Source organism: Fervidibacillus halotolerans (assembly GCF_026547205.1).
GTDB classification, from domain to species: domain Bacteria; phylum Bacillota; class Bacilli; order Bacillales; family Caldibacillaceae; genus Fervidibacillus; species Fervidibacillus halotolerans.
Genome location: NZ_CP106877.1, coordinates 450,001 through 507,671 on the forward strand (window position 1 = coordinate 450,001; position 57,671 = coordinate 507,671).

Consider the following 57,671-nt stretch of genomic DNA (forward strand, 5'->3'; position numbering starts at 1 on the left):
GTCTTCGACATGGTGATATCTGTAAAGGAGTACGGATTAATCCACGAAGATAAAAGTAGTGGATACTTTTACGAATGCTTGTCCAAATCACCATTGAAACTGAAAGTGGATCAGGGACAAACTTTAAGTTTTCGAAATATTTGATTCTCCAAAGTGATATTGTGTTTAATAATATTAAGGTTCCAATCTCGAATGATTATCATTAAAGAGATAAACAATAAGTAATTCGTTATATGTTCTATATTCTTTTTTGAAAAATATTTTCATGGGGGGATATGGGAGATATGAAAGGAATCATGTGTGAAAATGCAAAAGAACTTGCACAAAGATTACATAAGGATTTAGATACTAAAGATAGGCGCTATACTTTAAGGCCGTACAATCGATTTAACGTAAAAAAATCGATGTGGTGGATTGTTCCTTCTACTGTTTATCCTGCTTATGAATTTGGTAAATATCTGATTGACGAAAATAAAGATGGTACATTTTCCGTTGGTGTTCATATTGAAAAAGGGTTAGAGAAATCTCTTGAATATAAAAGGCATTTGATGATGAATGAAACTTGGGTATGGCATGAGTTTATCGAATCAGTAAAGAATGGGGAAATAGAAAAAATACTGCTCAATATTTACGAAAAAATGAAAGATGCAGTACAAATTGAAATAATCGTTCATATTCCAAAAGCCAACGAACAGTTAAATTATAAGCTGAAAGTCGGTCAGTTTATAAATCAAGATAAAAATCAGGCGGAGGACATTAAAGGGATTCCAGATTGGATCAACGATTTTCCGCAAATTGAATGGTTTTGGGTAGATTTTTACATTAAATTTACCTTTAAAAAGCTAAATGAACCGTCAAAAAATGAAATCACTGAGTATGAAATCGTGAAATACTTACTAGAACCGTTAGAAAAATGGATAAAATAATATTCATAAATGGTATACGGTGTGGTCATAGGATCAAAAAAACCGTAACGGAAACTAGAATAGGTAAAAATTACCGAATAATTAGTAAAACAAATATTCATTCTTTTTTTGTTTGCGAAAGAAGTTTAAACGTATGATTGATATTGTTTACGATTAGGTTGAAAGGAAAGAGAATAACCTAATGATGATTTGACATCTGGTGTAGAAATGTCATCGATTCCTTGCTACAATCAAAAAATCTACATAACTTTGATTCCATTCATAAATTTTGGTTTTTTACCGAAATTTAAAATTAACGGAATAAAGGATTTGAAAAACTTCTCCTGTTTCATTCATACAGGAGAAGTTTGTATGTATTCGTCCTTTCATGTTTGTGGTCAAAAAAATTGAAATGGAATAACTTGAAATACATACGGGACAAAAAGGAAGTCAGGGTACATTAACAAAAGTAATAGAGCCAAAGTAAAAGTACGGGATCGGTACTTTATGATTTAATAAGGGGAATCTTTATGAGGTTTAAAAATTATACCAAAGCACTAAGGTATGGGAAGAAAAGAATATAGAGAGAAAGAATCCAATAAGTTGCCGATATGAATGTGTAAGAGGCCGTTAATTTCTCATCGACTAATAAAACCTATAAAAATAGTAATAAAGCTGTTGACAATGATAATGATTATCATTACAATGTAATTGATAATGATTCTCATTATTATTTTTTTACAATAAATAATGTGAACATCGATAAAGTAAACGAATGGAACCGATCAATGAAAAAACAGTAGAGAGTGGAGCAGCGAATGAAAATACGTTACATGTTGCTAATTTTAGTGATTCTTTCCATTGTATCCGTTTTTATCGGAGTGAAGGAAATTACACCCCTTGATTTATTTAACTTAACAGATGAAACTGTACAAATTTTATTAATCAGTCGATTACCGAGATTGATCAGTATATTGATTGCCGGTGCTAGCATGAGTATTGCCGGTTTAATTATGCAACAGTTGAGTCGAAATAAATTCGTTTCTCCGACGACGGCAGGAACGATGGATTTTGCCCGCTTAGGGATTCTCGTTTCGATGATCGTATTTGCATCGAGCAGCCCTTTAGTGAAAATGGTCGTGGCTTTCATATTTGCTTTAGCAGGAACATTTTTATTTATGAAAATACTTGAGAATATTAAATTTAAAGATGCTGTTTTCATTCCTTTAGTCGGGCTGATGTTAGGAAATATTGTTAGTTCCGTTGCCACATTTTTTGCATATCGGAGCGATTTGATTCAAAATATTTCTTCCTGGTTAATCGGGGATTTTTCGTTAATCATCAAGGGGAGATATGAATTAATCTTTGTTAGTTTGCCGTTATTAATCATCGCCTATATGTATGCAAATCGCTTTACGATCGCTGGATTAGGAGAAGACTTTTCGAAAAATCTCGGATTAAATTATCGACAAGTCGTTAATATCGGCTTAAGTATCGTTGCACTGATTACTTCTTCAGTCATTTTAACGGTAGGAATGATTCCTTTCCTCGGGTTAATTATTCCGAATATCGTTTCAATTTACCAAGGAGACAACTTGAAAAAAAGTTTGTCCCATACCGCCATTCTTGGAGCCATCTTTGTTTTGTTTAGTGATATTCTCGGTCGTATCATTATTTTTCCATATGAAATTCCGATTAACTTAACCGTAGGGGTCATCGGAAGTGGAATCTTTATTTACTTGCTATTGAGGAGACAACGTACATGAATTACAAACAGAAAACATGGATTTTAGCGGGAATATCGATTCTTCTAGTTATGGCATTTTTATTTACAGATATCGATTTTGGCGGGAACTGGGAATATATTTTATCGCGAAGAATTAATAAAATATTAGCGATCGTTTTGACCGGTGCATCCATTGCTTTTTCTACCGTTGTTTTCCAGACAATTACGCAAAATCGGATTTTAACACCAAATATTATGGTTCTGGATTCGTTGTATGTATTGATCAATACGTTGATCATTTTCCTATTCGGTTCGATGACACTATTGACGATGGATCAAAATGTTCAGTTTCTAATGATCGTAGTTATCATGGTTTTATTCTCATTGCTCTTATATAAGTTTTTGTTTAAAGGAAATAATAATAGTATTTATTTTCTTCTGTTAGTTGGCTTTATTTTTGGTACGTTTTTCGATAGTTTTTCTTCCTTTATGCAAGTGTTAATCGATCCGAATGAGTTTTTAATCGTTCAAGATCGCATGTTCGCCTCATTCAATAATATTAATACGGACGTTTTGTCGATTGCGACAGTATTGATCATCGCCGTTTCTGTCTATTTTGCACGACTTATGAAATATTTGGATGTTCTCTCTTTAGGAAAGGATACGGCTGTAAACTTAGGGGTTAATTTTGATTACGTTGTTAAGCGGTTGTTGATTGTTGTGAGCATCTTGATTTCCATTTCTACAGCTTTAGTTGGACCGATTACGTTTCTCGGTTTGTTAGTTGCCAATTTATCATACGTATTTATGAAGACGTATAGACATCAATATTTGATTTTAGGAGCTGTATTCATTAGCATCATCGCCTTAGTTGGTGGTCAATTGATCGTTGAACGGATTTTCCACTTTTCAACAACATTAAGTGTCATTATCAATTTTGTCGGGGGAATTTATTTCATATACCTTTTGTTAAAGGAGAATAAAAAATGGTAGATGTTAAACATGTTACAAAACGGTTCGGGATGAAACGAGTCATTGATGATGTTTCGGTGAAAATTGAAAAGGGGAAAATTACATCTTTCATCGGTCCAAATGGTGCGGGGAAAAGTACCCTTCTTTCGATGATCAGTCGTTTGATTATGAAAGATGAAGGGGAAATTTTGATCGATGGCAAAGATGTGACAAAAAGAAAAAGTAGGGAATTAGCGAAAAAAATTTCCATATTAAAACAATCGAACTATGTAAACTTAAAGTTAACCGTTCGAGAACTCGTATCCTTCGGTCGATTTCCTTATTCCCAAGGAAAATTAACGAAGGAGGACTGGATCTTTGTCGATGAAGCAATCGAATATATGGGGTTAGAAGAGATCCAAAATGAATATTTAGATGAATTAAGTGGTGGCCAACGTCAACGGGCTTTCATCGCCATGGTAATTGCCCAAGATACGGAGTACATATTACTCGATGAACCGTTGAATAATTTGGATATGAAACATTCTGTACAGATTATGAAAACGTTAAGGAGATTAGTTGATGAGTTAGGGAAGACGATTATTTTAGTCATTCACGATATTAATTTTGCCTCGGTTTATTCTGATTACATCGTGGCGATCAAAAATGGAAAAATTATTAAGCAAGGTACGAGGGATGAGATGATTCGGAGAGAAGTTTTACAAGAAGTATACGATATGGATATGCAAGTTGAAAATTTCCGGAATTGCAAAATATGTCTATACTTCTCTTAATTTGATTCCGTCGGTTCATTTTTGGGTGGGTTGCGCGCAAAAAAATGGCTTCCATCCGCGGGGAAGCCGGTCAAATATATTTCTATACAATTATATTTTACAATAAATCATTCCTAAAAATAAATGGGATTTTCACTTAAAAAATAAAAAGAGGTGTTGTTGGTTATGAAAAAAATATCCATTTTTTCCATAATAATTGCTGTCTCCCTTATTTTATTTGCCTGTGGGGGAAAAGATGATGCGAAAAGTGATTCAACAAGTGGAAGTAATGGAGAAAAAGCAGAAGAAACGATTACGATTACCCATGAACTTGGTGAAGCGGAAGTGAAGAAAAATCCAGAAAAGGTTGTTGTATTCGATTTCAGTGCACTTGATACGTTGGATAAACTCGGTATAGAGGTAATAGGAGTTCCTAAAGGAGGGACGATTCCTTCGTATTTATCCAAATATGAAGATGATAAATATGAAAATGTCGGTACATTATTTGAGCCAGATTTTGAGAAAATTGCAGAAATTGATCCGGATTTAATTTTGATTTCTGGACGCCAGTCAGAAGTGTATGAAGATTTACAGGAACTTGCACCGACCGTTTACGTTGCGGTTGATACCCAAAATTATATCGAATCGTTTAAATCAAACATGGAAATTATCGGACAAATTTTCGGAAAAGAAACAGAAGTTGAGGACGAATTGGCAGCGATTGATGAAAAAATCGCAAGTGTCAAAGAACAAGTTACCTCTTTAAATAAAAATGCTTTAATATTGTTGACAAATGAAGGAAAAATTAGTGCTTATGGGACCGGATCCCGGTTTGGTCTCATTCATGATGTTTTAGGGTTTGAACCTGTTGATACAAATATTGAAGCATCGACCCATGGACAAAGTATTTCCTTTGAATATGTTCTGGAACATGATCCGGATTACATATTCGTCGTTGATCGGACGGCTGTTGTCGGTGGAGAAACTTCAGCTAAAGAAGTGATTGAAAATGAACTAATTAAACAAACGAAGGCATATAAAGATGGGAACATCGTTTATTTAGATCCGAATTATTGGTATTTATCTGGTGGCGGTCTCGTCTCTGTATCGGAAATGATTTCAGAGATTGAAGCAGGTATTCAATAAATCTCTGGAAGGGAAATGCTACTCCGTTCATGGAGTTGCGTTTCCTTCTTTATATCATTTTTTAGTATATTAAAACAATTTTTGGCCGGATTTTTTTTATTTTTCTATTGACCATCATTCGTGACTAGGAGGGAATAAAATGTTTGTTCAAATGAGAAAAATGACCGTTAAGGAAGGTTATGCTGAGCAAGTAGCTTCAGAATTTAATCCTCCGAAAGTTCTTCTTGAGCAGGAAGGTTTAGTAGATTTGAAAGTGCTCGTTAAAAAGGTGAGACGAGGTGAAGAAGTAGTAGTTGTTTTAATCACTTGGGAATCTGAACAAGCTTGGAAAAATTGGGAAAAAAGTGATGAACATATCGCACAACACCGAGCGAAAAGAAATCAACCGAAACCGGAATATATATTAAATATTGAAGTGGCAAGGTACGAAGTGAAGCATGTTATAACGCCTTAAAACAAATTAAAAATGAATATTCGATGATTATGGTTCGTTAACCGTTTATTGAAACTGGGGAAACGAGCCATTTTCTTTTTATGTAACCGCATTTGATTGATAAGTCGATATGGTATAATGAAAAGTAATGGAAAATAGAGGGAGGCAATAACGTGACTGACGGAATGTATTTAGGCTTTGCAGGTACATATACGAAAAAGGAAAGTAAGGGCATTTATTCCTTTTTGTTGGATACAAAGGAGGAAAAAATAAAAGCGGTTAAGGTTGCTGCGGAAATCTCAAATCCGACGTATGTTGCAATAAGTAAAGATAATCAAAATTTATATTCGGTTGCAAAGGATGAAGATCTCGGTGGAGTTGCAGCGTTTAAAATTAATCAAGAAGCGGGTAATCTTGAAGAGTTAAATCGGAAGCTTTCGGAAGGTCCATCGCCTTGCCATGTAAGCGTCAATGGGGATCGTTCAGTCGTACTAAGTGCGAATTATCATCGAGGTACGGTCGATGCCTATAGTACACTAACGGACGGTAGCTTACAAAAACTGATTGATACCGTTCAACATAAAGGGCACGGACTTGATCCGCAACGTCAAGAAAAACCCCATGTGCATTTTGCCGGGTTTACTCCCGATGAAAAATATATTGTAGCTGTTGATTTGGGTACGGATAAACTCGTAACCTATAGGTTGGAAAATGGCAATTTAACGGAAAATTCCACGTTGACTCTTCGACCGGGAAGCGGTCCAAGGCATATTACTTTTCATCCAAATGGTCGTTTTGCTTATATTATGACGGAACTTAGTTCGGAGGTCATTCAACTACAATACCATTCCAATACTGGATCCTTTGAAGAATTGCAATATATTTCTACAATTCCCGATGATTTTACGGAAAATAATCAAGGGAGTGCCATCCATATTACGAAAGATGGAAAATTCGTTTATGCGGCAAACCGTGGTCATAATAGTATTGCCCTATTCCGTGTTGATGAAACGTCAGGTAACTTAACGTTTGTTGAACATACATCGACGGAAGGGGATTGGCCGAGGGATTTTGTATTAGATCCAACGGAACGATTTCTTGTCGCTTCCAATCAAAATACAGGAAATCTCGTTTTATTTAAAAGGGATCAACAATCGGGAAAATTAACATATATTCAAGGGAATACAACTGTTCCAGAAGTCGTCTGTGTGAAATTTATCCATGAATAATCATTTGGGGGACATCAATTGTTCCCTGTAAATCATGTACAATAAGAGGGACTGTCCGAAATGAAATCAATCGAATTTCATTTCGGACAGTCTTTATTTTTTTCTTTTAATTTTTGAAAAATTGCATCTGCGATTTCGTTAATGTTTAATCCATCCGTATCGATTTTTAAATGGTGGCTTGAGTAAATGGATTTGCGAGAAAAAAATAACTCCTTAATATCCTGTTCTGATTTTCCTTGAAGAAGCGGCCGGTTTTTTAAAAGTGGTAAACGTTTTTTCCAGCTATCCCATGTGATATCTAAAAAAATAACAAAGCCTTTCTCCATACATTTTTTTTGAACGTCCATTTGTAAAAACGAACCGCCACCTGTGGAAATCACCGTGGAAGATTGGCGAAGAAATTGGCTAATGAACTTCCTTTCCGTTTCTCGAAAAGTTTTCTCTCCATAAGTGTGAAAAATGGTCTCCACGTTCATGTCAAATTTTTGTTCAATGGTTTGATCCATATCAATCCATTTTCTTTTCAGTTTAGTAGCTAATATTTTCCCGACAGAACTTTTCCCTACTCCCATAAATCCAATAAGGACAATCGGTTTCTTTTGTATGTTCATTTTCCTCTCCTTCATTGCACAAGCTTTTCTCATCATTACTTAATTGACAAAAATAAATCATCCATTTCCAATCCCATTTTACTCTTTTTTTCCAACGAAGAGAAATGGTAAATCGTATCTACCCGTTATCGAAATATGTTCATCATTATCCTCATCTAAATTTCCATATAAAAGAAAATTAAACTTCAAATTAATTTTAAAATGAAAAATTTCCTTCACAATTTCTTTTTTTCTTTGTATAATGAAGTAAATACTTCATATATATAAGTTTTGAAAGGAAAATTTCATTAAGAGGTGTTTCAATTGGCGGTTGATCAAATTTCATTTGATTTTTATGAATTTCTTCACCGAACGGAAAAATCCCGTGAATGGTTAAAAAAAGCGGTGGAAGTCATGCCTGGTGGAGTGACGGCGAATATTAAATCCTTCGCTCCTTATCCAATCATTATGAAACACGGTCACGGTGCATATTTGGAAGATGTTGACGGGAATGAATACATCGATTATTTACTCGCCTACGGTGCCCTTATGATTGGTCATAATCATCCAAAAATGAAAGAAAGGATCGTCAAACAACTCGAGGAGGATGGGACGAATTTATTTGGAACGCCCCATGAACGGGAATACCGGTTGGCAAAACGAATTCAATCGTATTATCCGAGTATGGAAATGGTTCGTTATACGAATTCAGGTACGGAAGGAACCCTGTTAGCGATTCGATTGGCAAATGCTTATACGGGAAAACAGAAAATTGCAAAATTCGAAGGGCATTATCATGGCGGATATGATAAAGTATTATTTAGTATCAATCCAGACCCAAAAAAAGCAGGTCCGATTCATACTCCGACACCAATTCCAGAATCCAAGGGAATTGATCCTTATTATGAAAAAAATATTTTAATCTTACCTTTTAACGATTTAAAGGGAACAGAGGCGATTTTAAATGAACATAAGGATGAAATTGCTGCTGTAATCATCGAGCCGATTCAAGGGGGCTTTATCCCTGCGACACCGGCTTTTATCCAAGGTTTAAGGAAGATTACAGAACAGTTGGGTATTATTCTTATTTTCGATGAAGTGAAAACTGGTTTTCGTATCGGAATTGGTGGTGCCCAATCGATGTACGGTGTAAAACCTGATTTAACCGTTTTAGGGAAAGTAATCGGTGGCGGTTTTCCAATCGGTATTGTCGGCGGGAAAAAGGAAATTATGATGGAAAGTGGACCGAAACATTCATCCGACGTTTTTGATGTGAGCCAGGGCAAGAAGACGACGGCTACGGAAGTTTTATTCCATAGTGGGACGTATAATGGGCATCCGACGATTTTAGCGGTGGCCGATACCGTATTGGATATTTTGGAAGAAGAAGGGAAAGAGGTGCTGAAAAGGACGGAACGATTGAAGAAAGGGTTGGAAGACTTATTCCGCAAAAGGGGAATCCCTATGCAAGCTCTCGGCAAAGGGACCATTTTTAGCGTCGTTTTAACGGAAAAGGACGTAAAAAATTATCGAGATTTACAAAACTCAAATTTATCATTACGAAAGAAAATCGACTATTTATTATTAAATGAAGGGATTTATACGAAACCGATGAATCGATATAGTTTATCCGTGGCCCATGGGGATCGGGAAATTGAAAGGACGTTGGATGCGTATCAGAACGTTTTATACAAAAAGCTGTAATATGTCAGGTGATGGAGATGCGATCAAGTGTTTATGAAAAAATGATCGAAAAACGGGAGGAAATGAGCAAGTCACAAAGAAAGATTGCTAATTATATTATCGATCATCCGGATGTAGCTCCCTTTTTGACGGCTTCGAAACTGGCGCATAACGTCGGGGTCGGGGAGGCAACGGTGATCCGCTTTGCCGTATTTCTCGGTTATCAAGGGTATCCGGATTTCCAATGGCATCTTCAAGAAGCATTGAAGAGGAAATGGACCTCCGCTGAACGATTTGAAAAAACGACGGAAGGAGGCGATTCTTCTCCTTCTGAGGTGTGGCAGGAAGTGTTATCCGATGATATTCAAAACATAAAGTCGACGATGGACAATATTGATCACGATGACTTTCAGCAAGCTGTTCAAGCCATTATTGAGGCGAAGCGGATATACATCGTCGCTTACCGAAGTGCCCAGTCGATCGGGCAATTTCTCGAATTTTATTTAGATCTCGTTTTGCAAAATACGGAATTGATTCGGCAAGCGGATGGAGTTTCCGAACATTTGTTAGATATTAATGAACGGGATTTAGTCATCGGAATGGGTTTTTCCCGCTATACGAAACGAACGGTCGATATTTTAAAATATGTTCGAACTCGAGGGGCAAAAACGTTAGTTATTACCGATCACGTCATGAGTCCCCTTGCCCCCCTTGGCGATATTCAATTATTCACTTCCGTTGACATCAATTCCTTTATCGATTCTTTCACCGCTCCTTTGAGTATGATCAATGCACTAATTACAGCGGTGACGAGAAGTGAACAAGGGAAGGTTAAAAAACGGTTGGAACAATTGGAAGACTTGTGGGATAATTTTCAAGTTTTTTATGAATAGTGGTTCCCTTTAATTAATAAATAGTCCAGTACATTTTTAAATGAAAATGGAACTTCACATGAACTAAGCTTTATTCTTATTTTTTAAAGATGTATTTCGAATTTGATCCACGAAAAAAAGGCGGTGTGTTTTGTGTAAAACAATTTGCTAGACCAAAAGAAAAAAGGTAGGATATTCTCTGATTTGGACAAAAACATTCTAGAGAAAGGAGAACCCTACCTATGTCTAAAAGTATATCGAATATTTACTGGGCAAATCAACTGGAAAGCCACTATGCCTGAAGCCTCTAGGGAACTTAGTCAGTATGATCGATTTTTCGAGTCCACCGGAGGTGAAAGATAAGTGGAAACGCAAATTAAAGAGTATGCCAAAAAAACTAAAACTAAGTTGGATCCCAGCGAATTATCAAACGATTCAAGCAGAAACACATGAGGAATATTTACTGAAGCTGTTTGCGCACGAAGTGCAACACCGAGAGGAAAGAAGAATCAATTTATTACTGAAACAAGCAACATTACCCAAAATTCCGAATAAGCCTTTTGATTAGAAGGATATTCAGTTAGCTCCAGGCATTAAAAGGAAATATGTCCTTCAAGGCGATTTTATCGAAAACCAAGAAAACCTTATTTTTTATGGTGGAGTCGGAACGGGAAAGACGTTCCTTTCCACTCTCATTTTGATAAATACCATTAAGAAAAAGGGAAAGAAGGTGAAGTTTTATACTGTAGCTGCGCTAGTGAATGCGTTATTAGAAGCAAATGACAAGGGATCACTGGGCAAATTTCTCAAACAAATCGAAAAATTAAACCTCTTGACATAGACGAATTGGGCTACATCCCCCCCTGCATAAACAAGGAGCAGAATTGTTATTTCAAATCATATCCATGTGTTATGAAGCGAAAAGTATCATCGTAACGACAAATTTACAATTTGGGCAATGGAATAATGTATTTGGTGATGCAATATTAACGGAAGCAGTGATTGATCGATTAATCCATCACTCCCATTTAATCATTTTTAAAGGCGATAGTCATCGCTATAAAGATTCAATCTCACTCAACCAATAAAGGAATTTGGCTAGTGCCATTTTTAATTGCCATTTCATGCATTTTTCTTGCCAAAAACATACTTTTGTACCGTGATAATCATCAACGGTAGTATCTTTTCTTATTACAACCAGATTTTAGCCGATGGATTTTTCTACTCTAACTAAAGATGATTTAATTTTTTCATTAAGATTAAAATTTCTAATAGTAGAGGACATGAAGGCATATAACGCTACAAAAGTATATATAAAAGCACCGATTAAAAATATATTTACCATGCCAATTTTATCTGCCAAATAGCTTCCTGCAACTAATGCTATTATATATATGGATTGTAAGATGATATTTCTTACGGCAAAAACTCTTCCCAAAACTCTCCTATCTGCATATTCTTGAATAAGAGATTCCTGTATAACATTTCGAACCTGGGATGGTATTCCAATTAAAAATGAATAAATAACCGCTAATAAAGCAAAAGAATTTAATCCATAAACTAATGTAATAATCGCAACTGCAAGGGAGGCATAGATTAATACTTTTCCGCCCAATTGTTTAATTTTCAGAGAGTACTTTGCAGTCAATAAACCACCAATGATGATCCCCCAAAAATACGCAGCTCCCTAGAATCCCCACCATTCTTCATTTAAATGAAGCACTTCAACTGTAAAAGCTAATAGAAAAGTAGGGACCCAAATAATATTAGCCAGGTTTTCTATCATATCCATTATCGTTATGGATTTAATCGTTTTATTCTCCCCAAAAGGTTAATACCTTTTATTAGTTAGTTATAGATTGAATCTTTTTCTTCTAAGCTTTTTTCACTGTATGAAGTTTTAATAAAGTAAATTAAAAATCCGGAAATCAAATAGGCAAAAGAAATTGTATACACTGACATCTCTACACCTAACATTGATGCAATTGGTACGGCGACAACCTAAGAAGATGTTAAAACAATTTGCATCGTACTTAAAAGAATACTGTTTGCTTTTAGAAGCAAAGATTTTTCTATAATACTAGGAACTATAGCTTGTCTTGCTGGCTTGAAGAAACTGCTTATAACATTGAGAAGAAAGGTCACTATATAAATTGTAAATATACTTAGTCCGAAAACACTTGTAGTTATTGATAACATAAGCATGATCAAAAAACTCAAGAAACTGGAAAAAATCATTACGTTTTTATGTGAAATTTTGTCTAAAAAACTACCTGCAATAAATCCGCCTATGATCGAACCCAACGTACTTACAACTAATACAAGAGTAGCTCCACTTACCGTAATGGTAGTACTATAAACATAGGAAATTAATGCTACATTAAATAAAACGCTAGCAAATAAATTAAAGATTTGACTTGCCATGATTAAATTAAAATTAATATTAAATATTTTCATCGCTATTTCCTCAGGATAATTTTTTATATGTACAATTCAAACTACGTATATTTTTCTTTATTTTATTAATACAATTTCTATACGAAATTTTCAAATAAATATTGACATAAATAGTCAAACGATAAATAATTCTAAAAAATATTCTTTTAAAAAAATAGATACTAATCTTAAGAGGTATTAAAAGAGAAGCCTTAGGAGTCGAATGAACCTATTTTATTTTAAATTAAGTTATAATGTATGAAAAAAGTCAAAGGCAAGAATTAGCCATTGACTTTTTATTTTGGAGTTGATATTAAATTGTTGCCGATTTTAGTAATAAATTGATTTTCCGTTCTTCACGCTGGATGATCCCTAATTCGAAGGGTTTTATTCAACATTCTTCATGAGTTCTGACGTTAACCTGATAATCATGTTCACGAATTCAACTCAGTTTCAATCTTTTGGCATATTGTTGAATGAGATGATTTATATTCATCACCCTTTCTGAGAACGTGGAGGTATCAGATTGGCAACTCACATTAGTCAATAATTGTTCATTAGTTGATCATTTCATCAAAAAAATGTAAAATCTTCCGATATACCTTTATTTCGTTTTCTTTTTTGCTAAATCCATGTCCTTCATCTTCTAAAACGATATAGTCCACCCTTCGTCCTTTTTTTCGCAGGGCTTCAACAATTTGATCCGATTCCGCTTTTACGACTCGAGGATCGTTAGCTCCTTGGATAACGAGCATCGGTTTTGTCATCCCATCCAAATATGTAATGGGCGAATGTTCCTTTAATAATTCTTTATCCTTTTCCGGATGACCGACCCACTGATCCATAAATGGTTTCCAAAATTCCGGTACCGTTTCGATGAAGGAAAATAAGTTGCTAACGCCGAATATATCGACGACTGCTTTAAAGTATTCCGCATGCCTACCGTGTAATAAAAGGGCCATGTATCCTCCGTAACTTCCACCCATTAACAAAATTTTATCCCGTTTCGCGTATCCCTTTTCAATGAGAAATTCTAAGCCTGCCACATTGTCTAGGCGCGGTCCATGTCCCCAATTCCGTTCGACCATTTTCATAAAGGATAGTCCGTAATTTGACGATCCTCGGAAATTGGGGGCAAATATTGAATAGCCGCGATTAACGAGGAATTGAAATAAGCTTCTGAACCATTTTCTTTCCAACGATTGGGGACCACCGTGGGGCCAAAGAATGACATGGTCGTTGGAATTTTCCGGTTTTGCTTGAAAGAATAAAGCTTCGATTTCCAATCCGTCATAGGATGGATAAGTGAATACTTCCGGTTCTACCAGTTGTTCATCAGCCACTCCCGGAATACGAAAATGGGTTAACTCCTTCCAGCTGTTCCCTTGATCCGTCGAGTGAAAAATATTGTTAGGCCGAATTGCCGAACGACCGAGGACATAAAGATTTCCACTTTCTGCGACGATGATTTTTTCCACAACACTCGTTGGTAGTAAAATTTCAGTTGTTTTTTTCGTATTTAAATCAAAGGCATATAAACGATCTTCCACACCGTAGGAACCGATTAAGTAAAGTAATCGATTTTTTTTATCGTATTTTATCGTTCGTAAATCTTCTTTTTCGATTTCCAAAATTTTTTCAAATTGTTTCGTTTCCACATTAAACTTTGCCAAATAACATAAGTCCGCATCGTAATTCGTTAAAAAATAAATCTCCGTTTCCGAAGTATAAACGATATCAGAAACGATTTGTTGTAGATCTTCTTGCGGTGTTATTAAATAATGTTTTCCTCCCGTTTGTACGTAACCTAAAGAAGACGTATTTCCAAATTGCTTGACGAATGTAAAACTTTGTTCATCAGGACTTACGGCAGCGATAAAGGTCGGTACTTCTTTCCCTTCCAATAACCGGGTTTCATCACCTGTCTCAATATTGTATAAATAGGAATTTAAATAGGTCGGATTTCCTTTCGTTCCGGTATAGTATAGTCGTTTACCATCTTCAGAAAGATGAATAAAAAAGTGTCGCTCATTTTCCTTTACACGGAGGGGGACCAGTTCTCCACCGTATGGCGGTATCGCATATAATTGGGTGTTTTCATCCCCATCCCGGTCGAATCCAGCCACGATAAATCGACCCTTTTTTTCATAATATAATGCTTGACACGGTTGATTGTGAAAAGTTAAAGGATAAGGAAATTCATTTGGCAAATCCATTGCCCATAGGTTATAGTTTCCATTTAAATTTGTGCTTAGTACCAGTTGCTTTTCGTCATTACGTACAACAAAATCTTGAACATTCAACGTGCGGAAAAATTGTTCCACATCCGGTTTGGAAAACTGAATCATTATAAACCTCCTTTATTGTTAATTATTTTTATTCTAACATAAGGTTATATCATATTAAAATTCGAATTTTTCAAAGTTTATAAGTGATAAAAAATATGGAAATAAATTTATCGTTCATAGATGAATATCTTCCGCATCCAAAATCATTTCATACATTTGAACGGTAGATTCCATCGGTTCCAAACCGTATTCTTCACTTAAAATTTTTGATAGTTTTTTGTAATAATTGATTGCTAACGGTCGGTTGTTTTTTTGATAATGACAATACATTAGTAATCGGTATGCCTCTTCCCATGTTTTATCAATTGTTAAAATCCGTTCACACCAGTCGATTGCCTGATCCGTTTCATTGGTTTGTACATATAGCTGGGCTAGTTTTTCCGCTCCTCGAAGGAAAAGGTTTTGGAAATGTTCTTTGAATGTACTAAAGCTGGCATTCGATTGGATATCTGCTAAAAATGATCCCTTATACAATTCCAATCCTTTTAAAAGAAGGGGAATTGCTTTTTCTGGAGACTTTTCCCGTAATCCACTATAAATCCATTGTTCAAATTGCTCAAAGTCGATTTCGATAACGGCCTTTGGATTCATTCGATATTGATTTTGAGCACGGTGTATATAAAAGGAATTTGATCGCGCCTTTCTTTTCGGCTCTAACGTTTTATTTAATGCGTTAAGAATCACTTTAAATTCGTTATCGATGTTATTTACGCTCGCATGGGGCCACAATTGTTCATAAATTTCCTCTTTACTCCACCAGCGATTTTTATGAACGAGTAAAAAGATAAATAGTTCCTTCGCTTTCATCCGTTGCCATTCTTTGTCCGAAATTTGTCGGTTTCCTAAAAATAATTGAAAAGTCCCGAACGTGTTGACCTTAAGGGTATATCCAGGATGGGAATCGAGCTTTTCATATCCGAATTGTTGCAACAAGTGGTGGATATAACTTGTTTGTATACCGAGTTCCTTTCCCTTCAAAAATAGTGGTATGTAATTTTGTAAATCCCTTGGACCGTAAATCGTCTTTTGGAAAAATATAAAGTCATAATTGCCTAGTTGAATTTCTCGAAATAGGGATTCCATTGATTGTCGAAAGGATTCCCAGTTTTCCTCTTGAAAATAATAAAAAGAAAACCAGAGTTGGGTAAGCATAAAACCGTATGGATCGTGATTGTTGAAAATATTGTTCCGCTTGGTGTAGGTACGTTTTCCCTTCGGACATGTGTTGATTCATGAACGCAGATATACCAAGCGACAAATAAATAAACGAAGAAAGCCAAAAATCATTTACCTTTTCCGTTTCATATAAGGCGAGTTTCCCCATTTCCTGTGAGCGTTCAAATTCATTATTTTTACCGTATAGCAAACAAAGCCCCATGTACGGCTCCGCTTTTCCCCTCGGAACATGGATTTTTTCCATCAATTCTAATGAGGTGAAGTAGCATTGTTCTGCAGATTGGAAATATGTGCGATCCAATAGTTGGTTGGCATGTCCTAGTCTCATCCACCCGACAGCTTCTACAAAGGTGTTCTTTAACTTCTTCCCTTGTTCAATCCCTCTTTCGGATAAGGTTTTAGCAGCGTCTATATTACCGAGACAAGCTTCGATATAGGATAATAGAACTTCCGTTTCCCGATGGGTTTGAGGAAGGTGAAGTTGCTTTTCGATTAATCGTTCGTATAAAATTTTTTGAGCTTTTTTCAATCTTCCTGTCCGTAAATAGATTCTCGCATCCAAGTTGTTTTTTTGTAGATCATCCAAGGGGAAAGTGCCGTTTCGTATGAATTTTTCCGCCCTTTTTACCTGACCGCTATTGACGAGATTTTCAATGATATGGCCATATAATTTTTGGACCGCCGGATGCTGTTTTCCTAAATGTTTTTCTTTAATTTGGATCGCTTCGGATAAATACCTCTCTGCTATACCTGGTTGAATCGTATCGATGTAAATAGTTGCAATTCCTTCAATCGAGTTTCCGGCAAGTTCCCAATCCTTTTCGATATCAATTAATTCGAGTGCATGTTGATAGCTTTTTTTTGCTTTTTCATAAAAGGAGAGATATCGTTGAACTTCTCCTTCATGGAACCAAAGGGCAGGATAGCGATTCTTTATGTCTTTTGGAATTCGTTTTAGTCGTTCGGCTAAATATTCCAGTTTCCCATTGTTTAATAAGTCCGGTGCCCGCTTTTCTAACAAACTTGCGATGGCATGTACATCATCGATTTTTTCATAATGGAAAATCCCCTGTTCCCACAACTGTTTTTCTTTATAATATTGGGCACTTTTCATATGAATTTCCTTAAATAAGGCCACGTTTTCCCGTTTTAATTTTCTTTCCATAGCCGCTTTAAAAAGGGAATGAAATCGGTATTGATCCGTTTCATTTAATTGGTAAATAAAAGCGTTCTGTTCAGTCAGCTGTTCTAAAATTGCCTGGGATCCTTGGATAGCAAAGATTTTATCGCAAAGTTCAGGAGTGATTTCTTCTAATAGTGCGGCCTTTTTAATAAAGTCTTGGATGATAATGGATTGTTTTGACAACACTTCTTCGGCGAGATAGTCGAACAAATCGTTCATTGAAGCATGATGGCCGTGTAAAATAGAAGATATATCCGCTCCTTTTTTCAATTGTTCAGCGATCATACTAAGGGCGATCATCCATCCTTCAGTTAAAGTGTAAATGGCAGAAATCTCTTCTTCTTTCAGAGGAAGATTGTAAAATTCCCAGAAGAGTATTTCCGTCTCTTCTTGGCTAACTTGAAACTGTTTTTCATGAATTTCTAGCATTTTTCCCGTTACTTTCCACTTTGTCATAAAGCCCCATTTTGGTTTTATACGGCTAGAAATAACGATATGGACATTCTTTGGCAAGTGTTCAATCACTGTTCCCATCCACTGATTGATTGGAAAAGAATGATCGACTAAATGATAATCGTCAAAAATGATAATCATCGGGTCTTGTATTTTTCCTAATTCTTTAATAAATAAAGCGCTTAATATTTGCAGTTCCGGATCGCGGAGATATCCATCGATCGATTGGATATATGCTAGCAGTTCATTTCCAAATGATTGGTAACGCTTTCTTATCGCAAAAACAGCATAGGTGATAAACGGAACAATATCGTCGTCATGATCAGTAATCGTATACCAGCAAACATTTAAATGAAAATCATGGGTAAAAAGACTTAACGAACTACTTTTTCCGTAGCCGGCACCGGAATGGAGGACGGTCAATGGGTACTCGGTGATCGCATGCAGTTGTTTCATTAATGCCGGTCTTCGAATCCAATTCTTTTTTATCATTGGCGGTGTTAATTTCGTATCGATGATCGGCACAGGTACCCGCAATCTTATCCCCCCCTTAAATATTTAAAATCTTATAAAATATTATAGTCTTTTCAAAAGAAAATGAACAGGGAGAGAAATCGATTCTTCCTTTTGGTTCATGTTTTTGATGATGTAACTCTTTTGTAACCGGTACCAATTACTATACATTTACGGAGGAATTCCGAAAATCAATGAAGGGGGATAAAATATGAGGTTTGGAAAAAAATTTTCACGGTCTTTTTCCTTATTCTTTCAGTTGCCATGATTTTGGTTGCATGTAATTCGAATGAGGAATCGTCGGGTTCGAATGATGAAACGATTAAAATCGGGGTTTTAGCATCATTAACGGGTGTGTTGGAATCTTACGGAAAACAGACCCAACAAGGGTTTGAAATCGGAATTGATTACGCAACGGACGGAACAAGAGAAGTAGCAGGTAAAAAAATAGAAATCATTTATAAAGATACGGAAACAAAACCAGAAGTGGCCGTTCAAAAGGCGACGGAACTTTTGGAAGAAGAAGAGGTAGAATTCCTTGTCGGTTCTTCCAGTTCCGGTGATACGTTGGCGGTGCTTCCATTAGCAGAAGAGTATGAAAAAATTATGGTCGTTGAGCCCGCGGTAGCGGATAGTATAACAGGATCGGAGTTCAATCGATATATTTTTCGTACCGGACGGAACTCTTCTCAAGATGCGATTGCTGGGGCTACGGCCATTGCAGCACCAGGTGTGAAAATTGCCACTTTAGCACCGGATTATTCCTTCGGTCGGGACGGGGTAGCAGCTTTTAAAAAAGTTGCTGAAGAATTAGGGGCAGAAATTGTCCTGGAAGAATATGCAGATCCAGAAGCGACGGATTTCACATCGAATATTCAAAAGATTATCGATGCAAAACCTGATTATTTGTTTATTATTTGGTCCGGCGCCAATTCACCTTGGACACAAATCGCCGATATGAAAGTTCAAGAACAAGGTATTAAAATTTCCACGGGGGCACCGGATATTGCAGCCTTATCGATTATGGAACCGTTAGTTGGGATGGAAGGTTTCTCAGTCTATTATTATGAACTTCCAGATAACGAAGTAAACGATTATTTAGTCGAGGAGCATAAAAAACGATATGACGGAGCCGTACCTGATTTATTTACCGCTGGTGGGATGAGTGCGGCCATAGCCATCGTCGAAGCATTGAAAAAGACGAATGGTGATACAGATGTAGAAAAGCTCATTGAAACGATGGAAGGGATGAGTTTTGAAACGCCGAAAGGAACGATGACCTTTAGAGAAGAAGATCATCAGGCGCTTCAAACGTTATATGCGATTCGTCTAGAAAAAAGAGAAGGTGTACCCTATCCGGTTCCAGTTCTAATTCGTGAAATGTCACCGGAAGAAACTGCGCCACCTATTATGAATCAGTAATTGGGGGGGACTGTCCCCAAGGGAGGTGATGGAAGGTGGAGCCGATTTTAGAAACAAAAAACTTAACCGTTCAGTTCGGTAGCCATATAGCGGTGAATAATGTGAATTTTATGGTTTATGAAAAGCAATTTAAATCGATTATCGGACCGAATGGGGCAGGAAAGACGACGCTATTTAATTTATTAGGAGGGCAGTTAAAGGCCACTAGCGGAAAAATCTACTTTCGTAAGGAAGATATTACTTCCCTCTCGAGTGTGAAAAGAACGCGAAAAGGAATCGGCCGGTCCTTTCAAATGACGAATGTCTTTCCGAATTTAACGGTTTTTGAAAATGTACGTTTAGCAGTTCAATCCCGGATGAATATCCGTTATCCATTTTTTAAACATTTTTCCCATTATACGGAAGTCAATGAAAAGACGTATGAAATTTTAGAACTCGTTTTACTGAAAGAAAAGCAGTCGGTTTTAGCCAAGCAACTGTCCCATGGAGAGCAAAGGAAATTAGAAATCGCTATGCTACTTGCTTTAGATACAGAAGTACTATTGTTAGATGAACCGACGGCAGGTATGTCCATGGAAGAAGTTCCTGCCATTCTTTCCGTCATCCAAAATGTAAAAAAGGAAGGAAATCGGACGATCGTGCTAATTGAACATAAAATGGATTTAATTATGAATTTATCGGACGCGGTAACAGTTTTGTTTAATGGACAGTTTCTTGCCGATGGAACACCGGAAGAAATTATGGAAAATGAGACGGTACAAAACGCTTATTTAGGAGGATTGTACAATGGAAGTCCTTCTTAAAACGGAAAATTTGGAGACCTTTATCGGACAATATCATATTTTACAAGGTGTAACCTTCGAAGCGATCAGAGGGGAAGTAACGGTATTACTCGGAAGAAACGGAGCGGGGAAAACAACCACTTTACGGACGATTCTAGGCCTCAGTCCACCGTCAAGGGGAAAAGTTTTTTTCAAACAAAAGGAAATCCAGGAGTTGCCCACGTATAAAACAGCGAACTTAGGAATCGGTTATGTTCCTGAAGATCAGGGAATCTTTCCTTATTTAACGGTGGAGGAACATTTTAAAATTGCAACGAAAGGAAAGGGGGACAAAGTTAACGAAAGAATTGAGACCACATTGGCTCTCTTTCCAGATTTAAAACAATTTTGGCGGAAACAGGCAGGGGTTTTAAGTGGAGGACAAAAACAAATGTTAGCCATCGCCCGAGCCTATATTAACTACAATGAACTTCTGATGATTGACGAACCGAGTAAAGGGCTAGCACCGATCGTCGTGGAAAAGGTGATGGAAACGTTGGAACGGATGAAAGGGGAAACGACCATTATTTTAGTTGAGCAAAATTACTTAATGGCTGAATATCTCGGCGATCGTTTCTATATTATCGATGACGGAAAAACGGTGTTGTCAGGGGAAATGAAGGAACTTAAGGAACATGAGGAATGGAGGAAAAAATATTTAGGAATTTCATAAAAACGATCGATGAAACCCAGCTAATAAATATGTGAATTCTTTATATTCAGTTGATGGGGGAAATAAACGTGTGACAAACAAGGAGGGGAATCGATGGAACAAATCGTCAATTTGCTTATCAACGGTTTGGCTACGGGAATGTTAATTTTTCTCCTCGCTGCCGGGCTAACTTTAATTTTTGGATTAATGGATGTATTAAATTTTGCCCACGGTGGGTTTTTCGCATGGGGCGCCTATAGTGGAATTTGGTTTTACGGTGTAACAGGTCAATATGTACTCGCCATTTTATTTGCGATGTTCGTCGGGTTGGTCCTCGGTGCTTTGACTGAAAAATTGATTATAAAACCAGTTTATGGAAATCATATTCAGCAAATTTTAATAACATTAGGTTTTATGCTTGTTCTTTCCGAATTGTTAAAAGTAATTTGGGGTCCTAATCAATTGCCGGCCCATGCCCCGGAATGGTTATCTGGGAGTTGGTTAATTGGTGACATCATTATTATAAAATATCGAGTATTTATCATCGTTGTTGGTCTCATCGCCTTTTTTACCATCCATTTTATTTTAAAAAAGACCCGGATCGGTTTAATTGTTCGCGCAGGGGTGATGAACAAGGAAATGGTGGAAGCGATGGGCATTCATATTCAAAAAATATTTATGCTCGTTTTTATGGTAGGGGCGTCACTGGCTGCATTAAGCGGATTATTGTTAGCTCCTTATTCAGGGGTCATATATGCTGAAATGGGTATGGATTTTGCGATCCTCGCATTTATCGTTGTTGTCATTGGAGGTATGGGGAGTTTTACCGGTTCTTTACTTGCCGCGATTTTAGTCGGCTTGAGCGGTTCATTTATGGCCTATTATGTTTCAGAATTGTCGATTGCTGTCAATATGTTATTGATGATTCTCGTTTTAATTTTCAGACCACAAGGGCTCTTTTACGGAAAGGGGTGATTAGATGGGAATGTTGAACAATCGGATGAATTTATTTGTCATCATCGTCGGTCTACTGTTGTTCCTCTTGCCCTTTATTTATGAGTCGAGAACTTTATTAATTTTGTTAACACAAATTTTTATATTTGCCATTTTCGCCATGAGCTATGATCTTCTTTTAGGATATACGGGGATTGTTTCCTTCGGTCATGCAATGTTTTTTGGAATCGGTGCTTACAGTACAGGGATTATTTTACATCGGATGGAATCAACCATATTTACTGTACTGCTCTCCCTTCTTGTGGGCATTTTATTATCTTTAGTGATCAGCATCCTTGTCGGCTTTTTAACTTTACGATTGAAAAGTCATTTCTTTGCGATGTTAACTTTGGCCTTCGCCAGTTTGTTTCTCGTTGTAGCGGAAAAATGGCGTACGTTAACCTATGGAAATGACGGCTTTACTTTTCCTTTACCAGAATTCCTTCGTGATCGAACGTATTTTTATCTCGTTAGCTTAACATTTATGATCGCGATTTATTTTCTATTGAAAAGATTTACCGAATCGCCCTTTGGGAAAGTGCTCGTTGCCATTCGGGAAAATGAAAGACGGGTAGAATCCCTCGGTTTTCATCCGTTGTACTATAAAGTCATTGCAAGCGTCGTTGCTGGTACAACAGCATCCATCAGCGGCTCATTATATGTCCTTTCTCTCCGTTTTGTCAATACGAGTGTGTTTACAATGGAGATGACTTTAGATGCGTTACTCATGACGATCATCGGTGGAGTTGGAACATTGATTGGACCAATCATTGGTAGTGGTTTAATCGAATTTGCTCACCACCTATTAACCGATTTAGCATCCATTTCTCCAATTTTTGAACGTTGGATTATCTTCTTTGGAATTCTTTATATTTTAACAGTCATCTTTTTCCCATTAGGTATTGTAGGGACGATTCGCAATCGGATTAGTGGAAAAGGAAAAAAGGAAAAATATGCGAAAAAAACAGTAGCTGGGTAAAGGTTTAATGTAATCTCACCAAGACAAAAGTAGACTGTCTACACGGAGATTTCGGAGGTGGTATTTAATGGATATCGGAATCGTCAGCAAAGGAATCTACCTCCCGCAGGATTATATAACGGGGGAAGAAATTGGTAAGTTAGCGGGGATTCCAAAGGATATTGTTGAGGGTAAAATGGGGATTCGAAAAAAAACGATTCCTGGAGAACATGACCATACGTGTCAAATGGGCATTTATGCGGCAATGGAAGCAATTAAACGAGCATCGATCGATCCAAAGGAAATCGATTTGGTCATTTACATTGGGGAAGAACATAAAGAATATCCACTATGGACTGCCGGTATTAAGCTTCAAGAGGAGATTGGAGCAAATCACGCATGGGCTTTCGATGTGGCGTTACGATGTGGAACGACGATTATGGCATTAAAAGTTGCTAAAAGTTTAATGCTTGCTGATCCATCGATTCAAACCGTTCTTTTGGCCGGTGGATACCGGAATGGGGATTTTATCGATTACAATAACGCGAGAACCCGGTTTATGAATAACTTAGGAGCAGGAGGCGGTGCTCTTTTATTAAAGAAAGGGGTAAAACGAAATATCGTATTGGAATCATCCATAGTGACGGATGGTTCATTCTCTGAAGATGTAATCGTTACAGCAGGAGGAACAAAAAATCCGATTACGGTGGAAACTTTAGAACAAGGTTTGTACCGATTGGATGTACCTGATCCGGAGGGGATGAAACGAAGATTAGAACAAAGGTCGATGAACAACTTTTTAAAAGTGATTCGTGAGGCACTTTATAAAAGTGGATACAGTGAAAAAGATATCGACTATTTAGCCATTCTCCATATGAAACGTTCAGCCCATCAATATGTATTAAAACAGCTCGGATTGTCGGAAGAGCAGACGATTTACTTGGAGGATTACGGTCATATTGGTCAAATCGATCAGATTTTATCGTTAGAGTTAGCCGATCAAAAAGGCATGCTTAAAGATGGGAATATCGTCGTATTAGTAAGTGCAGGAATTGGATATGCTTGGGGGGCAACAGTCGTCCGTTGGGGAAATACGTAGTGAAGGAAAAATGTTTTTGGGAGCGATAAGAAACCATTCGTGAACGATGAACAAAGGGGGATTGTTTATGGATCAATTATTTAAAGTGGAGTTACCAAACGGGGAAACGATCACTTACCGAAAACGGGATGGTGGTGAAAAGCCCCTTCTTTTAATCCATGGCAATATGACATCATCGAAGCATTGGGATGTATTGATGGAAAAAGCAGATCCAAGCCTACATTTAATTGCTATCGATTTACGAGGATTTGGCGGTTCAAGTTATCATCGCCGGATTCAAAGTATTAAGGATTTTTCAGACGATGTAAAACTATTTGTCGATCAACTAGGTTTGAAACAATTTTCTTTAATGGGCTGGTCTACTGGAGGGGCAGTTGCCATGCAATTTGTTGCAGACTATCCGGGATATGTAGATCGGTTAATTCTCTTAGCATCTGCATCGACGAGGGGATATCCCTTTTTCCACACAAAGGAGGATGGAATGCCCGATTTCAGAAAGCGATTAAAGACGATTGAAGAAATTGAAGCAGACATTGGAAAAACAATTCCTGTCCAAACCGCCTATGATAAAAAGGATCGATTGTTCTTAAAATCGATGTGGAACAATGTGATTTATACGAAAAATCAACCGGATGAAAAGCGTTATGAACAATATATCGATGACATGTTGACACAGAGGAATTTGGCTGATGTATATCATGCGTTAAATATATTTAATATTAGTAATCAATCAAATGGTGTCACGATGGGTACGAACCAAGCAAAGGATATCGATGTCCCAGTTCTTGTATTACGCGGGGATCGGGATCTAGTAGTTACAAAAGAGATGACGGAGGAAATTATGGAGGATTTAGGAGAAAATGCAAAATTTGTGGAATTGGTCGATTGTGGACATTCGCCACTTATTGATGATTTGAACCAGCTTCTACGTCATGTGGAAACATTTTTACAAGTGTAACAAGGGTCAAAGGAAGGGGATCGATGATGAGATTAAAAGATAAAGTTGCCATTATTACCGGAGCAGCAGGAGGAATTGGCTTTGCATCAGTCAAACGATTTTTGCAAGAAGGAGCAAAGGTGGTTCTTGCAGATTTTGACAAAGAACAATTGGATTTGCGGGAAAGGGAACTGAATGAACAAGGCTTTAATAATTTTTTAACATCGGTTGTCGATGTTTCAGATCGAAAGAGTGTAGATTGGATGGTAAGGGAGACGGTGGAGGCCTTTGGGACCATCGATGTTTTGATCAATAATGCTGGCATAACTCGAGATGCGATGTTAACAAAAATGGAGCCGGTTGATTTTCAACGGGTGCTGGAAGTGAATGTAGCAGGTGTATTCAACTGCACGCAAGCGGTTATCGGACAAATGCTTGAAAAGGGGAGTGGAAAGATTATTAACACTTCTTCCGTTTCAGGTGTATACGGTAATATCGGACAGACGAATTATGCAGCATCGAAAGCAGCTGTGATAGGAATGACGAAAACATGGGCGAAGGAGCTAGGAAAAAAGGGCATCAATGTCAATAGTGTTGTTCCTGGGTTTACGGAGACGAATATGGTAACAACTGTGCCAGAAAAGGTGATTGAATCGATCAAAGGGATGATTCCCTTACGACGACTCGGTAAGCCGGAAGATATCGCAAATGCGTATTTATTTTTAGCTTCAAAGGAAGCGGACTATATTAATGGAGCGGTATTGCATGTGGATGGTGGGATTATGATGTAGTAAGATGCGCCTTCGTTCGATTTAGGAATCGCTATACTATTCACGTTAAAAAAATGGCTATTTCCCAAAATGCTCGTGGGTGATGCATTTCGGTTGTTCGAAGGTAGTGGGGAATGGCCATTTATAAACTACTTTTTCTAAAAAATAGGAGATTCGTTCTCATCCAAATTCCCTAGCTAATTTGTAAAGCAGTGAAAACGAAGGCAATTTGAAGGAAAGGAGAGACATTTAGTGGATTGGATCGAAAAGAGGGCGGAATTATCTCGGGAAAAAACCGCAATCATCGACATTCATTACGATCGAAAACTGTCCTATAAAGATTTAAATGTACAAGCAAATCGATGGGTGCAAATCTTCCTTTCTCACCGGATAAAAAAGGGAGACCGGGTGGCTGTTATCGCTTCGAATCGGGCGGAACTGTTTGAAATTATGTTTGCATGTGGTAAAATAGGGGCCATTTTTGTCCCGCTCAATTGGCGATTATCGGAAGAAGAACTAACATATATTATTACGGATTGTTCCCCCTCACTCATAATATTCCAAGAAAAATTTTATGAAAAAGCCAAAGCATTATCAGATGATCGTCTTCCGCTAATTTCTATTTCCAATCCCCCTTTGACTGAAGTGAAAACTGAACAAAAATGGGAAAATCATTATTTGGAAGAAGATCCTTGGATGATTATATATACAGGTGGAACGACTGGGCGACCAAAAGGCGTTGTTTTAAGTTATCGTGCGGTCATATGGAATGCAATAAATACAATCGTTAGTTGGGGATTGACAGAAGATGAGGTCACCTTAAATTATATGCCCCTATTTCATTCAGGTGGAATCAATGCTTTATCGATTCCGATATTGTTCAATGGCGGTACAGTAGTCATCGGTGATCAATTTCATCCTTCTGAAGCATTGCTTAATTTAAATAAATATCAATGTACAATCGCCCTTTTCGTTCCGACGATGTACCATATGATGCAACAAACGGAGGAATTTGAAAAGCTCGATTTTCCAAGTATGAAGGTATTTTTATCCGGTGGAGCACCGTGTCCATTTCCAATTTACGAAAAATTTGTGAAAAGGGGCTTGCCATTTCGTGAAGGATATGGATTGACGGAAGCCGGTCCGAACAATTTTTATATTCCTACGATGAAGGCAATGGAAAAATGGGGATCGGTAGGAAAACCGATGATGTTTAATGAAGTAAAAATCGTCGATGATCAGGGGAAAGAAGTTGCTGGAAGCGAAGTAGGGGAATTGTTAATACGAGGGAAGCACGTGTTTACTGAATATTGGAATAATCAACAAGCCACCGCAAAAACATTAGAAAATGGATGGTTGCATACAGGGGATTATGCTAGAAGAGATCAGGATGGATATTATTATATCGTAGGTCGAAAAAAAGATGTGATCATAACAGGGGGAGAAAATGTTTATCCATCGGAAATTGAACAATGGCTTTTACAACATGAAGCAATCGATGAAGCAACCGTCGTCGGAATCCCCGATGAGAAATGGGGAGAACGGATCGTCGCTTTTGTCAGTTTCAAAGGAGAAGAGCTTCAAAAGGATGAATTAAAAAAATATTGTGAAAAAAAACTGGCGAAATTTAAAGTTCCGAAAGAATTCGTTCCACTCGATCAATTACCTAAAACACCCGTCGGAAAAATTGATAAAAAGGCATTAATAAAATCCGTGACGAATGATTCGAAAACATAAAGGGGCAAATCGTAGCCCTTTTTTTATATACCAATTAATTAGGAAAACACTATATTCTTTTTTTCGATTAAATTCATTCCATCATATTGGTATTTTTCCAGAGATTCGTTAAAATGAAAACAAAAAGAAGGGTAGATGAATCATGGAAAAATCATTAAATGGGACGTTTCAGCTACATAACGGTGTGAAGATGCCATACTTCGGTTTAGGTGTTTACAAAGTGCAGGAAGGGGAAGAAGTCGTACAGGCGGTGAAAACGGCTTTAGAAACAGGTTATCGACTGATCGACACGGCTGAATTTTATCAAAATGAAGAGGGCGTTGGGCGTGCTATAAGGGAAAGCGGTGTTCCCCGAGAAGAAATTTTTATTACAACGAAAGTATGGAATAGTTCCCAAGGGTATGATTCCACATTAAAAGCATTCGAAGGGAGTTTAAAAAAATTAGGCCTAGAGTATATCGATCTTTATTTAATCCATTGGCCTGTTTCTGGTAAATACATGGATACGTGGCGCGCATTGGAACGCTTATATAAAGAAGGATTGGTTCGGGCCATTGGCGTAAGTAATTTTCATATTCAACATTTAGAGAATATAATGAATCATTTTGAGGAAAAACCCGTCGTCAATCAAGTGGAGCTCCATCCATATTTAACACAGGAAAAACTTCGTCGTTTTTGCCGAAATCATAATATTCACGTTGAATCGTGGTCACCATTGGCAAGGGGGCAAGTGGTTGATGATCCGGTAATCGGTGAAATTAGTAAAAAACATGGGAAAACACCTGCCCAAATTATTCTTCGTTGGCATGTTCAAAACGATTTAATCGTAATTCCGAAATCGAAAAGGCCATCTAGAATTAAGGAAAATGCCGATATATTTGATTTCCACTTGTCTGAGGAAGATATGAACAAAATCAATCGATTAAATAAAGATTATCGAACAGGATCCAATCCCGATGATTTTTAACATGCTCGTCGGATGAAAGAGATTGCTTGGATTGTTTTATATCATCGTTTCTTTGGAACCGAATTTTTTTAAATTGTAATGAAATGAATTCCCCCACCCGGTTTGTAAGGGAAAAAGGTGGGGGAGTTTATTTCAGTTGATCCATTCCATCTAAATAGGGAGCTTGTATGTGTATTTTTTTCAATGTGAATGGATGAATAAATTCTATTTGACTGGCATGTAGTGCATGTCGATCTAATACGTTTTTTCCTCCATATAAACGATCGCCAACAAGCGGATGACCGATATAGGATAGATGAACGCGGATTTGATGGGTTCTTCCCGTATCCAGATGGCACGCGATTTCTGTAATGTCTTTTTGAGAATCGTATCGGATGACAGAAAAATGGGTGATGGCTTCTTTTCCCGTCGAAGAAACTCGTCTTCTTGTCGGATGATGGCGATCCCTTCCGATTTTTGCTTTAATCGTTCCTTTCTTTCTTTTCATTTTACCGTGGACGAAAGCGACATAAGTACGGTGAATTTTTCGCTCTTCCAACATCCGATCAAGAATGACTTTGCTGATACTATGTTTAGCAAATAAAACGGTCCCAGAAGTATCTTGGTCGAGACGATGGATATGGCTTAATGATACATCCTTTTCCCGTTTTCTAATTGTATAGGCAACGGCGTTTATTAACGTATTCTCTTCTTGCGGATGATTCGGATGGGTTTTCATACCAGCCGGTTTATTAACGATTAATAAATGATCGTCTTCATATAAAATATCTACGTGAATCGGGAATGGGGACGGCTTTTGACATCGATCTTGCAAAAGGGGAAGGGTTAAACGATCTCCAACATGGATTTTTTGTGCAAAATCTCCAACCTTTCCATTGACAAGAATCGATTTTTCCGTTCGGAATTGGTGAATCATTTTTTTTGGAAGTTGCCAAAGGTTTGTAACGAGTTCTTCAATGGTCTTTTCGTCCCATTGTTTTTGAACGGTTATGTGAAAAGTATTATTGTTTGTCATTTTCTATTCCACCTGTGATTCGTTTCAATCGATCGTATGATTATGGGAAAACTGGCTTCATAAAACGGGAAGAGGATAAAGTTTATTCCCACTTTTTTAAGCCTTGAAAACAGCTGATTTAAATAATCGAAAATTATTTTTGAGTAACGAATTGTTCAAACCATACACGCAAATTTTCCTTTTCATCGTAGCCAACTTTACGGGCTACTTCCTTTCCCTGTTTGAAGTGAATAATGGTCGGTGTTCCTTCAATATTATAATCATCCCGACCTTCTTCAAATTCCAAAACGTTATATAATTTTACGTCGATACTAAGTTCTTTAGCTACGGAAACGACAATCGGTGTCATTTTCTTACACCAGGAGCAGGTTGGACTGTAAAAATAGACCGTTTCCGTTTCTCCTTCTTCCAGTTGGGATTTTAATTGGTCTGGTAAAATAATGTTTTGATAATTCGGATCATCCAATTGTTCAATCGTAGCTGGATTTAAGTCATCTTTCTGATAAGGATTATCTTTTAAAGCTTCCTTTGTTCCGTAATGATTTAAAATGGCGAGAATTGCAAAACCGAGAATAACAATGCTTAAAAAAATCCATAATTTCTTCAATGGTTGGTTCCTCCTTGATTCAATTTCCATAAATATATATTAATTCCAAAAATCATGCTAAAGGCGATGAGAGCGAGGAACGGAATTGTAATAAAGCCTGCCCAATCAATATATTGACCGGTACAAGGTATTATGCCACAAAAATCATGTTGATGAAGATCAGGCCATTTTTGAAGCAAATAATGGTATATGGAAATGGTTCCACCGATTCCAGATAAAAGGGAAGCGTATAAACTGATATTCCAGTCCTTTTTTACATAGGCGACACCGAGCATTAAGGCTAATGGATACATAAACAATCTTTGGAACCAACATAGTTCACACGGCTCAAAATGTTTGATTTCAGAAAAATATAAACTTCCAAAGGTGGCAATAACAGAGATCGCCCAACTGAAAAACAATAGATTGTCCCGTTTTTTGTCAGTAATTTCCTCCACCCCCCTTTCAAATGGCCAACGGACTAACTTGTATTTTATCATAAGTTTATAATAAATTTCCTCATAAATTCCAGGAAATACCGCATATTAACGATGTATATGTTTTTCCCCTTTTGTAGTCGTTCTGAGTAATTTTCAAAAATTTTATAAAATAAAAGAGACCGTGCATTTGCACAGTCCCTTTCCTTCCCGTTTCTTTCGTTCCGTCGGCTAAACGGAGTGGATGATTTGATCTTGCAGTGCGGCAGCAGACATATTTGCATGTTCCACGTAATCGAGCATCGACATTAAGCGGGATTTCACAATTTTATCATCCTGTTGAAAGTAGTAGGCATGTAAAAATTGTTCAATTTTTTTAGACAATAGGTCATCTCTTGTGCGAACCATTAAAACGAGCAAATTGTCCCATTGGGAATGAAACGTGTAATACAAAGCCCGATCATAATCAGCTTTTTTCATACCCCTCCTCCTTTATCAGGAGTTGCTAATAGTGTGTGTGGATGATGAATTTTTTTTCACTGAAAATGTTTACAGCCATAAAAATGCTTATCGTTTATTTTTACCAGTATATTAACCGAAAGATGGAACAGGATGATGAATGGATGAAAAAGAAGACCTATATTTTCATCATATGTTTATGTTTCCAATGGATTTTTGTTAAGGGTGTATTTGCCTTTCACGTCATTGGAGAAAATCCGTATGATTCCAATGCTTTGGAAAAGGATTTGATTGAATTAAAAAAGGAATATGGAAAGGTTGTTGAAATATCAAGTATCGGAAAAAGCCATTTCGGTAAAAACATTTGGTCCCTTCGCATTGGCAAGGGAAAAGAAGCTATTTTGTTTATTGGTGCACATCATGGAAGGGAATGGATTACGGCAAATCTTTTAATGGTCATGGCTGAAAGATATGCTTATGCTTATAAAGAACGCATCTGTTTTGGAAAATATAATCCAAACTTGTTGGATGAAATTTCTATCGTTTTCATCCCGATGGTAAATCCCGATGGTATTGATATTCAACAAGGGAGAATCCCAAAGGAAAACTATACCCATTATGTTCAAATGAATGGAGGGAGCAAGGATTTTTCTAGGTGGAAAGCCAATGGAGTAGGGATTGATTTAAATAGACAATATCCGGCAGGCTGGGAACAGATGAAGTCCCCTCCAAAACCTTCCTTTCAGTTTTATAAAGGAAGCCAACCATTACAAGCAAAAGAGGCAAGGGCGATCGTTCAATTTGTCAATCAATTGAAACCTCTAGCTACTGTGAGTTATCATTCATCCGGAAGAGAAATTTATTGGAAATATGGAAAAGGGGATTATTCCCTTGCCGTAAAGCTTGCCAATCTAACAGGTTACTCCCTTGCCGATCCTCCTGTTCATGCAGTTGGCGCAGGATTTACTGACTGGTTTATCCATGCGTATCAAAGACCCGGGTTTACTTTGGAAATTTGTAAACCGGTAAATAATCGACATCCACCAATCGAAGAACTGGTGGAAGAGTGGGAAAGGAATCGATATGTCGGTTTTCTTCTAGTCGATGAAATAAGGAAAAGAGGACACAAAACAAACAAATGATACAAGAGGCCTGGAAGATACAATTACCTCATTGACGAACGGTTTTTTTTCTTCATCGTTCAACTTTTGACCGGTCCTTCTACTTGTCTCTTGACGTTCGAAAACCGAATGTTTGAAGGTATAAATCACAGGAACTGGATGTTTTTTTATGAAGGGTAAAGATTCGGACCATATTCAGAAGATGGCCTTCTTTTTCATCGAAAGAAGGTGTGGTTTACTATATAAATTGTTTCTATCTCCTTTTTCAAATTTTAAAAATATATTTCGGTATAAAGGGGACTTTTTTGTTTCTTAAAAAGAAAGGGCGATTCAAAATATCAGGGGAACTGATTTTTTGAATCGTCCTTTTTCTCGTTAATTTTGTTTCGGTTTCGGTCGAAAATATAGACCTAATTCCCGTTTTTCTTGAGATAATGAACGGTACAAGGAAATCATCATGAGGACGATGACGATGGAAAAGGGAAAGGCAGCAATTATTAAAGCGTTTTGCAATGCTAAAAGTCCACCGCTATACAAAAGAATTAATGCCATCGTAGATTGGGCGATTCCCCACGTCAGTTTTACTCTGTTCGGAGGAGTTAAGGAACCGTACGTTGTTTGCATGCCGAGGACGAAAGTTGCCGAGTCTGCTGAAGTAATAAAGAACGTTAAAATTAAAGCGATGGCAACGATCGAAAGAAGGTTTGACCAAGGGAATTGATCGAATACGGCAAATAAAATTTGCTCTGTTGGAAATTCCGTTAAGTTTACAACACCAGATTTTTGTATTTCGATGGAAGATGTACCAAAAACAGTAAACCAAAGAAAGCTGACGATTGCAGGAAGAATTAAAACACCAGTTAAAAATTCTCGAATCGTTCTTCCTCGAGACACCCTGGCGATAAAAATACCGACAAAAGGTGACCAGGCGATCCACCAAGCCCAATAAAAAATCGTCCATCCGTTGATCCAATTCCGTTGTTCTTCCTTTAACGGAGCAATACGAAAACTCATTTGAACAATATTTTGTAAATAACCTCCGAGTGTTTCCGTAAACATATTTAAAATAAGAACCGTTGGACCGATGATGAACATGAGGAGTAGGAGAATCGTTGCCGAAATTAAATTAATATTGCTCAAATATTTAATTCCTTTACTGATTCCACTCCAAGCAGACATGATAAACAATACGGTAACAATGATGACGATGATAACTTGTACCGTAAAATTATTCGGTATGCCTGTTAAATAAGATAAACCGCCATTGATCTGAGCAGCACCGAAACCTAACGTCGTAGCGACACCGACAATCGTTGCAAAAACGGCTAAAACGTCAATTAGTGTTCCGATTTTTCCATTCACTTTCTCACCGATGATCGGTTTTAACGTTGCTGAAATCAATCCCGGTTCATCTTTGCGAAATTGGGAATAGGCCAACGACAAGGCTACAAGTGCGTAAATCGCCCATGCGTGAATCCCCCAATGGAAGAACGTATAACGCATTGCCTCCTTTTGGGCTGCAATCGTTTCCCCTTCAGCAATCGGAGGTGAGATGTAATGGGTAAGGGATTCGGCAGCACCCCAAAAGACGAGTCCGATTCCCATTCCAGCACTAAACAACATCGCAAACCATGTAGGTCTAGAAAAGGATGGTGTTTCATCCGGTTTTCCTAACTTTATGACACCGACAGGGCTGAAAATAAGAAATAAACAAAAAAGAAGTATGGCCGAAACGATTAATAAATAGTACCAACCGAAGTAATTAGTGATCACCGTTTGAATAACATTTGTTCCTTTCTCGAAGCTTTTCGGTGCAATCACTCCATACAGCAAAAATATTAAAATAATTCCTGTTACAATCCAAAATACGTTTGATATTTTCCTCATAAAGGCTCCTCTCTATAATTTAAGTTCAAGAAAGTGCTCGTCTTTTTTTAACAATTGAGAAAAAAGGACGAATACGGGGTAAAAGAAACAGACCTTACTATTATAATAAAAAAAAACGAGCCATCTCAAACGGGAGATCAATGGATATTTCAGTGATAAATCGGATCATTTGTCGTATAAGGGTCGAGTTTTCATTATACGCCCATATGCTTCGGATTCCTAAATAAAACTACCCTATACTCGACCCGTAAAGGAAGAAAAAAGAGTGCTTGTTAATATCTTGTCAATTTTGTATAAAAATTTTTCACAAAATGATAAAAGGTTTTTTCTGATGGAGGCAGGTCCCGATTTTTTGGAATAATTATACCGACGGATCGTTTCACTTCTGGATGTTGAATGGATAGTTTTTTTGTCATCCTTGGTACATTATCGATAAGGGTATTATCAGGGATTAAGCTGACACCGAGACCTGCGGAAACGAGCCCTTTGATCGCGTCCATATCTTCTCCCTCCGCACTAATTTTCGGGTAAAACCCCGCTTGTTTGCAAGAATCGATGACGATTTTATGAAAAACATAACCCTTTGCAAAAACGACGAAATCATCGTTTTTTAGTTCATGCAAAAAAATGGAATCCTTTTCAACTAAAGGATGATGGTTCGGGACGAGGGCAGAAAAACGTTCCGTAAATAAAACATATGTGGTGAGTTCTTCATCATTTGGGACGGGACCGATAAACGAAAGATTCAATTCTCCGTTTTTTACCGATTGAACCAGTTCTGCATAGGAACCTTGTCTCAGATGAAAGGAAATATTCGGATAGTCTTTTTTAAAAGAAGAAATAATCATCGGCAACACGTAATTGGCTAAACTAGATAAATATCCAATTCGAATCGTACCTATTTCCGGATCTAAATATTCGTCGATTTTAGCCTTGGCCTGATCGATTCCATCTAACCCTTTTTTTACATGCTTTAGGAAAATCTGACCGATTTGTGTTAATTTAACGTTTCTCCCCACACGTTCAAATAATTGGACGCCTAATTCCTCTTCTAATTTTGAAATTTGAAAACTAACTGCCGATTGGGCGACGTGCAAATGCTCAGCTGCCTCTGTCATATGTTGCCTTTCCGCCACTTCCACAAAATATCTCAACTGTCGTAATTCCATCTTCCATCCATCCATTCATATTGGTTTTAGATTAAATTTATCTATATCATATATTGTTTATATTAATTTGAAAAGATATAATGAAAAATAGCCTCTTTCAGAAAAGAAAAAAAATACCGTGAATTTATGAAGGATAATATAAACATACATTTTTACTCAATAGAAGAAAGAAAAGGAGGGAATTTGATGGGATTTCACAACATTCCCAAACCACAAGGTATGTATCATCCGAAAGCGGAACATGATGCTTGTGGAATCGGATTATATGCGCATTTAAAAGGGAAGGCGAGTCATGACATCGTGAAAAAGGGTCTTTCCATGTTAAAACGTTTAGATCATCGGGGAGGAAGTGTGGATGAACAAACGGGGGATGGATCGGGAATCATGGTAGCCATTCCAGATCGATTTTTTAGAAAAGTTTGTGCCCAATTCCATCTCCCGGAAAAAGGTCGTTATGGTGTAGGAATGATTTTTTTCAATAAAAATCATAGTGAACAAATGGAAATCGAACGGCGATTCGAAAACATCGCGACTAAAGAAGGTTTGAACGTATTGGGCTGGCGGACGGTTCCAATCGATGTGGGGCAAATTGGAAAAATCGCAAGGGAAAGTTGTCCATTTATTCGTCAAGTATTCATAGGAAAAAAAGGTGACCATTCCGATTTGGAACGGAAATTGTACATCCTTCGCAAACAAGTGGAAAAGTGGGGGGGAAATGAGAAGAAAAGTTTTTATATCGCCAGTCTTTCCACCCGGACGATTGTATATAAAGGGTTACTTACTCCCGATCAAGTTGGAAAATTTTATTTGGATCTCCAAGATGAAGATTTTACCTCTCCATATGTACTCGTCCATTCCCGCTTTAGTACAAATACATTTCCAAGTTGGGAAAGAGCCCATCCGAATCGTTATCTCCTCCATAATGGTGAAATCAATACGATCCAAGGGAACGAAAATTGGATGACTGCTCGGGAGCGGAAATTAGCTGAGCAGGCATTCGGTAAAGAATTTAGGAAAGTCATTCCCGTTTTAGATACGAACGGAAGCGATTCTTCCAAGGTAGATAACGCCTTTGAATTTTTAGTTCTTTCGGGTTTGTCTCCTACCCAAGCATCTATGATTTTAATACCGGAACCATGGTTATACGACAGACAAATGCATCCGAAGATGAGAGCCTTTTATGAATATCATAGCTTGATGATGGAACCTTGGGATGGTCCAGCAGCCATTTTATTTACCGATGGGAAACAAATCGGAGCTCGATTAGATCGAAATGGTTTGCGTCCGATTAGATACTATGTTACAACGGACAATTATATCGTTTTATCATCTGAAGCTGGAGTTATCGATATAACCGACGATAAAATCGCATACAAAGATCGGTTAGGACCTGGAGGCTTGTTGGTTATCGATATAGAGGAAGGAAAAATGATTTCTAACGAGGAGATAAAAAATCAAATGACAAGCAGGCATCCCTATGAAAAATGGCTTCAATCCCAATTGGTATCGTTAGAAATCAAAAAGGATGAGGTATGGAATATCGGTCCATTACGCCAATTTCAACGCGCTTTTGGATATACCTTTGAAGACATTCATAAATATTTGCTTCCAATGGTTACGGACGGAAAAGATCCGGTAGGCTCGATGGGAAATGATACGCCCCTTGCTGTTTTATCCGACCGGCCCCAATCCCTTTTTAATTATTTTAAACAATTATTTGCACAAGTAACGAACCCGCCAATTGATTCGATTCGGGAAAAATTCGTTACTTCCACAATTACTTACTTAGGAAAAGAAGGGAATCTTCTGAAACCAGAAAAGGAAAATTGTCGACGAATCCGTTTGAACACACCAATTCTTACAGAAAGTCAATTGTTAGAAATGAAGGAAAATCGTATAAAAGGGTTCAAAAGCAAACGAATATCCACCCTTTTTACGAATGAGTTGGAAATTGCTGTTGAAAGGTTATGTATGGAAGCGGAACAGGCTGTAAAGGAAGGGGCTGAACTTTTAATTTTATCCGATCGTGACATGGATAAAAAACGTGTGCCTATTCCGATTTTATTGGCCGTTAGTGCCGTTCATCAACATTTAGTGAGGACCGGACTTCGTACGAAGGCGAGTATTATCGCTGATACGGGAGAAACGAGGGAAGTTCATCATTTTGCAGCTTTAATCGGTTATGGTGCTGATGCCATTTGTCCCTATTTGGTTTATTCCACATATCGGTCTTTGATTGATGAGGGAAATATAGAGGATTCTTTTTCCAATATCGTGGAAAAATATGTGCAAGCTGTAACGGATGGAATCATCAAAGTGATGGCCAAAATGGGAATTTCAACGGTTCAAAGTTATCGAAGTGCTCAAATTTTTGAAGCAGTCGGGATTGATAATAATGTAATCGATCGGTATTTTACCGGGACTCCATCACAAATTGGAGGTATCGATCTTTCAATCATCGGATTGGAAGCAAAATTGCGTCATGAACGTGCCTTTTCGATGGATTCAGAACAACCGTTAGATTCCGGAAGTGATTTCCAATGGAGAAAGGAAGGCGAGCATCATGCCTTTAATCCGGAAACGATTCATCTCCTTCAATGGGCCGTTCGAAAGGGAGATTATTCCCTTTATAAAACATATTCCAATCGGGTCGAAAAAGAGAGATTTAATTTTCTTCGTGATCTATTCCGTTTATCTTCCAACGTAACCCCCATTTCCATCGATGAGGTAGAGCCGGTGGAATCGATTCTTCGTCGTTTCAAAACGGGTGCCATGTCCTTCGGTTCATTAAGTAAGGAAGCACATGAGACATTGGCCATTGGGATGAATCGAATCGGAGCGAAAAGCAATAGCGGTGAAGGTGGAGAAGATCCTGATCGTTATATCCTTGATGCCAATGGAGATAATCGAAAAAGTCGAATTAAGCAAATCGCATCCGGTCGATTCGGTGTAAAAAGCCATTATCTCGTTCATGCAGATGAAATTCAAATAAAAATGGCCCAAGGAGCAAAACCTGGAGAAGGTGGCCAACTACCTGGGAATAAAGTATATCCATGGGTGGCAAAGGTCCGAGGCTCTACACCAGGGGTCGGATTGATTTCTCCACCACCAAATCACGATATCTACTCCATCGAAGACTTGGCCCAACTGATTTTTGATTTAAAAAATGCTAATCGGGATGCGCGAATTAGTGTAAAACTTGTGTCGAAGGCAGGAGTAGGTACAATCGCAGCAGGTGTAGCAAAGGCTAAAGCAGATGTAATCGTCATTAGTGGATATGACGGAGGAACGGGTGCATCGCCGAAAACGAGTATTAAGCATACTGGTCTTCCTTGGGAATTAGGATTGGCAGAAACGCATCAAACATTAATGTTAAATGGATTACGGGATCGGGTTCGTTTAGAAACTGATGGGAAATTAATGACAGGAAAAGATGTTGTGATCGCAGCTCTCCTCGGAGCAGAAGAGTTTAGCTTCGGTACAGCTCCGTTAATCTCGATTGGATGTGTAATGATGAGAGCTTGTCATTTGGATACGTGTCCTGTAGGCATTGCGACACAAAATCCTAAATTGAGAGAGAAATTCACTGGAAAACCGGAATATGTGGAACGTTTCATGATTTATATCGCTGAAGAAGTGCGAGAAATCATGGCTAGTCTCGGTTTCCGAACAATTGATGAAATGGTTGGAAGAACGGATGTTTTAAAGTTGAACGAATGGGCAAAGGAACATTGGAAAGCAAAATATCTCCATATAAATCGACTACTTGTTCAGCCGAAGGGAAATCGAATATGGAGAAAGGAACAAGATCATCAATTGGGACGTACAGTCGATTTGTCCATAATTTTACCCAAAGTCCAAAAGGCATTAGAGGACAAGATGCCTGTCCGCATACAATTATCGATCAATAACACGATGCGAGCAGTTGGGACAATCGTCGGTAGTGAAATTTCAAAAAAATACGGTGAACAAGGATTACCGGAGGATACGTTAACCCTCGAATTCTTTGGCTCTGCTGGTCAAAGTTTTGGAGCCTTTGTTCCAAAGGGAATGACCCTTTTTGTTAAGGGGGATGCGAATGATTATTTCGGTAAAGGATTATCGGGTGGAAAATTAATTTTAAAAGCACCTGAAAAATCCCCATTTGATGCAAGTGAAAATGTCATTGTCGGAAATGTAGCGCTATATGGGGCAACAGGCGGGGAAGTGTATATTAACGGACGGGCTGGTGAACGTTTCGCTGTTCGGTTAAGTGGAGGTAGTGCAGTTGTAGAGGGGATTGGAGACCACGGTTGTGAATATATGACGGGCGGAAAAGTCATTATTTTAGGTAAGATTGGAAACAATTTTGGTGCCGGAATGAGCGGAGGGATTGCTTATTTATTCACCGATTGGACGGAAAATTGGAAAGAGATGCTAAACGATGAACTAATCGAAACGGAAGTACCGGATGATGGAGAATTATCCGATGTGAAACGTTTCATAGAAAACCATTTTCAATATACAGGAAGTTTGCGGGCTTTTCATGTGTTGAAAAATTGGGAACAGACGAAAAATCGGATTGTAAAAATCATCCCGACGGATTACAAACAAATGGTGTTGGAAATGAATCGATGGAAAGATTCAGGTTATTCCGATGAAGAAGCACGTTATATGGCTTTTGAAGCAAGTCAAGGGCAAAATCATCTTTTAAAGGTGAAAAAATCGAAGGAAATTGTGACAAATTAAAAAGGGAGAGGGTGTCCAAATTTGGGGAAAAAGACCGGATTTCTAGAATACAAACGAATTTCGCCCCGAGAAAGGGATCCAATGGAAAGGATAAAGGATTGGGCTGAATTTTCCTATGCTTTTACCGATGATGAGGCGAAAATTCAAAGTGCCCGTTGTATGGATTGTGGGACCCCCTTTTGCCACACCGGAATGGAAATCAACGGATCCGCCAGTGGCTGCCCAATCAACAATTTGATCCCCGAATGGAATGATTTAGTTTATCGGGGAAGATGGAAAGATGCTTTAGAAAGGTTGTTGAAAACGAATAATTTTCCCGAGTTTACTGGACGGGTCTGCCCGGCTCCTTGTGAAGGTTCGTGTACATTGGCGATTACAGATCCTCCCGTTGCCATCAAATCCATCGAACAGAAAATTATTGATAAAGGTTTTGAAATGGGATGGATTAAACCTCGAATTCCTAAAAGGAGAACAGGGAAGAAAGTGGCGATTATCGGCTCCGGTCCAGCAGGATTAGCGGCTGCAGATCAGTTAAACCAAATGGGTCATTCGGTCACGATTTTTGAAAAGGATGACCGTCCAGGTGGATTATTAATGTACGGAATTCCAAATATGAAATTAGATAAACGGATCGTAGAAAGAAGGATCCGCCTATTGAAGGACGAAGGGATTACATTTATCACAAACACAGAGGTAGGAAAAACGATTCCCGCCAAACAAATAAAAAATAAATTTGATTCGATTGTTATTGCAACAGGTGCCCAAAAACAAAGGGATTTATCAATCCAAGGAAGGGATGCTTCTGGAGTTTACTTTGCCATGGATTATTTAACCCGAGCGACGAAACATCTGTTAAATGGTGAAGATCATGAGTGGAAAATCAATGTGCACGGGAAAGATGTAATCGTTATTGGTGGAGGGGATACGGGGGCTGATTGCGTTGCGACGGCTCTACGTCAAGGTTGTCGTAATTGCGTCCAATTTGGAAAGCACCCGAAACCGCCTGCCACTCGTCCGAATCATACCCCTTGGCCGGCTGAACCAGATATATTTACCGTCGATTATGCCCATTTAGAAGCCAAATCCAAGTTTGGAAAAGATCCACGTCAATATTTAATTCAAACGAAGGAAATCATAAAGAATCAAAGTGGTCATGTAAAAGGTGTTTTGACCGTTGAAACGAGAAAGATAATGACTAAAGAGGGTTCGTATTTCGAACAAATACCAGGTACTGAAAAAATTTGGCCAGCTGATTACGTATTCATAGCGATTGGATTTACAGGGACGTACCCACAACTATTCGAACAATTCGGTGTAGAAATGGAAAACCATCGTGCGAAAATCGTTTCGGGAAAATATAAAACGAATGTAGAGGGAATTTTTGCAGCAGGGGATGTTCGAAGGGGACAAAGTTTAGTCGTTTGGGCAATTCGTGAAGGTAGGGAAGTTGCAAAAGAAGTGGATCAATATTTAAAACAAAGTGCTGAAGAAATAAGATAATCCACATTTTTTTCAAAAAAATTCCATTTTTCATATTGCTTTTATGTTAAGATATGGATGAAATGAAAAATTTTCACAAAATATGGGAGGGAAAAATATGACGGATTTAAATGGTAAAATTGCGATCGTAACAGGTGGTGCGTCAGGAATTGGACTTGCGACGGTAAAGGCTTTTGTGGAAAAGGGGGCAAAAGTCGTTATTTCCGATTATAATGTGGAAGCTGGAAAGGCTGTAGAAAAGGAATTAAAGGAACAAGGGGCAGATGTTTTATTTATCCAAGTAGATGCAGGAAATGAAGAATCCGTTGCTAATTTAGTTTCGGAAACGGTTAAACATTATGGAAGACTAGACGTTATGGTCAATAATGCCGGCGTTGGAACACTTTCAGAAACTCATCAGTTGTCCTACGAAGATTATCATAAAGTTATTCGCGTCAACCAAGACGGTGTGTTTTTCGGTATAAAATACGCCATCAGGGAAATGTTGAAAACGGGTGGCGGTGCCATCGTTAACACTTCTTCCATACTTGGAAGTGTTGGTGAACCGGGAGCATTTGCTTATAATGCTTCAAAAGGGGCAGTTAATTTGATGACGAAATCTGCAGCCCTTCAATATGCTTCGAAAAATATCCGCGTAAATGCAGTAGCACCAGGATATATAGAAACTGGTATGGTTAATAAAGAAGCTTTAGGGGAATTTTATGATGGATTGGTTGCCCGTCATCCAGTTGGTCGTCTAGGACAGCCGGAAGAAGTGGCACATGCAATCGTCTTCTTAGTGGAAAATGATTTTGTCACAGGTACGACGGTTTTAGTAGATGGAGGATATACTGCACAATAACTTGATGATTTATTCATAATACAGAAAGGGGTTGATTTTTGAAAATCACCCCTTTTTTTGTGCGCCCGGCATGGGTGTAATCTATAGGGTGAAAGTCCCGACCCACGAAGGCAGAAGTAGTGGTAGCTTAACGCAAGGGTGTTCCATTAACCAAATGTTTTACCGTTTGAACGAATCTTTCCCCCTCTTTCAAAATTTGGTCAATCATGAATTTCTTCACCGGTTCATACATTAAAAGTAAGAAAAGGGGGATTGGCATGAAACAGGAAGAAAAGCAGGCGTTATATCGGGCGATTGGAGAAATTACGGAAGTTGCCAAAGGTTTCGGCCTTGATTTTTATCCGATGCATTATGAGATTTGTCCGGCAGATATTATTTATACCTTTGGTGCTTACGGAATGCCGACGCGCTTTTCCCATTGGAGTTTTGGCAAACAATTTTATAAAATGAAGCTCCATTATGATTTAGGGTTAAGCAAAATATATGAACTCGTCATTAATTCTAATCCATGTTATGCTTTTTTATTGGATTCCAATTCATTAATCCAAAATAAATTAATTGTAGCCCATGTTTTAGCCCACTGTGATTTTTTCAAAAACAACGTGCGTTTTCAAAATACGAAACGGGATATGGTAGAAAGTATGGCTGCAACAGCTGAACGAATAAGAAAATATGAAATTGAATACGGACGGAAGGAAGTGGAATCTTTTCTCGATGCAGTATTATCGATCGAGGAGCATATCGACCCATCCTTGATCCGTCCCCATCTATCTTGGTCGATGGATGATGATACTTTCGAGGAAGAAGAAACCGTAACGAAAACACCGTATGATGATTTATGGAATATCGATCAAAAAAAGGAAAAACCGATACGTAAAAAAAGGAAAAGAAAATTCCCACCTGAACCGGAAAAGGATTTACTTCTGTTTCTCGTTTATTACAGTAAAGAATTAGAAGAATGGCAACGGGATATCGTTACGATGATCCGTGAAGAAATGCTTTACTTTTGGCCACAACTAGAAACGAAAATTATGAATGAGGGCTGGGCATCCTATTGGCATCAACGAATATTGCGAGAACTGGATTTAACGAGTGACGAAGCACTGGAATTTGCTAAGTTAAACGCCAGTGTCGTACAACCGTCAAGAACGAGTATTAATCCATATTATTTAGGATTAAAAATTTTTGAAGACATTGAACATCGATGGAATCATCCAACAGAGGAAATGAAAAAGCGTGGAATTCAGCCGGGATCTGGAAGGGAAAAAATTTTTGAGGTGCGGGAACTGGAATCGGATCAGTCTTTTCTTCGCAATTATTTAACGAAAGAACTCGTAGAGCGAGAAGATCTATATTTATTCCAAAAACAAGGAAGAGATTATCGAGTAGTCGATAAGGATTGGGAAAATGTGAGAGATCAACTGGTCAATATGCGGGTAAATGGTGGTTTTCCATATATTACCGTTTATGATGGGGATTATATGCGGAACGGTGAACTGTACTTAAAACACCATTATGAAGGGATAGAATTAGATGTAAAATATTTAGAAAAAGTCCTTCCTTATATATACCAATTATGGGGGAAAAATGTTTATTTGGAAACGGTCATTGAAGAAAAACCGATCGTATTTTCTTACGATGGTCGGACTGTTCAGCGGAAATATTTGTAAAACAATGCTAAAAGCGCAAGTTTTTGTATTAGCGCTTTTTTTATTTGTTTAATTGTCAAATTGCATTCGTAAATACATTTTACTTCAGTAAGAATTAGCCAAGTATTGGAAGGATATGGAGGAAACTAGTTCATTTGCAAGTAATCTTAACAAGTTCTTGACATTTCCATGAAAAGAATTAAAAATGATCGGTCTAAAATAAAAGAAAAGAAGGTGGTTTCTGATCCGCAAAAATTTTTAAGGAGGCGATTTCATGAAAGGAAAAGCATGGTTCATACCGGTTATTGTTGTTGCTTTCCTCGGTATGGGAGTCGTATTCAGTTCACAATTTGCTTCACTTGTTTCGGCAAATGATAATCTTTCTGAAGAAGTGGTAGAAAAAACGGAATCCCTTCCTTGTGTCGGAAATGGCATCGGAAAAGGACGACAATTCTTTGACGAAAGCATTCGAGAAACGGTAGCGGAAGTGCTTCAAATGTCACCAAATGAACTGTTCCAAGAGAGAATGGAAGGGAAAACGTTAGCAGAGATCGCAGAAGAACAAGGAGTTAGCGAAGAGGATTTGTTGTCCGTTATGATGGAAGTAAGGGAAAAACAGTTGGAACAATTAGTGGAAGACGGTGTGATTACGGAGGAACAAAAGGAAATCCGCATGGAAAATATGGACAAACGATTGATGTACGTGATCGAAAATGGGAGAGACGTTCGGAAGGAAAGAGGTAAGTGTTTAAAAAATGTATCTGATGAAAATGGTGACAAATATCAACATCGATTTAAAAACGGTAATGTTTAATACCGAAAACAGGCATGCCTACCACGACTAGGCATTGCCTTTTTTCTATGAAAAAGTTTCATTTCAATCCGAAAGATGATGATACTAAAGGAATTTTCCAAATGTAACATCGTGTCGTGAATCTTATCCCTTTTCCATCCCATTCAAGTTTGTAAGTTTGGCCGTCAATCATCATTCGAATGGAATCCATTTCAAAATAAAACGGATTTAAAGAACACGCACAAATTGCTCCGTTTTCGAATTACTTTTCAAGTTGATATAATAATGAAAAACAGCTTTTTTGATTATCGATGTGGGAGGAGAAACCGTGGAAAGAACGATTGCCATAATCGATGATGAAGAACAAATACGGAAAATGATCAAACAATTTTTAGAAAATGAAGGATTTCAAACAATCGAAGGGAAAGATGGAGACGAAGGAGTACGTTTCATTCAAAACAAAGAAGTTGATCTCGTTCTCCTCGATGTGATGATGCCTAATATGAACGGTTTTGAAGTATTAAAAGAGATTCGGAAATTAAATGAGAGACTTCCTGTAATCATGTTGACGGCAAAAACAGAGGAAATCGATAAACTTTTAGGTCTCGAAATGGGTGCGGATGATTATATTACGAAACCCTTTAGTTTACGTGAGCTCGCTGCTCGTATTAAAGCCGTATTAAGAAGGAGTGAACCGGGTAGTGGGGAAGAACAAGATGAAATATGGGAACGGGGCAATATTATGATTAATCTATCAACGTATGAGGTAAAGAAGGACGGTAAATTGTTAAGCTTAACCCCGACCGAATTCAAATTATTGACTGCCCTTGCGGAAAAACCAGGGAGAGTGTTCAGCCGACTGCAATTAATGATGAAGGTTATGGGGGAAGCGTATGCAAATTATGAACGTTCTATCGACACCCACGTTAGTAACTTGAGGAAAAAAATTGAAAAAAACCCTGCTGAACCGGAATATATTCAAACAGTTTATGGAATCGGATATAAATTTGGTGAAAAGCGATGAAGCTGCATACGAAATTATTCCTTTCCTTTACAATCGTGATTATTTTGATGGCGCTATTCCAATCGCTATTCATACAAAATCGTGTAGAAAATAATTTTGGACGGTATTTAGATAAAAATTTGAACGATTCGATCGAGTTGATGAAAGAAAAAATTGTTGATTATTATAAAGTAACAGGTACATTAGAAGGAATCGAAAAAGAAATTTTCCCCTATAGCGATTTATGGAAACAAGGGCGTAGACGAATGCAAGGAATTGAAAGCGGTAGGGTGGAAATTTTTGTGACAAATGCTGAACAGTTGGTGGTGGCTTCGTCTACAGGTTTAGAGATTGGAAAATCAGCAGAGAACTTAAACGGTTTTAAGGAATTAATCTATGCAGACGGGGAAAAAATAGGTGAGATTATCGTTCAAAAGAATAATCTCGGATTCATCGATGTGGAAAAACAATTCATCCGTTCCTCCAATTTAGCGGTAATCATAAGCGGTTTGTTAGCTGCCATAACGGCTGTAGGAATTAGCATTTTTATCTCTAAAAAAATGGTGAAACCGCTGAATCAATTGATGAAAGGAATCGAAAAAATCATTCAAGGTGAAAGGAACGTACGCCTACATATCGACTCGAGAGACGAATTTTCTGAATTGGGAGAAGCGTTTAATAAAATGTTGGAAAAGTTAAATAAAAATGAACAAATTCGGAAAAATCTCGTTTTGGATGTTGCCCATGAATTACGTACTCCCCTTGCGATCCTTCAAGGAAAACTCGAGTCGATCCAAGAAGGGGCAATAAAAGCTGATGAAAAAACGATATTGGAATTATCCGATGAAGTGTACCGTTTAAATCGGCTCGTAAACGATCTACAACAATTGAGTCTTGCGGAAGCGGGTGAATTACCATTACATAAAAGGGCGACGGATATAAATGAGTTGATTAAGCGGATTTGTGGAAACTTCCAAGGGTTGGCAGAGGAAAAGGGAATTTCTATCGAATTCAAAGAACCGTCTGTATCCATTGTCGCTGTTCTAGATCCAGATCGAATGACCGAAGTGTTGGTCAATTTGATCGGAAATGCTTTGAAATGGACACCACCATCAGGAAAGGTCACGATTACAGCAGAAAAGGAAAAAGGAATGGCGAAAATTGCTGTTTCCGATACAGGTCCAGGAATAAAAAAGGAACATTTGGAATTTATTTTTGATCGGTTTTTTAAGGCAGATAAATCGCGTAAACGGGAAGATGCGGGAACGGGTCTAGGTTTATCTATCGCTAAAGGATTTGTCGAAGCCCATGGCGGTACGATACAAGCAGAAAGCGAAGAAGGAAAGGGAACGACATTGACGATCATGATTCCAACGGAGGGAGCGAGTTCTTCAACTTTTTAAATTATAATGAAAGAAAACATGAGGTAGTTATTGGTTTGTATTTTTTAATATTTGTCTCCAACCTTGTTTACTTTGGAAAAGGCACGGTAGGAGGCACTTTTTTTTTAATAATATATTGATAATTATCTATATGTATAGTATAGTTGAATATCATATAGATAATTATCTATATTTGATTCGAAAGGAGGAGGGACATGGAAAAGGATTATCGGTCCATCGCTTCCATTATGAAAGCATTGAGTGATCCAACAAGGTTGAAAATTATCGATTTACTTTCAGACGGAGAGCAATGTGCATGCAATATGTTGGAAAATTTTTCAATTACCCAACCGACTTTGTCCTATCATATGAAGATGCTAACGGAAAGTGGTTTAGTACGGGCACGTAAGGACGGTATTTGGATGAAATATTCCATCGATCAAGAAAAACTTGATGAAGTTGTTTCCTTTTTTCAACAAACACGTCGAACGAATGTCAAAAATGCAGTAGATAAAAATTGTTGCGTGAAGAAAGCGGTGAAGTGATTTGGAAATTTTACATTGGATGAATGACCAATTGTTAAAAATGGAATGGTTGAACGTTCTTGTTGCCCGTCTCGTTGAGGACGTATTCGGGATGGATCTCGATCAACGAATAGGCGGCAGCGTCCATTTCTTTATTTACGATGTCATCAAAATTTTTATATTGCTTTCTGTATTAATTTTTATCATTTCCTATATCCAAAGTTATTTTCCACCGGAGCGGACGAGGAAAATTCTTAGTCAATTTAAGGGGGTGAAGGCAAATACGTTTAGCGCTTTACTCGGGACGGTGACACCTTTTTGTTCTTGTTCGTCCATCCCGATATTTATCGGGTTTACGAAGGCAGGACTACCGATCGGCGTAACGTTTTCCTTTTTAATTTCTTCCCCTTTAGTTGATTTAGCGTCTGTCATTTTGTTGGCGAGTATTTTTAATTGGACCGTCGCCCTCTTATATGTCGTCGTTGGGCTTATTTTAGCGGTCATCGGTGGAACGTTAATTAGTCGACTGAAGTTGGAAAAATATGTGGAATCCTTCGTTTTTCGTAACGGAATGCTCAGTGATGAACAAAGTGAATTGACGAGAAAGGAACGTGTGTCTTTTGCATTTGAACAAGTTTGGGAAATTATTCAACGGGTATGGATTTACATCTTGATTGGCGTTGGAATTGGAGCCGCCATTCATAATTGGATACCGGAAAATGTAATCGAGGCGTTACTTGGGAAGGATCATTGGTATTCGGTACCTTTGGCTGCACTTATTGGAATCCCGATGTATGCGGATATTTTCGGAACACTCCCCATTGCTGAAGCACTCGTGGCAAAGGGCGTAGGTATCGGTACAGCCCTCGCCTTCATGATGGGGGTAACTGCCCTTTCTTTACCGTCTCTAATTATGTTGAAAAAGGTCGTCAAACCAAAACTTTTAGGTGTTTTTTTCACCATTGTGACGATCGGGATTGTGATTACGGGATTTGGCTTCAATTTTTGGCAATCCCTCATTATATAAAATACATTCAAGGAGTGATGGATTATGGTCATTAAAATTTTAGGAACAGGATGTAGAAATTGTGTTCGATTGGAGAAAAATGCGGAAGTAGCGGTAAAGGATTTAGGAATCGATGCGGAAGTCGTGAAGGAAACGGATATGGAAAAAATTGTAGAATATGGTATTATGTCCACACCGGCATTAGTTGTGGATGAAAAAGTCTTGTCCTCTGGAAAAGTTCTAAAACCGGACGAAATTGTCCGTCTAATAAAAGGAACGAATCATTAAAATGAATGGATAGGAAAGGAACATCCCTTTTCTATTTAATTTGAAAGGAAAGTAAAGTTCATATTTTTTACAAATAAAGGGTTCACTCATCGATGTTTTTCTTTTCATCAAAGAAATTTTTTAAAGAATATACGGCTAACTGTACCCGATTTTCCATTTGTAATTTCCGAAGTAAATTTTTTATATGGTTTTTAACGGTATTTTCCGCAATGGACAATTGTTCAGAAATTTGTTTATTTGTCAGTCCTTTCGTAACTAAAAGAAGGATTTCCCTTTCCTTCGAAGTAAGTGAAGGAAGGGGTTTTTCTTCATGAAAATGTCGAACTTGCATTTGGCTCCAAATTTTCCCAGCTATTTTTCTCGCGGGTAAGTTCGAACCTTCTACTAAACCGCGCAAATATTCTAAAAGATCTTCATCCTCCATATTTTTTAACAAAAAACCTTGAGCTCCATATTGGACAGCAGCGAAGAAATCTTCCACATAGCAAGCTTTGGTTAGCATAACGACTTTCATTAAAGGATGTTTTTCCTTAATGATCTTTACCGCATCCAATCCGCCCATAAAAGGCATTTCCATATCTAGTAAGACGAGGTCCGGCAAAAGTTCATTACACAGTTTAATCGCTTCCATCCCGTTTTTCGCTTCTCCAATAATCGTAAAATAGGGATCTTTCAAAAAGATTTTTTTAAATTTTAGCCGTTCCTTTTCATAATCGTCCGCTATTACTACCCGATAAGAAGTCTTCATAACATCCGCTTCCTTTTTTGCCCCTTTGAAGGATGGTACATCGACTGTGTCTGTTTGTTGAAATCCGCATGTATAAACATTTTATCAAAAAAAAGTAAGAAAGAAAAAATGTTCGCAGGTGAAGCCAGTTAGGGTGATTTTTGTCATTTTATACCTTTCTATATAAATGTAACAATTCAAAGGTGAAAGAAGCGGGATCGGAAAAGTCGTTTTGTAACGTTTTAACGAGTTTCCCGTTTTCCATAAAGAGGATTTGATCCCCTACCTCCGCTGCCACATCCATCATATGGGTGGAAAAAATGACGGTCGTCCCTTTTTTTTTCATTTGTTTGATCAAGTCGACAAACTGATTAATCCAGTATGGGTCCAGACCATTCGTTGGTTCATCCATTATCAAAACGGATGGATTTGCACAAATGGCCTGACCGAATAACAGCCGTTGTCGCATCCCCTTCGATAAATGTTTTACTTCTTCGTTTCGCTTCTCTTCCAACCCGATGAGTTCAATCACTTCATCAATTCGCTCGTTGGAAACGTTACGAAAACTACCGTAAAATTGTAAAAATTCCTTGACGGTTAAACTTTGTTGAGCGTAAAATTCATCGGGCATATAGCCGATTTTTGATACATATTTTTTTCGATCCTTCAAAAAATCGATGGAATTGATTTTTACAGTACCTGTACTCGGTACCGAAATCCCTGCAATAATATGGAGTAACGTGCTTTTCCCTGCTCCGTTTCCTCCAGTTAATACGATGCATTCCCCTTCCTTAGCTTGCAGTGAAATAGGATATAGGGCCGTTTTCTTTTTAAACGTTTTTGAAATTTCCTCGATGGCTAGAAGGGAATTCATTTCATTTGTCTCCTTTTTAGCAGAATGAAAGAAAGAAATAGTGTAATCGATACGTAAGCAATGAAATATTCGATCAATATGATCCAGCTGTTACTTGATGCGAAAAGTTCGACTAATGAATAATAGGCTTCACCAAATACGGTACCACTTCCCCATCGGGCGACAAAAAAGAAGCGGAGAAACTCTGCCGGATTGATAAAAAGAGCGAGTTTCATCAACGGGCTAATCATCGGATAAGGAAAGAGGCCTAAAATAGCAATTAAGGCGGTCGGCCAAATCATGATTAGAAAAAACCATATCGAAACCGATATCATAAGGGCTTTCCAACGGGTTGAGACCATCGAACCGAAAAGGATGCCCATCAATAAAAAGATCAATATTAAAAGAATGGAAAAAGCGTATATGCCCAAAAGCAAATTCCCGGAAAATGGAATTTGAAACAATAAGCCTAGTGCCATACTGATTCCGAAGCTAAAAGTAAAGATGACCCATTGGGATATAAATAACCCAATTACTTTCCCGAATAAGTAAGAGGGGATATTTACCGGATAAGTAGCCAATAAATGCCATTTTCCATTTTCGATTTCTCCGCTGATAGAAAAGGAACCGGTAATTAGCATAAATAAAGGCAATAGGTAAAGAATGATGTTAACAATCGTAGCGGTAATATTTGTATAACCGGCGACTCCACCGTAGTTGCCTTGTAACAAAAATAAAAGGGAAAATACAAGCATCCATAATACGATTAAAGAGTAATAGGATTTTTGACGTGTAACCATCTTCCATTCAGAAAGCCATACATGTTTCATACATAAACGTCCTTTCATCGGAGCAAAGGGTTTTTAAAAAAGATCATTCTCCATCGTGGTCTTCGTCGTGATCATGTCCATGATCATCGTGTTCATCGTGATTATGATTTTGATGTTGTTCCATATTCATTTTTTTCATTTCTTCATTGACCGGCCAATCGTGTTTGAGAAGTTGATCGTAGGTTAAAACTTCCCCTTGATTTTCTTCCATATAGGCTTTTGCATCTTTTTCGTTTTTAAATGAGATAACATTATAGGCCATCGGTGTTCGGACTGTTCGATCATAAACGTATGTTGCTTCTTCCGTTTTAATCCATTCCTTTGTATTAAAGTCACGAACGAAGGAAGCGGCTACATCTCCATCTTCATTTTCGTCGAACCAGACGAACATACACCCGATATCGTCATAAACGTACGACTTCCCATTTTCCATCACAACTTGAGTGGCGAATTCATTATCCGCTACTGCCATATTACAAACTTCGCACTTATCCGTTTCTTCATTGATCGACACAGGCTGTACTTCTTTTTTTCCACAAGCTGATAAAGTGAATAATAAAATAATCAGTATAGTGATAGACGTTTTTATTGATTTCATATTTTTCTCCTCCCATATATTATAAATAAAAGACTAAAGGCTATCATTGTTGGTATGCTCCCCTTAGGGTAGACAGATTAAAAAATAAAAATCTGTTAACCTAGGGGGAGTTTTTGTGTCTAACACATTTTATCCGAGTGATTTTAAATATGAAGTCATTATGGCTTATAAAAGTAAAGAATATTCCCTTAAAGAGATCTATACCAAATTCAAAATCCCTAAAGTTACCTTATATAACTGGGTGGAAAAATTTGAAAAAGATGGAATGGATGGTTTATCGGATTCAAAAAAATGGAAACGATATTCTAAAGAATTGAAAGAATCTGCAGTTCGCGATTATTGTTCGGGGAATTACTCCCAATATGAAATTGTTCGAAAGTATGGAATTTCTAGTAGAGGGGTACTTCAAAAATGGATTAAAAAGTATAATAGTCATGGAGAATTACTAGATACAAGAACAAGGAGAACACACTCGATGACTAAAGGAAGAAAGACAACCTGGAAAGAACGAATTGAAATTGTACAAGATGCTCTAGCGAACGGAAAAAATTATCAAAAAACATCGGAAAAGCATCAAGTATCGTACCAACAGGTATATCAATGGGTACGTAAATATGAAGTTGGTGGATGGGACTCGTTAAAGGATCGACGAGGACGGTCGAAAAGTGTAGAAGAACTAACTTTAGAAGAAAAAATGAAGTTAGAGATGCGTCGAATCGAAAAAGAAAATGAACGTTTGCGGGCAGAGAATGCTTTCTTAAAAAAGTTAGAGGAGATCGAAAGGAGGCGAAAATCAGTCAAGTAAGATTTGAAGATAAATATATCGCCATTAAAGAACTTCATGAAACGAATCAGTTTAATATTGTCTTATTATGCGACGTTGCCGGTGTTTCAAGAGCTGCTTACTATAAATGGTTAAATCGGATTCCCTCCTCTCGAGAAATGGAAAATGAAGAAATCATAAAGGAAATGAAGGTTATCCATAAACATGTGGAGGGAATCTATGGGTATCGTCGAATGAAATTAAATATCAATCGAAAACTTGGTAAGAAAGTGAACCATAAACGTATTTATAGACTTATGAAAATGGCCGGGATTCAATCCGTTATACGAAGGAAAAAAACTCGATATAAACGTTCGAATCCTCAGCACGTTGCCGAGAATTTATTGAATCGTGAATTTACAGCTGAAAAACCAAATGAAAAATGGGTAACGGACGTTACTGAGTTGAAATATGGTTCTTCAAAGAAGGCGTATTTAAGTGCCATTCTGGACTTACATGATGGCTCAATCATTAGCTATGTTTTAGGGCATTCCAATAATAATGATTTAGTATTTAAGACCCTTGATCCGGCCATTAATCGATTAGATGGAGACCACCCGCTTATTCATAGTGACCGTGGATTTCAATACACCTCACATGGATTTAAACGAAGAATAGAGGAGGCAGGAATGACGCACAGTATGTCAAGAATTGGAAGGTGTATTGATAATGGACCAATGGAATCGTTTTGGGGAGCACTTAAATGCGAGAAGTATTATTTACATAAGTATGAAACCTTTGAGGAACTCTCAAAGGCGATTGATGAATATATTTACTTTTACAACAATGAAAGATATCAAGAAAGGCTAAACGGCCTTAGCCCCATTGAATACAGGACTAAAGCCGCTTAAATCATTTTAATTATTTCCACTGTCTACTTGACAGGGAGCAGTTCATGTCATACTTAAAAACCAAATAAATCCACTGTTGGAATGATGGTTATTATTTGGGACAAAAACTTCTTCCATTAAAGGTTTTTCATCGGTCAATAAAAGATGTTCTGGACTTTTTAATAATTTTTGTAAAACGACCATCCCCGGGTGATGGAAAAAGAGTTGGTATTCATCCGCCTCTTCCGTTAATTGAAGGAAGAAAGGATCGGCACTGTATTTAAGATTGCTTTTTCCATCGCCGTCCGTATCGAGAACGCTTGCATCTTCCCAAAAATTATTCATTATCTCGTTATTTTCACTATTGATTCCTTGAATTGTATTTATATTTAAAATGAACGAGTTGTGAGAAATGGTATTATTTTTAGCCCGGTTCAATTGGGCACCGATAAAATTTGCATATACACGATTTTCCACAATAGCATTTTCTTCGGAATTTTCAATGAACATTCCGACCCGATTATCTTCAATTTGATTCCCTTTAATCGTCGAGTGGTAAACATCGTACAGAAGTAGTCCTTGGGCGTTCACGTTTTTTTTGTTTCCGCCTAATAAATTATTTTCGACAACGGTGTTTTCCGTTTCCATAATCATAGCGCCAGTCACATTATCCATAAAGGTATTTTCCTTTACGGTGACTTCATCCGAATACATGATATGCAATCCATACCGGGAGCCTTCCACATAATTTTGGCGAAAAATATTAAAGGGGGAGCTTTCGAGATAAAATCCATCGGTTACATTTTTAATTTCGTTTTGTTGAAAAATGTTATAATAGGAATTCCATATTTCGATTCCATTCCGTTTTCCTTCCCCGGTTAGTTTAATGTTTTCAAATGTAGAATTTTCCACCCCCTCCAGTAGAATACCGACATTTTCCGCTTCAATCTCCATATTCGTAACATGATGGTTTTTCCCTGAAATAAACATGGCGGTAGAACCGGATTCGCCGAGGCATCGCATAATCTTTACATTTTCGATGGTTACACCTTCACCTGAAATCGAAATAGCGGGTGTATCCGAACAAATTTGAAATCCGGAATTTGGTTGCCCGATGACCCTAATCGGACGATCGATTGAAATCGGTTCCGAGTACAATTTATCCTCTAGGATAATCGTTCCACCATCAGGTGTTTGATCAATTAATGATTGGAGATTTTCTGCGTAAACTTCCCGTTGTGTAACGAGAAAAAAGAAAGCGATGACAAGAATAAGCGTCCGTAACCGTCCCATTGCTGTTAAGCTCCCCTCATTTTGCTCCTGGTTTTCACATTGTAAGTGATAGTTACTATCAACAATCATAAAATAGCTAAAAAATAGCGAAAAATATATAACCCTTTAGGGCTATTCCATACATATTCATGAACATTTTGTAGCGGAATTATGAATAAATGGTGAATTCTATCTTTTTATCGTACAAATATTGATTACATTAAAAAAGGATAGGCTCTAACACCTACCCTTCGATACTTTTAACTTTTACTTTGTAAAATTGAAACAATGTGAATGCGACAAGGGATAGTAAAATTCCTGAAATGTAAGGGAGCGTATGTTCAAAATCAAATAAGGCTCCCCCTAAAGGCGGACCGATAATCCTTCCTAAAGAATCAAAAGAGGAAAGGAGACCGGTAACACTCCCTTGTTCTGAATCTGTTGACTTCGTTAATAAGGTTGTTATAGCAGGGCGAATAACCCCATTTCCGATTCCAAAAATGCTAATGAAGATCGTGGCAGTTAGAAAATTGGTTGTTAATAAAATAAGGCTAAATCCGAGGATCGAGACGATAATGCCTCCTTGAATCACCTTTTCTTCACCAAATTTTTCTGATAAAAACCCCATTAAGCCACCTTGAACGATGGCACCAGCCAAACCCATAATCATAAAAACGTAACCGAGTTCTGCACTTCCAAGACCGGCCCTATTGTAGGCAAAGTAAGGGAAGGTCGTTTCCAGTCCGGCAAGGGAAAGGGAAATGAAAAACTGTAAGAAAAATAATACGATGTTTGCCCCTGAAAATGCATCCCATCTTGATCCACTACTTTGTCGTTCAATTTGACGTTTCGATTGCGGAAGGGATTCTTTTAATGCAAAAAGAACGAAGAAAAAGGTAAAGACTGATAAAAATCCAGCAACATAAAAGGGAAAGCTTAAACTAAGCTTCGAAAAGATTCCTCCGATGGCAGGACCGAAAACAAATCCGAGTCCAACGGCTGCCCCGATCATCCCCATTCCTTTACTTCGATTTTCCGGAGTCGTAATATCCGCCACATATGCCATGGTCGTAGGCATATTCGCAGATGATAATAAACCACCGAGAATCCTTGCTACAAAAAGCATCCATAACTGATCCGCAATTGCCATAAGGAAAAATGATAAAGCAAGTCCAGATATACCGATCATCATCACTGGTTTTCTTCCAATGCGATCGGAAATTCTCCCCCACATTGGGGAAAACAAAAACTGCATCAAGGAATAAGACGCGAGTAAAAAGCCTAATTCTTTCGTGTTTGCACCTAATTTTTCAGCATAAAAGGGTAGAACGGGAATAATAATCCCGAACCCAACCATGACGATAAACATGACGAGAAATAAAATCAATATTGCTTTCCGATTGTTCATATGACAAACTCCTCTATTTGCAAAGATTTAATGTCCCTTCGAAAGGGAAATGTTAAAAGATAATGTGAAACAATGAACGAATCCCCATTCTTACGGAATGATTAAAGAATGGGGGAGAGAAGGCGAGATACGGATTCCTTCAGACGGATGATGAAGGGTCGTTTCAAATAATCCGCATATGTAAACTCTCTAGATAATGCTATATCTTTTTGAAAGATGTTTACCAGTTGTTTAGCTGTTTCTTTATGGTAAATAAATGCGTTGACTTCAAAGTTTAATTTGAAACTCCGAACATCGATATTGGCCGTTCCAACCGATGCCGTTTCTTCATCGACGACGATCATTTTTGCATGGATAAAGCCGTGATCGTAAATATATACTTTTACACCGGTTTTTAACAATTCCCCGATATAGGAATACGTTGCCCAGTAAACGAACATGTGATCCGGTTTGTTCGGAATCATAATATGCACGTCAACGCCAGAAAGGGAAGCGATACGAAGGGCATCTAAAATACTTGCATCAGGGATAAAATAGGGTGTTTGAATATAAATCGATTTTTTGGCTGACGTGATCATTTTAATATAACCGTATTTTATTTGTTCCCATTCTGAATCTGGTCCACTCGTGACAATTTGCATCGGGACGTTTCCAGAATGATGAATGTCAGGAAATAAATTTTTGGAATAGACGATATCATTCCGTGTTGATGCTTGGTTCCAGTCTAAAATAAATCGAATTTGTGCAGCGTGGACCGCGTTCCCTTTAATTCTCAGATGGGTATCTCGCCAATAGCCAAATTTTTTGTTCAACCCTAAATATTCATCGCCAACGTTGAAACCACCGACGTAAGTTATTTTTCCATCGATAATGACAAGTTTCCGGTGGTTTCGAAAATTAATTCTCAAATTGACAAAGGGGATTTTCGAAGGGAAAAATACTTCCACTTCACCACCGGCTTTAATCAGTTTATTAAAAGAACGTTTTTTAATTCTACGGGACCCCATTTCATCATATAAAACGCGTACCTTTACCCCTTGACGGGCTTTTTCCGTTAACAGATCGATCAATTTTCGTCCAAGTTGATCATCTCGAAATATGTAATACTGCAAATGAATATGATCCTTCGCCCCTTCAATATCTTGAAATAAAGATTTAAATTTTTCCGC

General features: G+C 37.8%; 50 protein-coding genes and 1 pseudogene (1 of these 51 running past the window's edge). 32 read left to right on the forward strand and 19 right to left on the reverse strand.

The genetic code is table 11. The features are described 5' to 3' along the window. Positions 1–275 precede the first annotated feature (275 nt). From OE105_RS02110 to OE105_RS02140, 7 genes are all read left to right on the forward strand, one after another. Positions 276–926, forward strand: coding sequence for a hypothetical protein (locus tag OE105_RS02110; protein WP_275421076.1), 651 nt, complete (start codon positions 276–278; stop codon positions 924–926). A gap of 797 nt (positions 927–1,723) precedes the next feature. Then, the gene (locus OE105_RS02115) at positions 1,724–2,671 is read left to right on the forward strand and encodes an ABC transporter permease (protein ID WP_275421077.1); all 948 of its coding nucleotides are present in this window, start codon (positions 1,724–1,726) and stop codon (positions 2,669–2,671) included. Continuing rightward, complete coding sequence (locus tag OE105_RS02120) at positions 2,668–3,624, forward strand: iron chelate uptake ABC transporter family permease subunit (RefSeq protein WP_275421078.1); 957 nt, start codon at positions 2,668–2,670, stop codon at positions 3,622–3,624. The genes OE105_RS02115 and OE105_RS02120 overlap by 4 nt, the downstream gene beginning before the upstream one ends. After that, positions 3,618–4,376, forward strand: coding sequence for an iron ABC transporter ATP-binding protein (locus tag OE105_RS02125; protein WP_275421079.1), 759 nt, complete (start codon positions 3,618–3,620; stop codon positions 4,374–4,376). The genes OE105_RS02120 and OE105_RS02125 overlap by 7 nt, the downstream gene beginning before the upstream one ends. A 165-nt stretch (positions 4,377–4,541) precedes the next feature. Further along, on the forward strand, positions 4,542–5,501 hold the full coding sequence (locus OE105_RS02130) for a siderophore ABC transporter substrate-binding protein (protein WP_275421080.1): 960 nt from the start codon (positions 4,542–4,544) through the stop codon (positions 5,499–5,501). 139 nt (positions 5,502–5,640) lie between these two features. After that, positions 5,641–5,955 carry an antibiotic biosynthesis monooxygenase gene (locus OE105_RS02135; protein ID WP_275421081.1) on the forward strand — a complete coding sequence of 105 codons (315 nt, stop codon included), beginning with the start codon at positions 5,641–5,643 and terminating at the stop codon, positions 5,953–5,955. 164 nt (positions 5,956–6,119) lie between these two features. After that, positions 6,120–7,163 (forward strand): lactonase family protein, encoded by a 1,044-nt coding sequence (locus tag OE105_RS02140; protein WP_275422069.1) that lies wholly within the window; start codon positions 6,120–6,122, stop codon positions 7,161–7,163. A gap of 77 nt (positions 7,164–7,240) precedes the next feature. Here OE105_RS02140 and OE105_RS02145 read toward each other — a convergent pair whose 3' ends face one another. Beyond that, positions 7,241–7,774, reverse strand: coding sequence for a shikimate kinase (locus tag OE105_RS02145; RefSeq protein WP_275421082.1), 534 nt, complete (start codon positions 7,772–7,774; stop codon positions 7,241–7,243). A 303-nt stretch (positions 7,775–8,077) separates the two neighbouring features. Between OE105_RS02145 and OE105_RS02150 the strand changes: the two genes are divergently transcribed. The 3 genes and pseudogenes from OE105_RS02150 (at position 8,078) to istB (ending at position 11,396) form a co-directional block, all read left to right on the forward strand. Continuing rightward, positions 8,078–9,457 carry an aspartate aminotransferase family protein gene (locus tag OE105_RS02150; protein ID WP_275421083.1) on the forward strand — a complete coding sequence of 460 codons (1,380 nt, stop codon included), beginning with the start codon at positions 8,078–8,080 and terminating at the stop codon, positions 9,455–9,457. Positions 9,458–9,519: 62 nt separating this feature from the next. After that, positions 9,520–10,329, forward strand: coding sequence for a MurR/RpiR family transcriptional regulator (locus OE105_RS02155; RefSeq protein ID WP_275421084.1), 810 nt, complete (start codon positions 9,520–9,522; stop codon positions 10,327–10,329). A 364-nt stretch (positions 10,330–10,693) separates the two neighbouring features. After that, a pseudogene (istB, locus tag OE105_RS02160) lies at positions 10,694–11,396 on the forward strand (IS21-like element helper ATPase IstB). Between the two features lie 116 nt (positions 11,397–11,512). Here istB and OE105_RS02165 read toward each other — a convergent pair. The 5 genes from OE105_RS02165 to OE105_RS02185 all read right to left on the reverse strand — a co-directional run bounded on the left by OE105_RS02165 (position 11,513) and on the right by OE105_RS02185 (position 18,441). After that, on the reverse strand, positions 11,513–11,956 hold the full coding sequence (locus tag OE105_RS02165) for an MFS transporter (RefSeq protein ID WP_275421085.1): 444 nt from the start codon (positions 11,954–11,956) through the stop codon (positions 11,513–11,515). Between the two features lie 353 nt (positions 11,957–12,309). Beyond that, positions 12,310–12,765, reverse strand: coding sequence for an MFS transporter (locus OE105_RS02170; protein WP_275421086.1), 456 nt, complete (start codon positions 12,763–12,765; stop codon positions 12,310–12,312). A 536-nt stretch (positions 12,766–13,301) separates the two neighbouring features. Then, positions 13,302–15,092, reverse strand: a complete 1,791-nt coding sequence (locus OE105_RS02175) for a S9 family peptidase (protein WP_275421087.1) — start codon at positions 15,090–15,092, stop codon at positions 13,302–13,304. A gap of 114 nt (positions 15,093–15,206) precedes the next feature. Next, positions 15,207–16,175 (reverse strand): BTAD domain-containing putative transcriptional regulator, encoded by a 969-nt coding sequence (locus OE105_RS02180; protein ID WP_275421088.1) that lies wholly within the window; start codon positions 16,173–16,175, stop codon positions 15,207–15,209. Then, entirely contained in the window at positions 16,135–18,441 is a 2,307-nt protein-coding gene (locus OE105_RS02185; protein WP_275421089.1) for a winged helix-turn-helix domain-containing protein, read from the reverse strand. Before OE105_RS02185 ends, OE105_RS02180 begins: the two co-directional genes overlap by 41 nt. A 240-nt stretch (positions 18,442–18,681) precedes the next feature. On the opposite strand from OE105_RS02185, the gene OE105_RS02190 reads away from it, so the two are divergent. The 10 genes from OE105_RS02190 to OE105_RS02235 all read left to right on the forward strand — a co-directional run bounded on the left by OE105_RS02190 (position 18,682) and on the right by OE105_RS02235 (position 28,773). Then, on the forward strand, positions 18,682–19,839 hold the full coding sequence (locus OE105_RS02190; RefSeq protein ID WP_275421091.1) for a substrate-binding domain-containing protein: 1,158 nt from the start codon (positions 18,682–18,684) through the stop codon (positions 19,837–19,839). 35 nt (positions 19,840–19,874) lie between these two features. After that, a complete protein-coding gene (locus tag OE105_RS02195) occupies positions 19,875–20,642 on the forward strand; it encodes an ABC transporter ATP-binding protein (RefSeq protein WP_275421092.1) in 768 nt (255 codons plus the stop codon). After that, entirely contained in the window at positions 20,626–21,333 is a 708-nt protein-coding gene (locus OE105_RS02200) for an ABC transporter ATP-binding protein (protein ID WP_275421093.1), read from the forward strand. The genes OE105_RS02195 and OE105_RS02200 overlap by 17 nt, the downstream gene beginning before the upstream one ends. Before the next feature lie 93 nt (positions 21,334–21,426). Continuing rightward, positions 21,427–22,287 carry a branched-chain amino acid ABC transporter permease gene (locus OE105_RS02205; protein ID WP_275421094.1) on the forward strand — a complete coding sequence of 287 codons (861 nt, stop codon included), beginning with the start codon at positions 21,427–21,429 and terminating at the stop codon, positions 22,285–22,287. A gap of 4 nt (positions 22,288–22,291) precedes the next feature. Next, positions 22,292–23,284 carry a branched-chain amino acid ABC transporter permease gene (locus tag OE105_RS02210; protein WP_275421095.1) on the forward strand — a complete coding sequence of 331 codons (993 nt, stop codon included), beginning with the start codon at positions 22,292–22,294 and terminating at the stop codon, positions 23,282–23,284. A 67-nt stretch (positions 23,285–23,351) separates the two neighbouring features. Beyond that, positions 23,352–24,362 (forward strand): 3-oxoacyl-ACP synthase, encoded by a 1,011-nt coding sequence (locus tag OE105_RS02215; protein ID WP_275421096.1) that lies wholly within the window; start codon positions 23,352–23,354, stop codon positions 24,360–24,362. A gap of 67 nt (positions 24,363–24,429) precedes the next feature. Next, positions 24,430–25,320, forward strand: coding sequence for an intracellular short-chain-length polyhydroxyalkanoate depolymerase (phaZ, locus tag OE105_RS02220; protein WP_275421097.1), 891 nt, complete (start codon positions 24,430–24,432; stop codon positions 25,318–25,320). Positions 25,321–25,346: 26 nt separating this feature from the next. After that, positions 25,347–26,090 carry a 3-oxoacyl-ACP reductase FabG gene (gene fabG, locus OE105_RS02225; RefSeq protein WP_275422070.1) on the forward strand — a complete coding sequence of 248 codons (744 nt, stop codon included), beginning with the start codon at positions 25,347–25,349 and terminating at the stop codon, positions 26,088–26,090. Between the two features lie 231 nt (positions 26,091–26,321). Next, a complete protein-coding gene (locus tag OE105_RS02230) occupies positions 26,322–27,806 on the forward strand; it encodes a class I adenylate-forming enzyme family protein (RefSeq protein ID WP_275421098.1) in 1,485 nt (494 codons plus the stop codon). A 142-nt stretch (positions 27,807–27,948) separates the two neighbouring features. Next, positions 27,949–28,773: an aldo/keto reductase gene (locus OE105_RS02235; RefSeq protein ID WP_275421099.1), complete on the forward strand. Its 825-nt coding sequence runs from the start codon at positions 27,949–27,951 to the stop codon at positions 28,771–28,773. A gap of 127 nt (positions 28,774–28,900) precedes the next feature. On the opposite strand, the gene OE105_RS02240 is transcribed toward OE105_RS02235, so the two are convergent. The 4 genes from OE105_RS02240 to OE105_RS02255 form a co-directional block, all read right to left on the reverse strand. Beyond that, positions 28,901–29,788, reverse strand: coding sequence for an RluA family pseudouridine synthase (locus tag OE105_RS02240; RefSeq protein ID WP_275421100.1), 888 nt, complete (start codon positions 29,786–29,788; stop codon positions 28,901–28,903). Positions 29,789–29,921: 133 nt separating this feature from the next. After that, positions 29,922–30,395, reverse strand: coding sequence for a thioredoxin family protein (locus OE105_RS02245; RefSeq protein WP_275421101.1), 474 nt, complete (start codon positions 30,393–30,395; stop codon positions 29,922–29,924). After that, the gene (locus tag OE105_RS02250; protein WP_420842560.1) at positions 30,392–30,832 is read right to left on the reverse strand and encodes a disulfide oxidoreductase; all 441 of its coding nucleotides are present in this window, start codon (positions 30,830–30,832) and stop codon (positions 30,392–30,394) included. Before OE105_RS02250 ends, OE105_RS02245 begins: the two co-directional genes overlap by 4 nt. Positions 30,833–31,042: 210 nt before the next feature. Further along, on the reverse strand, positions 31,043–31,291 hold the full coding sequence (locus OE105_RS02255; RefSeq protein WP_275421102.1) for a YhdB family protein: 249 nt from the start codon (positions 31,289–31,291) through the stop codon (positions 31,043–31,045). Between the two features lie 41 nt (positions 31,292–31,332). Between OE105_RS02255 and OE105_RS02260 the strand changes: the two genes are divergently transcribed. Then, positions 31,333–32,412 (forward strand): M14 family zinc carboxypeptidase, encoded by a 1,080-nt coding sequence (locus tag OE105_RS02260; protein WP_275421103.1) that lies wholly within the window; start codon positions 31,333–31,335, stop codon positions 32,410–32,412. 354 nt (positions 32,413–32,766) lie between these two features. Here OE105_RS02260 and OE105_RS02265 read toward each other — a convergent pair whose 3' ends face one another. After that, on the reverse strand, positions 32,767–34,278 hold the full coding sequence (locus OE105_RS02265) for a glycine betaine uptake BCCT transporter (RefSeq protein ID WP_275421104.1): 1,512 nt from the start codon (positions 34,276–34,278) through the stop codon (positions 32,767–32,769). 272 nt (positions 34,279–34,550) lie between these two features. Further along, complete coding sequence (gene gltC / locus OE105_RS02270) at positions 34,551–35,447, reverse strand: glutamate biosynthesis transcriptional regulator GltC (RefSeq protein WP_275421105.1); 897 nt, start codon at positions 35,445–35,447, stop codon at positions 34,551–34,553. A 186-nt stretch (positions 35,448–35,633) separates the two neighbouring features. Here gltC and gltB point away from each other — a divergent pair, with 186 nt between their 5' ends. From gltB to OE105_RS02320, 10 genes are all read left to right on the forward strand, one after another. Further along, complete coding sequence (gene gltB / locus OE105_RS02275; protein WP_275421107.1) at positions 35,634–40,175, forward strand: glutamate synthase large subunit; 4,542 nt, start codon at positions 35,634–35,636, stop codon at positions 40,173–40,175. 21 nt (positions 40,176–40,196) lie between these two features. Continuing rightward, positions 40,197–41,675, forward strand: a complete 1,479-nt coding sequence (locus OE105_RS02280; protein WP_275421108.1) for a glutamate synthase subunit beta — start codon at positions 40,197–40,199, stop codon at positions 41,673–41,675. 97 nt (positions 41,676–41,772) lie between these two features. Continuing rightward, positions 41,773–42,516 (forward strand): SDR family NAD(P)-dependent oxidoreductase, encoded by a 744-nt coding sequence (locus OE105_RS02285; RefSeq protein ID WP_275421109.1) that lies wholly within the window; start codon positions 41,773–41,775, stop codon positions 42,514–42,516. Between the two features lie 257 nt (positions 42,517–42,773). Continuing rightward, positions 42,774–44,186: a SpoVR family protein gene (locus OE105_RS02290; protein ID WP_275421110.1), complete on the forward strand. Its 1,413-nt coding sequence runs from the start codon at positions 42,774–42,776 to the stop codon at positions 44,184–44,186. A 253-nt stretch (positions 44,187–44,439) separates the two neighbouring features. Continuing rightward, complete coding sequence (locus OE105_RS02295; RefSeq protein ID WP_275421111.1) at positions 44,440–44,979, forward strand: DUF2680 domain-containing protein; 540 nt, start codon at positions 44,440–44,442, stop codon at positions 44,977–44,979. 307 nt (positions 44,980–45,286) lie between these two features. Beyond that, positions 45,287–45,982, forward strand: coding sequence for a response regulator transcription factor (locus OE105_RS02300; RefSeq protein ID WP_275421112.1), 696 nt, complete (start codon positions 45,287–45,289; stop codon positions 45,980–45,982). Beyond that, positions 45,979–47,364, forward strand: coding sequence for a sensor histidine kinase (locus OE105_RS02305; protein WP_275421113.1), 1,386 nt, complete (start codon positions 45,979–45,981; stop codon positions 47,362–47,364). Before OE105_RS02300 ends, OE105_RS02305 begins: the two co-directional genes overlap by 4 nt. A 194-nt stretch (positions 47,365–47,558) precedes the next feature. Further along, on the forward strand, positions 47,559–47,888 hold the full coding sequence (locus tag OE105_RS02310) for an ArsR/SmtB family transcription factor (protein WP_275421115.1): 330 nt from the start codon (positions 47,559–47,561) through the stop codon (positions 47,886–47,888). Between the two features lies 1 nt (position 47,889). After that, on the forward strand, positions 47,890–48,894 hold the full coding sequence (locus OE105_RS02315) for a permease (RefSeq protein WP_338030922.1): 1,005 nt from the start codon (positions 47,890–47,892) through the stop codon (positions 48,892–48,894). Positions 48,895–48,918: 24 nt separating this feature from the next. Next, a complete protein-coding gene (locus tag OE105_RS02320; protein ID WP_275421116.1) occupies positions 48,919–49,161 on the forward strand; it encodes a thioredoxin family protein in 243 nt (80 codons plus the stop codon). Positions 49,162–49,243: 82 nt separating this feature from the next. Here the strand turns inward: OE105_RS02320 and OE105_RS02325 are convergent, their stop codons facing one another. The 4 genes from OE105_RS02325 to OE105_RS02340 all read right to left on the reverse strand — a co-directional run bounded on the left by OE105_RS02325 (position 49,244) and on the right by OE105_RS02340 (position 52,169). Beyond that, on the reverse strand, positions 49,244–49,909 hold the full coding sequence (locus OE105_RS02325; protein ID WP_275421117.1) for a response regulator: 666 nt from the start codon (positions 49,907–49,909) through the stop codon (positions 49,244–49,246). A 148-nt stretch (positions 49,910–50,057) separates the two neighbouring features. Next, positions 50,058–50,762, reverse strand: a complete 705-nt coding sequence (locus tag OE105_RS02330) for an ABC transporter ATP-binding protein (RefSeq protein ID WP_275421118.1) — start codon at positions 50,760–50,762, stop codon at positions 50,058–50,060. After that, entirely contained in the window at positions 50,759–51,571 is an 813-nt protein-coding gene (locus OE105_RS02335; protein WP_275421119.1) for an ABC transporter permease, read from the reverse strand. The genes OE105_RS02330 and OE105_RS02335 overlap by 4 nt, the downstream gene beginning before the upstream one ends. 43 nt (positions 51,572–51,614) lie before the next feature. Next, positions 51,615–52,169: a nitrous oxide reductase accessory protein NosL gene (locus tag OE105_RS02340; RefSeq protein ID WP_275421120.1), complete on the reverse strand. Its 555-nt coding sequence runs from the start codon at positions 52,167–52,169 to the stop codon at positions 51,615–51,617. Between the two features lie 115 nt (positions 52,170–52,284). Here OE105_RS02340 and OE105_RS13905 point away from each other — a divergent pair. Continuing rightward, positions 52,285–53,843, forward strand: a protein-coding gene (locus OE105_RS13905; RefSeq protein ID WP_420842561.1) for an IS3 family transposase whose coding sequence is annotated in 2 segments (ribosomal slippage) — positions 52,285–52,918 and positions 52,918–53,843 — 1,560 coding nt in all. Because the reading frame shifts where the segments join, the coding sequence is not laid out codon by codon here. A 42-nt stretch (positions 53,844–53,885) separates the two neighbouring features. Here OE105_RS13905 and OE105_RS02355 read toward each other — a convergent pair. The 3 genes from OE105_RS02355 to cls form a co-directional block, all read right to left on the reverse strand. Then, a complete protein-coding gene (locus OE105_RS02355) occupies positions 53,886–55,115 on the reverse strand; it encodes a right-handed parallel beta-helix repeat-containing protein (protein WP_275421122.1) in 1,230 nt (409 codons plus the stop codon). A gap of 223 nt (positions 55,116–55,338) precedes the next feature. Next, entirely contained in the window at positions 55,339–56,502 is a 1,164-nt protein-coding gene (locus OE105_RS02360; protein ID WP_275421123.1) for an MFS transporter, read from the reverse strand. A 101-nt stretch (positions 56,503–56,603) separates the two neighbouring features. Next, positions 56,604–57,671, reverse strand: partial view of a cardiolipin synthase gene (gene cls, locus OE105_RS02365; RefSeq protein WP_275421124.1) — the 3' portion only. Its footprint extends 381 nt past the window's final position; the window shows 1,068 of its 1,449 coding nt (coding positions 382–1,449); its start codon lies off the right edge, out of view — the gene reads right to left on this strand; it ends in the stop codon at positions 56,604–56,606.

Excerpts from the sequence above, each read along its gene's own strand:
- OE105_RS02330 (WP_275421118.1), bottom strand. The coding sequence starts at position 50,762 with ATGAATTCCCTTCTAGCCATCGAGGAAATTTCAAAAACGTTTAAAAAG.
- OE105_RS02310 (WP_275421115.1), top strand. The coding sequence starts at position 47,559 with ATGGAAAAGGATTATCGGTCCATCGCTTCCATTATGAAAGCATTGAGT.
- OE105_RS02360 (WP_275421123.1), bottom strand. The coding sequence starts at position 56,502 with ATGAACAATCGGAAAGCAATATTGATTTTATTTCTCGTCATGTTTATC.
- gltC (WP_275421105.1), bottom strand. The coding sequence starts at position 35,447 with ATGGAATTACGACAGTTGAGATATTTTGTGGAAGTGGCGGAAAGGCAA.
- OE105_RS02120 (WP_275421078.1), top strand. The coding sequence starts at position 2,668 with ATGAATTACAAACAGAAAACATGGATTTTAGCGGGAATATCGATTCTT.
- OE105_RS02180 (WP_275421088.1), bottom strand. The coding sequence starts at position 16,175 with ATGGAATCCCTATTTCGAGAAATTCAACTAGGCAATTATGACTTTATA.
- OE105_RS02205 (WP_275421094.1), top strand. The coding sequence starts at position 21,427 with ATGGAACAAATCGTCAATTTGCTTATCAACGGTTTGGCTACGGGAATG.
- OE105_RS02155 (WP_275421084.1), top strand. The coding sequence starts at position 9,520 with ATGAGCAAGTCACAAAGAAAGATTGCTAATTATATTATCGATCATCCG.
- OE105_RS02190 (WP_275421091.1), top strand. The coding sequence starts at position 18,682 with ATGATTTTGGTTGCATGTAATTCGAATGAGGAATCGTCGGGTTCGAAT.
- OE105_RS02145 (WP_275421082.1), bottom strand. The coding sequence starts at position 7,774 with ATGAACATACAAAAGAAACCGATTGTCCTTATTGGATTTATGGGAGTA.
- OE105_RS02115 (WP_275421077.1), top strand. The coding sequence starts at position 1,724 with ATGAAAATACGTTACATGTTGCTAATTTTAGTGATTCTTTCCATTGTA.
- OE105_RS02135 (WP_275421081.1), top strand. The coding sequence starts at position 5,641 with ATGTTTGTTCAAATGAGAAAAATGACCGTTAAGGAAGGTTATGCTGAG.
- gltB (WP_275421107.1), top strand. The coding sequence starts at position 35,634 with ATGGGATTTCACAACATTCCCAAACCACAAGGTATGTATCATCCGAAA.
- fabG (WP_275422070.1), top strand. The coding sequence starts at position 25,347 with ATGAGATTAAAAGATAAAGTTGCCATTATTACCGGAGCAGCAGGAGGA.
- OE105_RS02295 (WP_275421111.1), top strand. The coding sequence starts at position 44,440 with ATGAAAGGAAAAGCATGGTTCATACCGGTTATTGTTGTTGCTTTCCTC.
- OE105_RS02110 (WP_275421076.1), top strand. The coding sequence starts at position 276 with ATGGGAGATATGAAAGGAATCATGTGTGAAAATGCAAAAGAACTTGCA.
- OE105_RS02200 (WP_275421093.1), top strand. The coding sequence starts at position 20,626 with ATGGAAGTCCTTCTTAAAACGGAAAATTTGGAGACCTTTATCGGACAA.
- OE105_RS02140 (WP_275422069.1), top strand. The coding sequence starts at position 6,120 with ATGTATTTAGGCTTTGCAGGTACATATACGAAAAAGGAAAGTAAGGGC.
- OE105_RS02210 (WP_275421095.1), top strand. The coding sequence starts at position 22,292 with ATGGGAATGTTGAACAATCGGATGAATTTATTTGTCATCATCGTCGGT.
- OE105_RS02285 (WP_275421109.1), top strand. The coding sequence starts at position 41,773 with ATGACGGATTTAAATGGTAAAATTGCGATCGTAACAGGTGGTGCGTCA.
- OE105_RS02265 (WP_275421104.1), bottom strand. The coding sequence starts at position 34,278 with ATGAGGAAAATATCAAACGTATTTTGGATTGTAACAGGAATTATTTTA.
- OE105_RS02215 (WP_275421096.1), top strand. The coding sequence starts at position 23,352 with ATGGATATCGGAATCGTCAGCAAAGGAATCTACCTCCCGCAGGATTAT.
- OE105_RS02260 (WP_275421103.1), top strand. The coding sequence starts at position 31,333 with ATGATGAATTTTTTTTCACTGAAAATGTTTACAGCCATAAAAATGCTT.
- OE105_RS02125 (WP_275421079.1), top strand. The coding sequence starts at position 3,618 with ATGGTAGATGTTAAACATGTTACAAAACGGTTCGGGATGAAACGAGTC.
- OE105_RS02340 (WP_275421120.1), bottom strand. The coding sequence starts at position 52,169 with ATGAAATCAATAAAAACGTCTATCACTATACTGATTATTTTATTATTC.
- phaZ (WP_275421097.1), top strand. The coding sequence starts at position 24,430 with ATGGATCAATTATTTAAAGTGGAGTTACCAAACGGGGAAACGATCACT.
- OE105_RS02130 (WP_275421080.1), top strand. The coding sequence starts at position 4,542 with ATGAAAAAAATATCCATTTTTTCCATAATAATTGCTGTCTCCCTTATT.
- OE105_RS02325 (WP_275421117.1), bottom strand. The coding sequence starts at position 49,909 with ATGAAGACTTCTTATCGGGTAGTAATAGCGGACGATTATGAAAAGGAA.
- OE105_RS02235 (WP_275421099.1), top strand. The coding sequence starts at position 27,949 with ATGGAAAAATCATTAAATGGGACGTTTCAGCTACATAACGGTGTGAAG.
- OE105_RS02335 (WP_275421119.1), bottom strand. The coding sequence starts at position 51,571 with ATGAAACATGTATGGCTTTCTGAATGGAAGATGGTTACACGTCAAAAA.
- OE105_RS02255 (WP_275421102.1), bottom strand. The coding sequence starts at position 31,291 with ATGAAAAAAGCTGATTATGATCGGGCTTTGTATTACACGTTTCATTCC.
- OE105_RS02305 (WP_275421113.1), top strand. The coding sequence starts at position 45,979 with ATGAAGCTGCATACGAAATTATTCCTTTCCTTTACAATCGTGATTATT.
- OE105_RS02290 (WP_275421110.1), top strand. The coding sequence starts at position 42,774 with ATGAAACAGGAAGAAAAGCAGGCGTTATATCGGGCGATTGGAGAAATT.
- OE105_RS02355 (WP_275421122.1), bottom strand. The coding sequence starts at position 55,115 with ATGGGACGGTTACGGACGCTTATTCTTGTCATCGCTTTCTTTTTTCTC.
- OE105_RS02175 (WP_275421087.1), bottom strand. The coding sequence starts at position 15,092 with ATGATTCAGTTTTCCAAACCGGATGTGGAACAATTTTTCCGCACGTTG.
- OE105_RS02170 (WP_275421086.1), bottom strand. The coding sequence starts at position 12,765 with ATGAAAATATTTAATATTAATTTTAATTTAATCATGGCAAGTCAAATC.
- OE105_RS02240 (WP_275421100.1), bottom strand. The coding sequence starts at position 29,788 with ATGACAAACAATAATACTTTTCACATAACCGTTCAAAAACAATGGGAC.
- OE105_RS02320 (WP_275421116.1), top strand. The coding sequence starts at position 48,919 with ATGGTCATTAAAATTTTAGGAACAGGATGTAGAAATTGTGTTCGATTG.